The following is a 57,671-nucleotide window of genomic DNA, read 5'->3' as shown; positions in this document are numbered from 1 at the left end:
TCACAAAACCTTCAGAAATGTAAATATAAAGGACATGTCGTTAAATGGTATAATGGTATGGTTAAATTTAGTGTGGCCTTAGGAGGATCTCTATGGATAAAAAGAAGCGACGCCTCATTAGCAGAACCATCATTCTCCTGCTTTTAGGTGCAGCTTTAGTGTTTGCCCTTTATACGAACTTCACTAAAGATAAGAATGAAAGCCTGAGAAAAGGATCCGATGCACCCAATTTCGTCTTGACTGATATGGAAGGTAAAGAGCATAAACTATCAGATTACAAGGGAAAAGGCGTCTTCCTGAACTTTTGGGGTACATATTGCAAGCCGTGTGAATATGAAATGCCTTATATGGAAAATCAATATAAAAACTTTAAAGACCAGGGCGTTGAGATATTGGCCGTTAACGTCGGGGAATCTGACTATGCTGTCAATAATTTCATTACAAAGCATGATCTTACCTTTCCTGTCATGATCGATAAAGGTAGGGAAGTGGAAAATGCTTACCGCGTGGATATATTGCCTGTCTCCTTTTTGGTTGATAAAGAGGGGAAAGTGATAGATATCATCACCGGAGCTTTGACAGAAGAGAGCATCCAAAAGCATATGGAGAGAATTAAACCATAATATTGGGGAGTTTTTGACATGAAAGAAGTAAAATGCGATTGTGGTCATGTAAATCCGTTTGGCACAAAGATATGCGGGAAATGCGGAATGGTGCTTGGTAACGAAAAAGAGAACAAGCTTATTGATATGAGATATGAAGGAAGTGCCAGGCGTTCACAAACATATAAAACAACGATCATCGATAAAATATGGAATTTCTTTTCTTCCGTTAAGGTCGGGGTGACGCTCATTGTCATTGCTTTGATCGCTTCAGCTATCGGGACGATTTTACCCCAGGAAATGTACATCCCTTCAACCGCGACGCCTGCAGAGCATTATGAACTGGAATATGGCTGGTTCGGAAGGGTGTATTATGAACTCGGGTTTCATAACTTGTATAGTTCATGGTGGTATTTGATTATCATAGGCATGCTGGGCATATCACTATTGATTGCCAGTATCGACCGGTTCTTTCCGTTATATCGATCGTTAAAAAAGCAAGGGGTCACACGTCATGACGGTTTCATGAAACGTCAGCGGATTTATGGGGTGACAAAGCTTGAAGAACAAGATATAAACCTTGAAGAAGTAAAGGATAGACTAAAAAGGCAGCGTTATCATATACGAGAGGAAAACGGTCATATACTTGCCGAAAAAGGTCGTTTTTCACGCTGGGGACCCTATGTCAATCATATTGGACTTATCATTTTCTTAATTGGAGCATTATTGCGTTCCGTCCCTGGGATGTATATCGACAAAGTACTTTGGCTGCGTGAAGGCGAGAGGAAAGAAATCCCCGGTACAAATGGTGAATACTATCTTCAGAATAATGAATTTACCTTAGAGGTGTATGACAAAGAGAGTGAAGAAGATAAGCAGTACAGTGCTGCAATTGATAAAACCGGTACGATCGCAAAAACATATCAATCCGATGTTACGCTCTATGAGCGCAAGGGAGAAACCTTACCAGGGGAAAAAGTGGACCTTGATAAGCTTAAAGATTATAAAATCAAAGTCAATGAACCTCTGAAACATGATCATTATGCCCTCTACCAAGTAGACTATAAATTGGATGAGCTCAGTACGATGGCTTTTAATTTGATAAATAAAAAAACCGAAGAGAAATATGGAAGCTTAAAGGTTGATTTGAACAACCCTCAAAAGAAATACGAGTTGAAAGAAGGATATTCCGTTGACTTGATCAGTTACTTCCCTGATTTCGAGTTCGATGAAAAAGGCGAACCTAGAACGATATCGAAGATTCCGAATAATCCAGCATTTATCTTTAAGATGCATACTCCGGATAAGCCAGAGGGTGAAGTCAGTTTCGTAGCGATTAAGGAGACTGTGGAGCCTTTAGGGGAAAACACTTATAAAATGGCTTTTAATGGTGTGGAAACCCAAGATGTCACGGCTTTGACCGTCAGGAAGGATTTAACGCTTTGGATTCTATTCACGGGTGGAATCATCTTCATGATCGGCGTTGTCCAAGGGTCTTATTGGAATCACCGGCGTATATGGATTAAAAGGAAAGATGGTGAGATACTTTTGGCCGGCCATACAAACAAAAACTGGCACGGCATTAAAAGAGATATAAAACAAGCAATAGAATCAACATCACTTTCCGAACCAATGGATCAACTTGAAGAGGAGAAATCTTCTAGTAAGGGGGAAGTTTTAAATGGCTGAATTAAGCAGTAACCTTTTATATGCAGCTTTCATTTTATATCTGATCGCTACCTTTTTATTCGGGGGATCGATCAAGGATAAACGCGGTGCGGAGGAAAAAGAACAAAACAAATGGGCAAAACTGGGCATTTTCGTCACCATTCTCGGGTTTGCAGCGCAAATTGGGTATTTCATCACCAGATGGATTGCTGCCGGACATGCCCCGGTAAGTAACTTGTTTGAATTTACGACCTTTTTCGGAATGATGCTGGTCGGTGCTTTCATATTAATTTATTTTCTTTATAAAACACCTGCCCTTGGGCTATTCGCTTTACCGATTGCATTATTGATAATCGCTTATGCAAGTATGTTCCCTACAGAGATTTCGCCACTCATTCCTGCTTTGCAGAGCGATTGGCTCCATATTCATGTAACGACCGCAGCGGCAGGACAGTCGATCCTTGCCATAAGTTTCGTTACTGCCATCATTTATTTAATCAAATTCGTTGATCAGACACAATCAAGCAAAAGAACGTTCTGGCTTGAAGTCATCATGTTCACATTAGTCTGCACCATCGGTTTCGTCATCATCACTTCTTCTTTTGCTGCCATGGATTATAAGGCGAATTTTGATTGGGTCGATAAAAAAGGTGCCGAAGTCAAACAGGAATTCAACCTGCCGGCATTGGTAGGTCCCAATGAAGGGAAACTTATTGAGACGGATCGATTTGAACCGCTGGTGGACATGCCTGCACTGATCAATGCCAAGAAACTGAATACCGTTCTTTGGTCATTCGGTATGGGACTCGTCCTGTATGGTTTAATAAGGTTGATTGCTCGCAAAAGAGTGGCAGCACTGATTAAACCGATCGTTAAAAATGTGAATTTGAATTTATTGGACGAGATTAGTTATCGTTCGGTCCTTATTGGTTTTCCAATCTTTACACTCGGTGCCCTCATTTTTGCAATGATCTGGGCTCAAGTGGCCTGGACACGATTCTGGGGCTGGGATCCGAAAGAGGTCTGGGCACTGGTTACTTGGTTGTTTTATGCGGCTTTCTTGCATTTGCGGATGTCTAAAGGGTGGCAAGGGGAAAAATCGGCTTGGCTTGCCGTCATCGGTTTTGCCATCATCATGTTTAACCTGATATTCGTCAATCTTGTTATTGCTGGTTTGCATTCATATGCTTGATTCTGTATTGTAATAATTAGATGAAGGGGGTCTTTTGATAGAAACGTCGAGGAGTTGGCTTATCGATTTTTCTAGAGAATGATCCCTTTTTCCTTTCATCCCTTTTAATAAGAATATTTTGGTGAAAAAGCAATTATCCATTCTTAATGAGCGGTCGGAGTCTTTTTTGTGACAAAATGGTGAAAGGTTCATGGAAGCCACTCGAAAATGGCTCTTTATCGTACTTTGTAAGGAAAAAGTATTAGTCATGGAAGTATTCATTTTGTAGAATATATGATAGGAGGCTGATTACATAATGTATAACGCTATTAAAATTCTCGTGGTGGATGATGAGGAAAGAATCCGCCGGCTGCTAAAGATGTATTTGGAAAGAGAAGAATACATAATCGATGAAGCTGAAAATGGAGATATGGCTTTAACAAAAGCCCTTGAAAATGATTATGATTTGATTTTATTGGATATTATGATGCCTGGGAAAGATGGAATCGAAGTTTGCCGTGAATTAAGGGAAAAGAAAACGACTCCAATTATCATGCTGACGGCTAAAGGGGAAGAAGTGAACCGCGTTCAAGGATTCGAAGTGGGGACCGATGATTATATCGTAAAGCCGTTCAGTCCCCGTGAAGTCGTGTTAAGGGTTAAAGCTTTATTGCGTCGCTCTTCAAGCACAGGTTACATGCAGACGGAAACGACGGCAAAAGATGTTATCGTCTTCTCACATCTAACAATAGACAATGATGCCCACCGTGTACTTGCTGATAACAAAGAGGTTTCATTAACACCGAAAGAATATGAATTGTTATATTTCTTGGCGAAATCCCCAGATAAGGTTTTTGACCGGGAGCAATTGTTAAAAGAAGTATGGCACTATGAATTCTTTGGAGATCTTCGAACTGTAGACACGCATGTTAAACGCTTGCGTGAAAAATTAAACCGTATATCCGAAAACGCAGCCAAGATGATTGTGACCGTTTGGGGTGTAGGTTACAAGTTCGAAGTCATTAATGACTGATGCTATGGGGCAGTGTTGTAGGGAAGCTATGGGCAACGATCCTATTGCTCGTGTCGTTTGTATTAATTGTTTTAACCGTTCTGCTGGTCGAATTCTTTGAGAATTTCCAAATTGAAAATATTGAAAATGATTTAACCAAAACGGCTGAACAAATCATTAAGGTGACCAATGAACATCAGGGATCCAGCAATGAGGTATTACAAATAGCTTCGGAATTAATAGGCAATGAAACGAAAATGATCATTCTTAATGATGACAAAATGGTATTCTCATCCATCGGTGGAGATAATGAGTTTGAAATCACGCCGGAACTCATTAAAAATGACCCCGAATTGCTCAAGGTTTTTACGGAAAGAAAGACTGTAAAAAAGGAAATGGCGCTATCCGAAGATGCGGGAAACGAGGGCTTATCCGCAATCGTGGTAGGCATTCCGCTTGAATTGAATGGGGAACAGGATGAAGTGTTCCTATTTCAATCGTTGGAGTCCATGGAAGAAACCACAAAATCCACTACACAGTTCATTTTATTGGCAGCAGGCATCGCCATTATTTTGACAACGATTTTTGCTTTCTTTTTATCTACAAGAATCAATGCTCCATTGGTGAAGATGAGGGAAGCCGCCCTAGCGATTGCCCGGGGGAAATTTGATACAAAGGTTCCAATACTGACTCAAGATGAAATCGGTGAGCTGGCCATAGCGTTTAATCAGATGAGGAAGCAACTGAAATTCAATATGAATGCACTTAGTCAGGAAAAGGAACATCTCTCAAGCATTCTTAGCAGTATGGCAGATGGGGTCATCACCTTCAATAAAGACGGCACAATTCTTGAAACGAATCCTCCAGCGGAAAGGTTTCTGCAATCCTGGTATTTTGAAAAGGGCTATAACCGGGAAGATAATGTGAATGTTCCTTTGGTTTTGATGAATCTTTTTGATGAATCAGAGTCCTTCGATAAGGAACAAGTCGGTGAAATTACCTTGCAGGGCCGTAATTGGGGATTGATTGTCAGTCCGCTATATACAAATGGCGACAATATTCGGGGAGCGGTGGCCATCATAAGGGATATGAGTGATGAAAGACGGATGGACAAACTCAGGACTGATTTCATAGCGAATGTTTCCCATGAGTTAAGGACCCCGATTTCAATGTTGCAAGGATATAGTGAAGCGATTGTAGATGACATTGCGGGCAGTGAAGAAGAAAAGGTGGAAATGGCCCGCATCATCTATGATGAATCTTTGAGAATGGGACGTTTAGTCAATGATCTTCTCGATCTAGCTAAATTGGAATCGGGTAAAATGAATCTTAGCTATGAATGTGTACCTATTTCTCCATATTTAAAGAGGATTACAAGTAAGTTTTCTGGGCTGGCTAAAGAAAAAGGGATTACCATATCAGCCAGCCTGCAAGAAGATCAGATTCAATGGCACTTCGATCCGGACCGTATTGAACAGGTTTTGACCAATTTAATTGATAATGCGATTCGTCATACTCCCCCAGGCGGTAACATTGATGTCATTCAGAGGACAAGTGATCGAAGGGGACTGATCATTGATGTGAGGGACTCTGGATCTGGAATTCCCGAAGAAGATCTGCCATTTGTATTCGAGAGGTTTTATAAAGCGGATAAAGCAAGGACCCGCGGCCGTTCGGGTACCGGATTGGGTTTGGCAATCGTAAAAAATATAATCAATGCCCATGATGGCTACATTTCGGTAAACAGTTTACCTAATAAAGGGACGACGTTCAGTATCATTTTGCCTCGAATTATGGAAAACGCTGAATGAATGACAGGTGGATCGCCAGATAATCTTGTTTCATAAAGAACTGCGAAGACAAAGGCAAGTGGATTTCTTTCCAACTTGTCTTTGTTTTTTTAGGAAACAAAATAAGAAGTCCCTGATATGTGGAAATTAACGGAATTTTATAATAAGATTAAAGCCGAAGTATGTAACTTTTGTTTAAGATTGACGACTATATTTATGAACGGATGTGGGGAAATGATGGATTCCGTTTTCCACGATCTTTATGAAAAATATCATCAGGAAATATATCAATTCATTTTTTATATGACTAAAAATCGAGAAACCGCCGAAGACCTTGTTCAGGAGGTCTATATCCGGGTGATGAAGGCCTATGAACGCTTCGAAGGAAAAAGCAGTGAAAAAACGTGGATGTATTCGATTGCAAGAAATGTGACGATTGATCACTTTCGGAAACAAAAAGGGTGGAAAGACAAAATCTTTCCTAATTTTGATTGGGATAGGCAATTGCTAAAAGATGAAGAGCCCATTCCCGAGGAAGTGGCTATCAAGAACGATGAAATCCAAGATATTTACCAATGCTTAAACCGGTGTACCACGAATCAAAGATCCGTGATCATTTTACGATATATTCAGGGATTGTCCATTACGGAAACTGCTGAAGTATTGAATTGGAGTGAAAGTAAGGTAAAAACGACCCAGCACCGAGCTTTGAAGGCCATTAAAAAGTTGATGGAAGATTTATCAGGAAAGGAGGGCCACCGCATTGAGGAGATCCCGTTGGAAAGAAAGCGAAATTGAAGACATGCTGCGCGAGCTTCCGAAATTAAAAGATGACCGAACCAAGGCAGAGGTGTATGCGAGAATACATGATAAAAAGAAAAAGAAACACTGGATACCTCTATTCGCGGGTGTTGCCTCCTTATTCTTGATGGTTGTTTTGGCATCATCGTTCATTATTGAAATAAAAGGAACGACAAGTCGAGAAGACAGCGGCAGCAGTGGGAAATTGTCTCTATCTGAAAGTAAGGAAATGGCAGATCTTGAACGGAAGGATACAAGTAACCAAGAAAAGCCCTCAGAAGATAAACAGGAAGCTCAAGAGTTTTCGAGTAACCAAGCGAAAATCGAATCCAAAGACAAGTTTTCAGAAATGGAACCGCGAAAAGGGCAAAAGGAAAAAACATTTGAACAAGCGATCTATCAGGATGACCTTAAAAATGCCTCGATCATTACGATGGGTGTCCCAGATGATCAAATGAATTTCATCGTTCCCATTTCAATTAAACTTAAACATCATGATGAAAGTGATACACTGAATCAGTTAGTTAAACAAATGTCCGATATCGATGAAGCGCAATATGGGCTATCTGACTATTTTCCGCTTGATATAAAGATTAGCCAAGGAAACGATATAAACACTGCCCATATTGATTTTCCAGAAAAAAGCCAACTGTTGGCTGAAGATACACTTTTTCTCCATTCGATGGAAGAAACGCTTTCCTATAACAATATAGAGAAAATGACATTTTCCACAGAAGGTAAGCAAGGTGCCAGGTTTGCACATGCGGGATATTTAAAGGAGATGGATATACCTCATCAAAAAAAACGCACATACCTTCTTTATCAAAGGGAAGAGTCTTCTCCAAGTTTCCTTGTTCCAAGCAATATGGGTTATCGGGACTTTGAGGAGGCGCTGCAAGCCGGAAAAGGGGAGGCGGACATCGAGGGAATTTCACCTGCAATCCCCCATGACCTGAAATGGGAAAGGATAAACTCTAATGGAGATCTTGTGATCATTCATCTATCAGATCAAGCTGTTATTGAAAATAGTGAGGAAACCCTTCAAGCTTTAGAAGCCATACTCTTCATAGCTAAGGATTTTGGTTTTGAAAAAGTGAAGTTTGAAAATGCTCCTATTGAAGAGGTGGGCCAGTTGAATTTAACTGAAGACATATTGGTGCCAGAAGCACCGAACCAAGTGAATTGAATGCATTAACAGAAAAAAGTGCCCGCGCTGCGGGGCACTTTTTTCTTCTTATAATGAAATACGGGCCATGAACGTAATTTCTTCTGTTTCCATTAAAAACTGTTTCATGTTGTCTTCTAATGGTAAATCGAAGCTCAAAACCATGATGGCTTCACCGCCAGCTTCTTTTCGGCCAACCTGCATGGTGGCGATATTCACTCCGTGATCACCCAGGATTTTACCTACGTTACCGATTACACCGGGTTTATCGGTATGCTGGATATAAAGTAAATTCGATTCTGGATGAAAGTCGATTTTGAAACCATTCAAACTTACAATTCGAGAACCATAGTTTTCGATATAGGTCCCACTTATTGTTAATTCTCGGTTGTCACCTTTTACTTTAAGGCTGATCAAATTCGAGTAACCTAAAGAGTCCGTAGAGATTTTTTCGCCAATGGTTATGCCACGCTCTTTTGCGATCAACAAGGCATTCACTTCATTGACTGATGCATCGACTCTTGATCTTAAAAAGCCGGAGATTAGACTTTTTGTAAGAATCGCGGTATCGAAATCCAAAGATTCTCCTGCATATGTAACGGAGATTTCCTGAATTCCTTCATTCATGCACTGGGAAGCAATCGATCCCATTTGCTGAACAAGTTGATGGAATGGCTGTACCTTTTCAAACACTTCTTTAGATATGGCCGGAAGGTTGATTGAACTTGATACTGGATTTCCTTCGAAATAGGTCAATACTTCTTGGGCAACCTGTACGGCGACATTTAATTGGGCTTCTTTCGTGGAAGCGCCTAGATGCGGTGTAGCAATGACGCTGTCCAGTTCCAGCAGTTTATGGCCAAGTGGGGGTTCTTCGACGAAAACGTCCAGTGCCGCCCCTGCAACATGCCCTTCAACTAACATTTCATATAAATCATCTTCGTCTAGAATTCCACCACGGGCGCAGTTCAGTACATAAACCCCTTTTTTACAGGTAAGCAGTTTTTCTTTATTAATTAATCCTCTAGTTTCATTCGTTAGTGGTGTATGGACAGTAATGATGTCTGCTTTAGGAAGCAATTCATCCAATGGCAGGGCCGTTACGGACATTTTCTTTGCACGATCTACAGTCAGGAACGGGTCATAGACAATGACATCCATTCCAAACACTTTAGCACGTTTGGCAATTTCCCCTCCAATGCGTCCAAAGCCAACTATGCCTAATGTTTTACCACGAAGTTCAGTTCCCGTATATGAAGAACGTTTCCACTCCCCATTTTTCAATGAAGCATAAGCTTGCGGAATGTGGCGCAATAATGAAGCCATCATCGCGAATGTATGTTCAGCTGTTGAAATGGTGTTGCCGTCAGGTGCATTAACCACGACAATCCCGCGTTTTGTCGCTGCGGGGATGTCTATGTTATCAACACCGACACCAGCGCGTGCTATAATTTTTAACTGCGGCATACGGTTCATTAAATCTTCCGAAACCTTTGTTGCACTTCTCACAAGAATTGCATCGATCTGATCAAGTTCGTTTGCAGCTTCCTCTACGGTCTTCTGAATGAGATGAATATTGCATGCCTCTGAAAGCGGTCCGAGTCCTTCTGGTTTAATGGCGTCTGCTACTAAAATCCGATACACGTCTAAACACCTTCCTAAGGAAAAAATTATCTTAAATTTCAGTTAATTTTACAATTGAAATGCTGATAATGTCAATTTGGCTTATCTGAATGAAAGCGCTTAAACAAATGATTTTCATCTGATCATCCGTTTAATGCGGCGATATAAATAGCTTCGTCTCCTTTTGCGAAAAATTTTCGAATTGTCATATTGTAAATCCGCCATTTGTTTTAAGCCGTTCACTGCGACGATCGATATTCATCCTACATGCATCAAATGAGAAAAAATGCTATCAAAAAAAAGGTATTTCAGATATAATGGGAAGTATAAAAAATTTTATAGGTCTATCTTCGGGGCGGGGCGCAATTCCCCACCGGCGGTGATGAAGGGATTTCTACTTCTAAGCCCGCGAGCCTTACAAGGCAGGATTTGGTGTGATTCCAAAGCCGACAGTATAGTCTGGATGGGAGAAGATGGAGGTTCCTTAGTGCGTTTCAACAGTTATTTGCTGAACGTTTGTTTGATGTAACCTTTAATTTATCCCTTTAATTCCATTGGAATTAAAGGTTTTTTATTGAACATCAACATATTTTGGAATCCTAACCTCTTTTTCAGGTAGATCGGAAAAGAAGGAGAGAGAACTATGAAAAAGAACAAAGTGAAAAAAATGGTCTCACTTGCCATGATGGGAAGCATATCGTATTTATTGATGCTTTTAAATTTCCCGTTTCCAGGATTCCCGCCTTTTCTCAATGTTGATTTTAGCGACATACCAGCACTGATGGCGGCATTGATTTTCGGTCCGATGGCTGGAATTCTAGTCGAGTTCATTAAAAACCTATTGGATTTAGTCATGACAGGGACCTTGACTGCTGTGCCTGTGGGGCATATCGCTAACTTTATAGCCGGAATACTGTTTGTCTTGCCGACTTATTATGTATTTCAGAAAATCAATTCAAAAAAAGGAATGACGTTCGCCTTACTTGCGGGAACAGTTTCCATGGCAGTATTCATGAGCGTATTAAACTATTTTGTCTTTTTACCGGCTTATACCTTCTTTATGGGATGGGATGCCATGTCGGCGCCCGAGTCAAGAAAGTTCGTTACCACGGCAATCTTGCCTTTCAACGTGATTAAAGGCGTACTCATCACATCTGTATTCATGTTGCTGTTCATTAAATTACAGCCATGGATCAATAAGCAAACATTATATAAAAATGCTTAATGGCATTGACGATAGATATGAAAAAACAACCGGATATCCATATCCGGTTGTTTTTTTATGCCTGTTTTTTGGTATGTGCATTGGCCAAAAGAAAAAGCCATTCTCGATTGAAAATGGCTTGTATCTTTATTCGAATTTTAGTGCATCTCCGTCAAATGCCTCGTCAGCAACTTTGATGGAATCCGTTGGGCATCCTTCAAATGCATCCATCATGTCGTCTATAAGTACATCTGGAATTTCAACGATACCCTCGTTATCGTCAAGGGTAACAAATGCAATCCCTTCGTCATCATAATCATATATATCTGGTGCCGCTGCTCCGCAAGCTCCACAAGCTATGCATGTTTCTTTATCCACAATAGTAAATTTAGCCATGAATATAACCCCTCCTAAGTTGATTAACAACTGATAATCTTTTTATTTCAGATTATTATCTCTTTCTTATTGTAAGACCGAATGCCAAACTTTTCAATAGAAATTGTATTGATAATAACTATCATGTAGCTTAATGTCAACGAAAAACATCGAAATAATTAACTTGGTCCTTTCCATGTTTCGTCATTTAGTCACATAATTTCCGTTGTATTCATCAATAATAACGGCGGTTTTTGCAGATTTTTGTTACAATGGGTTTATTGGTTAAATGAAACAAGGATGTGAGTCCCATGAATAATTATCTACAGGCCATCATTCTATATGCGATAAAAAAATTTCAAGGTGAGCGCTCCATTTATGCTATATACCATATGCTGCAGGGTAAGAAATCGTCACAAACGATCCAAGATGCCCACTTATTCGGGTTAACGGATATTTTTGGGACAATACCTCGATTTACCCGTCAGCAATTAAATCAAAACATTGAACATTCGGTTAAGCATGACTTGATCAATTTAACGGATAAACCAGATGCATATGAAATTAGTTTGCAAGGTGAACGAATGTTGGACGATTACTTTAAAAATAATCCTTTTCCGGAGTATTTAAATGGTTGGAAGTATCACAATATCACCCCTGTTTTTTGGGGAAGGTTAAACTTACTCATTCAAACCATATCCCATATTGTCCACAATGAAAGACGTTTTTATCCGATACAACGAAATCCCAAAATCCAATTCTTCGTAAAGGAATTTTTACATGCCAATCGTCAGGATCGAGCGTTGATTGCCCAACATCTATATGATGAACTGGTATCCCTTTTAGAAAATCAAAGTGATATGAAACGAGACATTTTCATTTTGAAATTGACCGGGATAAACAGGATTGGACTAACGTTTGAACAGATTGCAAAAAGGAAAAATGCGGAAGAAGAGTATGTTCGCTATACATTCCTTGACTCATTGCATCAAATGCTTGCAGAAATGGAAACGGGTAGTGATTACCCTCTCTTATCCTCATTAACCAATGATTGGAAAAGAAGTGGTAATCCTCATTTGACACAATCTACAAAGACTACTTTACGATACATCCAGGAAGGGAAAAACCTCGGTGAAATAGCTGAAATCCGCAGATTGAAAGTCAACACCATCGAAGATCACCTCGTAGAAATTGTTTTATCGGAAAAAGATTTTCCGATTTCCGATTATGTGAAAATCGAGGATGAGAGGGAAATTGCTGAAGCGATTAAGCAACTTGGTACCAAAAAGCTTAAAGCTATCAAGCAGATGGTCGATAATAAACAAATAAGCTTTTTCCAAATAAGACTTGTACTTGCGAAAATAGGTGAGAGATGATGAACATGGAACGAGTCCTCAAAGAAAAATTCGGTTTTGATGAATTTCGTCCCGGACAGAAGGAAGTGGTTGAATCATTGATGTCCGGCCGTCATACATTAGCGATGCTCCCAACCGGGTCAGGTAAATCATTATGTTATCAGCTGCCGGCTTATCTGGTAAATAAGACTGTCATAATTGTCTCCCCGTTATTATCTTTAATGCAGGATCAAGCGGATCAGCTGAAGATGAGCGGCGAAAAAAGTGTATTGACCCTCAACTCTTTTTTGACGCTTAATCAAAAAAGGAAAGCTTTCGATAGGTTACATAGTTATCGTTTTATCTTTTTATCTCCTGAAATGCTGAGCATCGATGGTGTGATAAAATCCTTGAAATCCATAGAAATAGGCTTGTTCGTCATAGACGAAGCTCACTGCATTTCACAATGGGGGTACGATTTCCGTCCGGATTATTTGAATTTAGGAGAAGTGAGGCGTGAACTGAATAATCCGTTGACGCTTGCCCTGACGGCAACTGCAACCGATGAGGTCCGGAGGGACATCGTTGTTAAACTTAACATTGGGCAGGCCGAGGAAATGGTCTCATCCGTTGATCGTGAAAATATTGCCATTATTATCGAGCGAATGTTCAGCTATGATGAGAAGCTAGCCCGTGTGCTGGAGCTTGTCAGGAAATTTAACGGAAGCGGAATTATTTATTTTTCCTCTAAAAAAGTGGCGGAATCAGTCGCTGGTTTTTTACAGGATAACGGGATCGATAGTGTCAATTATTATCACGGTGGAATGGAGCAGGAACAAAGGATGCTCATTCAGCAGCAATTCATTTCCGGCCAGTTGAAAATCATATGCGCAACAAGCGCTTTTGGAATGGGTGTGAATAAATCGGATGTCAGATATGTTATCCATTTTCATATCCCGTCCACGATGGAAGCATATCTTCAGGAGATTGGCAGGGCGGGGCGAGACCGGAAACAAAGTGTGGCTGTCTTATTATATAGCGAAGGGGATGAAGGGCTTCCCCTTCATTTGATGGAGCAACAGTTGCCTACGGATTCGCAAATCGATGGTGTATGTTCTTTCCTTAATGAATCACAAAAGAATCTGGCGAATTTGACCCCCTCAGAAAAAGAGCAGCTGTCGCTATCCTTTTCGTTGAACGAAATCCAGCTCCGTTTTTTTACCCAGTTTATTATGGGCAATAACCAGGATCAAGTGGCAGAGATGAAAGAGTATTGTCAAAAGAGGAAAACCAGTAATCAAGAAAAGCTGCATAAATTCCTTCACTGGATATATGCACAGGAATGTCGCCGTTCAGGGATACTGGACTATTTTGGAGAAAAGCATCGGGAAGCGAACCCCATCTGCTGTGATATCTGTGGGATGGATGCCGAAAAAATGGCTGATGTATGGCCGGAAGTAAAGGTGGATCCGGCCAATTCCTTTTCCACTTGGAAAAAGGAATTGGCTTATATCTTACTAAAGAAGGAAAATGGCAATGAAAAATAAGCAAGCTGAATTAATTAAACAACTTACAGATAAACAGTTGCTATATAATTTGTTTCTTACACAAATTATTCTCTTAACGTTAGCCATCTTTTTAGGTATTATTTTATTTAAAGACCGTTCTGCTTTTTTCGACTTATTTATCTTTGGGGACCTGAACATTTTGCTGATTGGTGTTCCTGCTGGAGTCATTGTCGTGTTAATTGACATATTGCTTATGAAAGTGACACCATCTTCCTATCAGGATGATGGCGGTATTAACGAACGCATTTTCAGTAATTTGTCATACCCGATGATATTTGTTATAGCTTTAGTGGTAGCGATAAGTGAAGAAGTATTATTCCGTGGAGTGCTGCAAACACATTTTGGTTTGCTTCTTACGAGCCTCATTTTTGCAGCCGTTCATTATCGTTACCTTTTTAATTGGTTTTTATTTTTAAATGTATTGGTTTTGAGCTTCTTTATCGGGTTTCTATTTGAAATGACTAATAATATCATCGTGACGATTACGGCCCACTTTTTGATTGACTTTATCCTTGGTATTTTAATCAGGAACAAAAAGCAAAGAGGGTTTAGCAAGAAAGGGGGTGACTTGAATGAGCCGGGTGCAAAAGAATGAAAAAGAAAATGATCAGGCTGGTGAACTTCGTTCGCGAATTGAACGCCAGAAGGCAAAGTCATCATTGCCCAAACGGAGTAAAGTCCACCAGAATAAAAAGAAAAAAAGTAAAGTGAAGATTAAACTTCCAATGATACAATTATTAGCGTTATTTTTCATTTTGCTTCCAATTGGATTTTACAGCCTTTATACATATTTTCAGGATAGGCCTTTACCTGTTACTAAAAGTGACCAAGTCGTCTTAAAAGAGGAAGATATAGAATCGATTCCAACCACAGCAACGGCAGAGGACTTAAAGGAAAAAGAGTCGGCTAAGGCTGAAGCGGAGAAAGAAAAAGAAGAAGCTGAGGCTAAAGCCAAAGCGCAGCAGGAAGCTGAGGCTAAAGCCAAGGCACAGCAAGAAGCTGAGGAAAAGGTCAAAGCGCAGCGAGAAGCTGAGGCTAAAGCCAAAGCGCAGCAAGAAGCAGCGGAAAAGGCCAAAGCGCAGCGAGAAGCTGAGGAAAAGGCAAAGAAAGCAGCAGCAGAAAAGAAAAATGCACAAGCCGCTAAACCGGATAAAGAGGGATACAAAGTTGTCTTACATACTGTTCAAGGTGAAGAAACATTATTTCGCATTTCCATGAATTACTACAAATCACAGGAAGGGATTGCTCTGATCAGGGAGTGGAATGGGCTGAATGGCAATGAAATTTCCAAAGGTCAGGTATTGAAAATTCCAATCAAGAAATAATGATGGCACCTTTAGAAAAAATCAAGTTTTTAAATCCTACTATTTCAAAACAAAAAAGACTTTAGGCAACAGGAGTTCTACCTTAATGTTAAAACAAAGTTGATTGGAGCGGGTGTTCGAGAATCCTGCGGGAAAAGCGCGTCCAAGGGAGACCCCGCAGGCGCAGTGGCGCCGAGGGCGGACCACCCGCGGAAAGCGAGTGCCTGAAGTGAAAATCAACATTCAAATTTTAAAAACCTAAAAAGCTGGAGACAAAACTCAATTATTATCGAGTTTGTCTCCAGTCTGACCCTGTCTTTATAGGCAGGGTATTTTTAATATTGTTCAACTTGGTTAAGTATGAAGGCAATCGTGTCAGGTACATTATCATTTTTTCCTCTACTCTTTCATATCATGATTTGAAAGAGCAGAGGAGGAAATGCGATGGAATCGACAATCATTTTACTGGATGAGAAAACGGATCAAGCAACAAAACAAATGCTGCAAAATGTCGTGGATCGGAAGAAAAAATTCGAGGCACTTAAAAAGAAGCATCTTCAAAGCTTATGGGCAACCATGATCGTTGCTGTCCTTTTTATGATTTATCTTTATTTTTATATTGTTGTACCTTATTCCTATTCCTTTTTCAGCATGTTTAGTGTTTTCGTCGACCATTTTAGCCATTTCCTTTTTTTGGCGGCAGCGATTGGTCTATATGGATATATGGTTTTAATTAAAAAAAAGCTAGATAAAGCTGAAAAGGAGTTTCAACTTTTACGCTGTGAAATCATTAATAAAAGTAAGCAATTGTGGGAAAAAGAGGAAGAATGGAAAAATCGCCATAAGGTTTTTGAAATGATGAAGAAGAATTATGATATTAACTTATATCATGAAAATAAATGATGGTCGCGTTAAATCATATTTAATTGCGGGTAATACCGTTTTATGGTTATATGAAAGTACGTTTGGATAAGGATGGAAAGAAGGTTTAACGAAGATGTTATGGTTATCTGGATTATTTTTAATCATCATCCTGCTGTCATTTGCCATGATCTTTTACATGTGGCGTACGGCTATGCAAGATAGGGTGGTTTCTCAAAACCTATATTTTAAAGACTTTCCTGAAGGCTTTGGCGATGTGCGGATTTTTTTTATATCCGATCTTCATCGGCGGATCATTGCGGATAAATTGATTGAGGAAACACGTGACAAGGCAGATTTGGTGATAATCGGCGGTGACATTAGGGAAAGCGGGGTTCCCTTAGAACGTGTGGAAAAAAATATTTTGAAACTAAAAGAACTTGGTCCCCTTTATTTTGTTTGGGGTAATAATGATTATGAAGGGGACTACCATGAACTGGATGCGACTCTTTTGAAACATGGGGTGAAGATCCTTGATAATACAGCTGTTTCTTTTGAGTCTCAGAATGGCAGCAAAATCGCTCTTCTGGGCATTGATGATATATCGGAAGAACGTGATAGGCTTGACCTTGCCCTGTCGGATTGCGGGAATGAAGATTTCCGGATTTTGGTGAGCCATAATCCATTGGTCAAGAAACAGTTGACTCCAGAACACCATATTAGTCTTGTCCTGTCAGGTCACACCCATGGCGGGCAGATTCGCATATTCGGATTCGGGCCCTATCAGATCGGAAGTGTTAAAAAAGAGGGGGAATGTATATATATGACGAGTAATGGCTATGGGACAAGCGCAGTGCCTTTAAGGCTTGAAGCTAAGCCTGAAACGCACCTCTTCACCCTGAAAAGGGGGACAGACACTGAAATAGGCGAAGCTGTGGAAAAAACCTATTAGGCTGCTTTTAAGCGAGCATACCGGGATTTTACAGACCTTGAAAAATCCACTATAATTTCATCAAATGATCGTACAGTTATTGGAGGCCTTGTAAAACCATGCAAGAAGGTAAATATAATATAAAGGCAGTTTCAAAACTGCTGGACATTCAGTCGGGAACCCTTAGGGCTTGGGAAAGGCGCTATAAATTTATCGAACCTATCAGGAATGAATCGGGGCACCGGCTGTATACTGAAAAACACCTGCAAATCCTTAAGTGGCTCATTACTAAAACAAAGCAAGGTTTTACAATAAGCCAAGCCGTTTCTCTTCTCGAAAGTACTGGCACCCTAGCGCCTGGAGTTCCTGAAACGAACCGTAAGGATGAACAAGCGATTAAGTTATCGGATGAATTAATCGAAGCTCTATTGAATTTCAATGAAAATAAAGCCCATATGATGATAAGCCAAGCATTCAGTATGTATACAATCGAACAAACCATAGTGGATGTACTCGGTTCAATATTGGTTCAGATTGGGGATAAGTGGGAAAGGGGAGAAATTACTTCCGCTCATGAACACTTTGCGTCGAACATAATAAAATCCAGGATCAGTTCGGTTATGCATACAATTCCGACTAATGGTTTTCTTCCGAAAGCCCTTACCGTTTGTGCTCCCGGTGAAAAACATGAATTTGGACTATTGATCTTCACCATTTTTTTGAAGCGGAAAGGGTATGAAACCATTTATTTAGGAGAATCCATTGCTGATAAGGACCTTTTCACCGTTTTAAACATCATTAAGCCCTCTTACCTATTCATGTCATGTTCACTGAAAGAGAATCTTGCTGGAACATTCAAGCTGGTCGAATCTTTATTAAAGGATTTTCCGGATTTGAAGGTGGGTCTTGGCGGTGCAGCTTTGAGCCTTATTTCTGAAGAAGACCGAACTGCCTTCAGCGGAGTCTTAATGGGGGACACGCAATCGAAATGGGAGGAGTGGCTGAGAGGTTAGCGACGGGCGTCTTAGGAGAAATAATGGATATGCACCCTGCGACCAAGGCTTCATATGATGTATGAAGATGGTAACCAGGGGGCATTTTTTTATGAAGCTGGAACGATTAACTAATAATAAAATCAAGATTTTTTTGACCCTTGATGATTTAATTGATAGAGGCATAACGAAAGAAGATATTTTAGGTAATTCCTTAAAGGTTCACAAGCTATTTCAGGATATGGTCGAAGAAGCGTGCGAAGAACTCAGCTTTAAAATGAGTGGCTCCATTGCAATCGAAATTTTCTCCTTGCCCGCGCAAGGGTTGATAATCATCGTGACAAAGGACGAAGAGGAACTATTGGCAGACGAAGAGGAATTCTTGGATTTACAGGTGAAAATTGATGACTTCCCCCATATTCTTTATGTTTTCGATGACTTTGAAGATATCGTCCAATTATCTCATAGATTATCTTTTCAAGGTTTGCTTAAAAGTACCCTTTATCATTTTGAGGGTAGATACTATTTACTTATCGAAAATGTTAAAGACACGACATATGACACGGTCATATCTCTAGCGGCTGAGTATGGCCATGCATCTACATTGACACTCAGCCGCATCAATGAATATGGAACATGTATAATCGAAAATGAAGCGATACATGTTTTGCTCACACATTTTAGCTGACGTAAGACAAATGAGACAAGGCAGCCGCATTACGGTGAAAAAATGTGGTTTGCCTTTTTTTGTGTCAACTTTCGGCCGAACAAGATATACGGTAAAAGAGTAAGAAAGCAGTTGATATGATAACGTTTTCATTTTTAGAATATTTCCAACTTTTAATTTCCCATTTTTACTCTTGCATAAATGTAACGAAGGTGTATACTAGCACATGAAGAGGACTATTTGTACATTATAATTTTATATACGGATGAGATTTTCTAGGAGGTACTTTTAATGGAATCGGCAAAAGGCAATAGCCATGTAAATGAAGAAGAAAAACACGACGTACTGAGGTCAACCCAAACTGTAATACATAAAGCTTTGGATAAGCTGGGTTACCCGGAGGAAGTTTTTGAGCTGTTGAAGGAACCTTTGCGTTTATTGACGGTAAAGATACCGGTACGCATGGATGATGGATCGGTTAAAATTTTCACGGGTTACCGTGCACAGCATAACGATGCTGTTGGGCCTACAAAAGGCGGTATCCGTTTTCACCCTAATGTAACGGAACGTGAAGTGAAGGCATTATCCATTTGGATGAGTTTGAAATGCGGCATCGTAGATTTGCCATACGGCGGGGGTAAAGGCGGTATCGTTTGTGATCCTCGTAATATGTCATTCCGTGAGCTTGAAAGACTGAGCCGGGGCTACGTTCGCGCAATTAGCCAAATCGTGGGGCCGACTAAAGATATCCCGGCACCTGATGTGTTTACAAATTCTCAAATCATGGCTTGGATGATGGATGAATACAGCCGTATGGATGAATTCAACTCGCCAGGATTCATTACGGGTAAACCGCTAGTGCTTGGTGGTTCTCATGGCCGTGAATCAGCCACTGCTAAGGGTGTAACGATCTGTATCAATGAAGCTGCCAAGAAACGCGGCATCGATATTAAAGGGGCACGGGTCGTCATTCAAGGTTTCGGTAACGCAGGTAGTTTCTTAGCTAAGTTCATGCATGACGCAGGAGCTAAAGTCATTGGTATTTCAGATGCATACGGTGCACTCCATGACCCTGAGGGATTGGATATCGATTATCTTCTCGATCGGAGAGATAGTTTCGGAACCGTAACGAAATTGTTTAAAAGCACAATTTCAAATAAAGAACTGCTTGAATTGGAATGTGATATTTTAGTTCCGGCTGCAATCGAAAACCAAATCACTGAAGAAAATGCTGCGGATATCAAAGCATCGATCGTTGTCGAGGCAGCTAACGGACCTACAACAATTGAAGCGACACAAATCCTGACGGATCGCGGAATCCTTCTTGTTCCTGATGTGCTTGCTTCTGCTGGCGGTGTAACGGTTTCTTACTTCGAATGGGTACAAAATAATCAAGGGTATTACTGGTCTGAAGAAGAAGTGGACGAAAAGCTGGAAAAAATCCTTGTAAAATCTTTTAATAACATTTATGAACTTGCTCAATCAAGACGCGTTGATATGCGCCTAGCGGCTTATATGATCGGCGTAAGAAAAATGGCTGAAGCTTCCCGCTTCCGTGGTTGGATCTAAAAGGATTCAAATCAGTATTAATATATAGTTAACATCATGTTCATTGCTTTATCATTGAAATGAATTGTAAAAACTCCTATCATGTATTGATAGGAGTTTTTATTTTTAGACGAACGTATCACACATAGTGGATGGAAAGGCAGTGGAGAATAAAGATGAATGTTGAAGAAGTCATTATCATAGGTGGGGGCCCGTGTGGATTGGCTGCTGCGATCGCTCTTAAAGAAGTGGGAATACAGTCCCTGATCATTGAAAAAGGAAATGTGGTTGATTCCATTTACCGTTATCCGACACATCAAACATTTTTCAGTTCGAGTGAAAAACTGGAAATTGGAGATGTCGCTTTTATAATCGAAAACCGTAAACCGGTCCGCAATCAGGCGCTAGCCTATTATAGGGAGGTAGTCAGAAGGAAAGAATTGCGGGTCAATACATTCGAAAAAGTGGAAAAAGTGGAAAAAAGAGAAGATGGCCAGTTTTTGGTCAAGACATCGAAAGGGGACTATACAGCTCTGCATGTGATCATATCGACCGGATACTATGATCATCCTAACTATATGTGCATACCGGGCGAACAGCTCCCTAAAGTGTTTCATTACTTCAAGGAGGGCCATCCCTACTATAATTGTGATGTTACAGTCATCGGTGGCAAAAACTCAAGTGTGGATGCAGCTTTGGAATTGGTCAAATCAGGAGCAAGGGTTTCAGTCCTTTATAGAGGATCGGATTACTCTCAAAGTATCAAACCTTGGATTCTTCCGGAATTCGAATCATTAGTCCGCAATGGAACGATCAAGATGGAATTTAATGCGAATGTCGACAGGATAACGGAAGACAGCGTGATTTATCATGTAGGTGATGAGGAAAAAGTCATTAAAAATGATTTTGTATTTGCAATGACTGGTTACCATCCTGACCATTCCTTTTTAGCTGCAATGGGCATTACTATTGATAAGGAGACCGGAAGGCCTGCATATAACGAGGAAACGATGGAAACGAACGTTAAAGGTCTTTATATTGCAGGAGTTCTGGCAGCCGGAAATAATGCGAACGAAATCTTCATCGAGAACGGCAGGTTTCATGGTGGATTGATTGCCTATCATTTGGCCGTTAAAGAAAAGTGAATGATATAAATGAGGAGCTGTGACCGTATGGAAAAAATATCATTAATAACGACTGGTGGGACTATTGCCAGTAAAGAAACTGCGAATGGGATGTTGGCCTCTGGTGCATTGACTGGCCATGAGTTGGCATCTCTTTGCGAATTGCCCAGCGATATCGAGGTTAAAGTGGTTGATCTTTTCCAGATTTCAAGCATGTCCATGTCCTTTGAGAAAATGCAGCAGCTTCAATCAGCCATACAAAAGGAATTGGAGGATCCTGAAGTTACGGGAATCGTCGTGACACACGGTACGGATACACTTGAAGAAACGGCATATTTCCTTGATATCACGAGTAAAGATCAACGTCCAATCGTATTAACCGGTTCCCAACGTTCTCCCCAAGAAGTGGGCACCGATGTATATTCCAATCTAAGGAATTCGATATTATGCGCTGCGAGTGATCTTATTAGGGATGTTGGGGTAGTGGTCGTTTTTAATGAGCGGATCTATTCAGCAAAGTATGTCAAAAAAGTACATGCTTCCAATTTACAGGGATTCGAATCTTTTGGCTATGGATATTTGGGGATAATTGATAATGATGTCGTGAGCATCTATCAGAAACCTTTACATAGGGAGTGTTATGATATTCAGAATCGCATCCCAAGGGTGGATATCATCAAGTGCCATACAGGAGCTGACGGCCTCTTTATTGATGCTGCGGTTGCAAACGGTGCGAAAGGCATCGTGCTCGAGGGTGTAGGAAGGGGACAAGTCACCCCTGTAATGGTAACCTCCATACAAGCTGCAATCGATAAAGGAATAACGATCATCATGACTACAAGTGCAGAAGAAGGAAAAGTGTACCCTGCTTATGATTATGAAGGCAGCGCATTTGATCTAAAACAACGCGGTGTGATTTTAGGCGCTGATTATGACAGCAAGAAGGCACGAATCAAGTTAGCTGTCATGCTGGCAAGCGAAAACCCTATAGATGAGACCTTCTTTAAGTACTGAAGGATTAAATAAAATATGGAAGAGTTGATTCTTGGATTCAGTTTTTCTTCATTCCATGGTACGATTAAGGAAACGAAGATGAAAAGAGGGTCAGCTAATGCTGGTCATGTTGTCAGCGGCCATTGCGCCAGGATTGGCGCTACTGAGCTATTTCTATTTGAAAGATCAATATGAGACCGAACCGATATCGGTTGTGGTCAAAACATTTATATTCGGTGTTTTTCTTGTATTTCCAATTATGTTCATACAGTATGTGCTCGAAACCGAACATATCTTGAATACGGATTTAGCAAATGCTTTTTTATGGGCTGCACTGCTTGAGGAATTCTTCAAGTGGTTCATACTCATTTACGTTATTTATCAGCATGTGGCATTCGATGAGCCTTATGATGGGATTGTTTACGGAGCTGCAGTCTCCCTTGGATTCGCCACAATGGAGAATATTTTGTACCTGCTGGCCAACGGGGTGGAACACGCTTTTCTCAGGGCCGTTCTCCCTGTATCCAGTCACGCTTTGTTCGGTGTGATCATGGGATATTATTTGGGCAAGGCGAAATTTTCGGCTTCGAATAATAGGGTCTATTTATTATTGGCATTGATCATACCAATTTCGTTACATGGGGTTTACGATTATATTTTGGTTTCCCAAAAATTTTGGGTGTACTTAATTATGCCATTCATGATTTATCTATGGTGGTTAGGCATGAAAAAAGTAAAGAAAGCACGTTTGTTGTCTGACTTTCACGCAGAAAAACTTTCACAGAATCATTACCTTAGCAAATGACGAATACTATCAAAAAACGGAGTGCTGGCATATTTTGCCCGCTCCGTTTTTTTTATGTTTGGAATAAAAAAGCCAGTAAAGAAGAAAATAGAATTACATTAATTCAAGAAAAAGAGGAGTGTTTTTGATGAAAGGGATTTCGTCAAAATGGAAATGGCTTTTGCTGTTTTCGTGTATAACTATATGTTTCGGAATTTACCCGGAAACAAGAACAAATGCCTTTTCGAGCCAAGTCATTCAAAAAGGTGCGGTTGGAAATGATGTAATTGAACTGCAGGCACGCCTGCAAAACATCGGTTACTATAAGGGAAAGATTGATGGATCCTATGGATGGGGCACTTATTGGGCACTTCGAAACTTTCAACAAGATTTCGGGCTTCCAATCGATGGTTTAGCAGGGACTACAACAAAACAGAAGTTGGCGAATGCGTCTAATTTCAATAAAGCATGGGTCCATGAGCAAATCAATAAAGGAAACGAGTTCACCTATTATGGGGGAGTCCCCATTGAAAAACAGGTAAAAGCGAAAGGAACTGGAACTGGAGGGACCGCTACCGGAAAGGCCCCTTCCAAACCAACGACATCTGCCAATCTTCCAGGGGGGTATTCTCAAAACGATATACAGCTGATGGCCAATGCCGTTTATGGAGAGGCGCGAGGGGAGCCATATACTGGTCAGGTTGCCGTTGCAGCAGTAATCCTGAATAGGGTGGAAAGTGCTGCATTTCCTAATACCATTTCGGGAGTGATTTTTGAACCTGGGGCGTTTACGGCTGTTGCGGATGGACAGATTTGGCTTACGCCGAACGAAAGGGCGAAAGAAGCCGTGGTGGATGCTATCAATGGGTGGGACCCAACTGGTAATGCAGAATATTACTTTAATCCCGATACGGCTACAAGCAAATGGATCTGGTCAAGGGAACAAATTAAAAGAATCGGAAAACATATCTTTTGTAAGTAAAGAGGTGAAGGGAAATGATCAGGAATATAGTGATTGCCCTGCTTGTTGTAGTTGTTGCGGGAACTGCATTCTGGGGTTATCAAGAACATAAGGAAAAAAATGCTGTATTAATCAACGCGGAAAATACGTATCAGCGAGCCTTTCATGATTTAAGCTATCAAGTGGATTTATTGCACGATAAGGTCGGCAGTACTTTGGCCATGAATTCACGTTATTCATTAAGTCCGGCGTTAACAGATGTTTGGCGTATCACTTCCGAAGCCCAAAGTGATGTCGGGCAGTTGCCATTGACCTTGCTTCCTTTTAACAAGACAGAGGAATTTTTATCAAAAATTGCGGACTTCAGTTATAAAACAGCGGTACGGGACCTTGAAAAAGAACCATTGAATGATAAGGAATATGCGACACTGCAATCCTTGTACACACAGGCAGGAGACATCCAGGGAGAGTTAAGGAAAGTGCAGTATCTAGTCCTTAAAAACAATTTAAGATGGATGGATGTCGAAATGGCTCTTGCATCAGGGAAAGAAAATTCGGATAACACGATCATTGACGGATTAAAGACGGTAGAGAAAAAAGTATCTGGGTACGGGGAAACGAATGAGATGAACCCGACTTTTACTTCTGCACAACAGAGGGATGAAAACTTCAAAAATTTGCAAGGTGAAACCATTTCGAAAGAAGAAGCAATCGCGACAGCAAAAAACTATGCACACTCAAAAAGCAAAAATTTGAAGGTGAATGTGGAAGAAAACGGTAAAGGTTCCGATTATGGATTTTATAGTGTGAGCATCCTCGATAAAGATTCCGATACTGAATTGAATATGGATTTGACAAAAAAAGGCGGTTACCCTATTTGGTATATCAATAATAGAGATGTGAACAAAACAAATATTGATTTGAATCAAGCCTATACAAAAGCCGAAGCTTTTTTAAAGGAACATGATTTCAGTTCACTTGAATTATTTGAGAGTGCTCAATACGATAATATCGCATTATTGAATTTCGTGACATCAGAAAATGGGGTCAAGATTTATCCGGATTCAGTCAAGGTCAAAATCGCATTGGATGATGGATCCGTTATAGGGTTTTCAGCTGATGAGTATTTAAAATCACATAAAACCAGGGAATTAGGGAATCCGAATATATCCGAGAAAGAGGCTAAGGACAAAATCAACAGCAACGTAAAAATAATGGAAGAAGGAAAGGCGTTAATCACCAATGATATTGGTGAAGAAGTTCTTTGTTATGAATTTCTCGGTACGATTAAAGACGATACCTACCGTATTTTCATTAATGCAGATACCGGTCAAGAAGAAAAGGTTGAAAAATTAAAGAATTCCGAACCGGTATACGAGAATTTAATTTAAAAGAATCGTCAATCATAAGTTATGGGGAAATGTGCTTAGTCACTTTCCCTTTTTCTTATTTCATGACATAATAACTTCATGATTATTGGATTATATGGGGGATTTCATAGGTAATATTATGTGGTTTCCTCCCTACCGAAAAGGACGTGGACGACGATGTTTAGAATTGGTGATATATTAATGCTCGAACCGAAATACACATCACAGAAGGAAAAGTTCAATTGTATGGTTGTAGAAATGGGGACGGGTTGTTTCTATACGGACTTTCCCATCGATTAAGAGACTGGGAAAATTGCATTCCTTATGGATGGGGACACAGTTCAATGTCACAGTTTCCAATGAAGAGCAGGCTGTTTATGTATTCGAGTCTGAAGTGCTTGGAAAAGTGAAAGGTAGAATACCCATGATGCAACTATTGCTGCCCGAACCAGAAACGTTTGTTAAAATCCAGCGGAGGCAATTCGTGCGCCTGGATGTAACCTTGGATACGGCCATTCATCCAGAACATTCCGAGTTTACCCCTTTTCGTGCATTAACGGAGGATATCAGCGCTGGCGGAGCTTCCATAAGGCTTTTAAAAGGCACTGCTATTCAATCGGTTTCGCAATTATACCTGTGGATGGCGCTTACGATGAAATCAGGTGAGATTCATTATTTAAGGTTAAAAAGCAAAGTCATTCGCGTAACGGAAAAAGAACATGGAAATATGCTGCTGCACGTCCAATTTCTTGAACCTTCAAAAAATGATATACAGACATTAATGAGGTTTATATTTGAAAAGCAGGTGGATTTAAAGAAAAAAGGCTTGCATGTTTAACATGATTGAATGAAAAACAGCGATTCCATCCATACTGCTAATATAAACGGATGGAGGGTGCGGCTTATATGAAAACATTTGAAAGACTATTAATTAAAGTGATCATCATCCAATTGGCCTGCTTATTTTTTTTCCAATTCCTTTTGAGCAGGGAGGACCAAATCTTTGATTTGACCAAGCTCTCGAGGTATGAAGGTGTCACCAGCAATAATTATACGAAAATCATTGAAACATTCAATGGGACCCATAAGTAAAAGCGGTGATCCGCTTTTTTTTGTAAGAAGCTTTTCAATAAAAGGATAACTTATGATGGCTGTAGGGATCAAAAAAGAACAAAGGTGATTTTGAACGTAGACATCCCTTTTATTAATGATTTTCCCGCTAGTTGTGATAAAATGAAAAGGTACTAAATAATCAGCATGATTGTAGGATTCTTGGGAGGATTTATGAAAAAAAAATTATCAGTCGCAATCGATGGACCAGCAGCTGCTGGAAAAAGCACGGTTGCTAAAATTGTTGCAGAAAAGTTCAATTACATATATGTGGATACAGGGGCAATGTATAGGGCCATTACCTATAAGGCCCTTAATCAAAAGATTCTTCTTGATGATGAACAAGCATTATCAGAAGTTCTCATCAATACGGAAATCGAATTAAGACCAAGTGAAAATGGGCAGTTGGTGTTCTTGGATAACGAGGACGTGACAGCCCAAATCAGGAACAATGAAGTGACTGGTTCCGTTTCGGAAGTGGCCAAGCACCGGAGCATCCGGGAGGAATTGGTTCGCAGGCAGCAAATCCTTGGTGAAAATGGCGGTGTCGTCATGGATGGCAGGGATATCGGTACGCATGTGTTACCAAACGCCGAAGTAAAGGTATTTCTAATCGCTTCTGTGGATGAAAGGGCACAGCGGAGGCATCAGGAAAATATATTGAAAGGTTTTCCATCAGATATCGAAAAATTAAGGGAAGAAATCGCAACAAGGGACAAGCTGGACTCCGAACGCGAGGTTTCGCCACTGAAAAAGGCAGCGGATGCTATCGAAATCGATACGACCTCATTATCGATTCAGGAAGTCGCAGAAAGCATCATGTCTTTAATAGAAGAGAGGAAAAGATGACATTGGATTTTTACACATTTGCCAAGAACATCGTAAAAGGCGTTTTAACGCCTTCGTTTAGGGTTAAAGCACTTGGAAAGGAACATATCCCTAAAGAGGGCGGGGTATTGATCTGTGCCAATCACATTGATAATTTGGATCCGCCCGTAGTTGGCATGACGTCTCCAAGGGATATTCATTTCATGGCGAAAGAAGAGTTGTTTCATGCACCTGTTTTAAAGGGTATATTACCAAGAGTAAATGCTTTTCCCGTGAAACGCGGCAATAGCGATCGGGAATCCCTTAGAAAAGGCTTAAAGCTTTTGAAGGAGGGCAAGGCGATTGGTCTGTTTCCCGAGGGAACCAGAAGCAAGACCGGTGAATTGGGAGAAGGTTTGGCGGGTGCCGGATTTTTCGCGTTGCGGTCTGATGCCGTTATCATACCGTGTGCAATCATCGGCCCATATAAATTTTTACGTCCATTGAAGGTCGTTTACGGTCCTCCAATAAATTTTACCGAATATCGTGAACAGAAAATATCAGCCGATGAAGCTACCAAGATCATCATGGAGCATATTGGGAAATTGATTTCCGAGCATAAATAGTCCTTCATACTTGACAATTTTCTGATTTTGTTAGAATTTATAAAATAAGGGTATTGTTCCTTATTGCCGATGAAAAGGAATATAACTTTATTACTCTAAAAAAAACTGTTTTTATCTTTATTAGGAAAGTGTTTTTATTGAACCACTTTAAATAAAATATGTGGCCGATGAAGAGGAAATTTGCTGATCAGTCATGGGTTAAGGAGGAGTTAGTAATGACAGAAGATATGAACCAAGTAGAAGTGAACGATTACAAAGTTGGGGATCAAGTTAAAGCAACCGTTTCAAAGGTAGAAGAAAAACAGGTCATTGTCGATGTGGAAAACAGCAAGACTGATGGAATCATACCTATCAGTGAGCTTTCAAGCCTGCATGTCGAAAAGGCGTCAGATGCCGTTTCGGAAGGTGATGCATTGGAGCTGGAAGTCATTAAAGTCGAAGAAGAAGCTCTCATTCTATCAAAACGTAAAATTGACGCTCTTAAGGCATGGGATGACCTGGAATTGAAATTTGAAAATGGAGACGTATTTGAGGCTGAAGTTAAAGATGTCGTCAAAGGCGGGCTTGTCGTAGATCTAGGCGTACGTGGTTTTGTTCCAGCTTCTCTAGTAGAAGACTATTTCGTTGAAGACTTTTCTGATTACAAAAACAAAACTTTAACATTCAAGATCGTTGAGCTTGAGAAAGACAAAAATCGCTTAATCCTCTCACATCGGGCTGTGGTCCAGGACCAAAAGGAAAAGCAAAAAGCAAACGTTTTGGATAAGATTGAAAGCGGGCAAGTGCTTGAGGGTGTGGTCCAAAGGATTACCGATTTTGGTGCGTTCGTGGATATTGGTGGCGTAGACGGCCTTGTCCACATTTCACAGCTTTCCCATCAGCATGTCGACAAGGCATCCGATGTCGTTTCCGAAGGGGATAAGGTGCAGGTGAAAGTGCTATCCATCGATCGTGATAATGAAAGGATTTCACTTTCCATCAAGGATACCCTTCCTGGACCTTGGGCAGGAATTGCAGAAAAAGCTGCCAAAGGCTCTACACTGGAAGGTATCGTCAAACGCCTTGTTTCTTTCGGTGCATTCGTGGAAATTTTTCCAGGCGTAGAAGGGCTTGTCCATATATCACAAATTTCACACAAGCATATTGCCACACCGCAAGAAGTACTTAAAGAAGGCCAGTCTGTCGAAGTGAAAGTGCTCGAAGTCAATGAAACGGATCAGCGTTTATCATTGAGCATCAAGGAACTTGAAGAACCTCAATCCAATTACAACACATCAGATTATGAGATGCCTGAAGAATCGAAGGGTTTTCAGCTAGGTGAAATGATCGGTGATCAATTGAAAAAACTAAAATAAGATAATAATGGTGATGGCCTTGGAGAGAAAACAACGAAAATTAGATCATATAGAATTTGCGCTTAAGACAGGACAGCAGCATCAAACCGGACTAGAAGATATTTCGTTTATTCACCAAAGCTTACCAGGTATTTCCTTGAATAATGTGAACCTCACGGCAGAAGTTGGCGAACTTGAATTAAGTTCGCCAATTTTTATAAATGCCATGACCGGAGGCGGAGGCCCTGAAACGGAAAAATTGAATGGTGACCTAGCCATTGCTGCAAGGGAAACGGGAATCGCCATGGCGGTAGGATCGCAAATGGCAGCCATCAAGGATCCTGGCCAGCAAGCTTCTTTCAAAGTTGTAAGGAAGGAAAATCCTGATGGTGTGTTGATTGGTAATCTCGGTGGTGAAGCAACAGTCGAACAGGCTAAGCGGGCAAGCGAAATGATCGGGGCCGATGCCCTTCAAATACATATTAACGTCATCCAAGAATTGACGATGCCTGAAGGGGACAGGGATTTTGCGGGTACCCTTTCGAGAATAGAAAAAATCAATAAAACGATTGGAATTCCTGTCATCGTAAAAGAAGTTGGATTTGGGATGAGTATGGAAACGGTGCAGCAATTACATTCCGTAGGTGTTTCAATCATAGATGTAGGCGGGTTTGGCGGAACGAATTTTGCTAAAATCGAGAATGAAAGACGTGCAAAAATACTCGGATATTTTAATGAATGGGGCATCCCGACAGCCGCATCGATTGTCGAAGCGGTAAATGTTTCACCACAGCTTTCAGTTATAGGTTCGGGTGGCATTCAAAGCCCTTTGGAAATTACAAAAAGCCTGGCGCTAGGAGCAAGAGGTGTCGGATTGGCCGGACATTTCCTCAAGCTATATAAAGAGTTGGGCTTGGAACAATTGATTAAAGAAATACATTACATACATGAAGATTTAAAGGTCATCATGACTGCACTCGGATGCGGTAATATCTCAGAGCTAAGAAAATCGAAACTGGTCATCAAAGGAAATACCTATCATTGGTTATCTCAAAGAGGCATTGATTGTTCGGCATATGCTAAATGAGTGACCACAAAAAGGAAGCATCTCATTGAATCGAATGGAGATGCTTCCTTTTTGTTCATGGATAGACTTAACTATTCCTTTTTCGTGCCTCTTCAGGGCTTTCCATACTTGTTGCCCCTTTATGACCCAGTGATTGGTCCCTGTCGGACTCCACCCGTTTACTTTCTCTCAATTTCTTCTCTTGTCGATCTTTTCCCATGTTCACACCTCCTTTTTACATGATAGGGGGAAGCTTTCCTCATTAAATGCCGTGCTTAACGTTTATACTTTGAATAAACAAGCCATAATGTTCCTTAAAGGGGGGACGCTGCATGGATGGAATTATATTTTATTGGATTTCATGGATAGTTTGGGTCATTGTCATGTATTTTATTCCGAAAACGGTTCCCTTTCGTTTTGATTTTCTTTTTCATCTATTAGCCGTAATGGTATTAGCGGGCTATAAACTGGAGGCTCCGTTGGTTTCCGTCCATTTGAGCGGACCGTATCTTTTCTTTATTCTGTGTGTGTATATTAGGAAGAAATCAATCATCAAGATGATGGAACTGATCAGCGGAAGTCTTATTATCACTCTCGCTTATGCGAGTTTTCAACTTTTTTCTTTACTTGATCCGATATGGCTCATAATGAAACCATCTTATCTTTTGTGTATTTTCCTTAATTATCTTATATTATTACTTTTTAAAAATTGGAAACATCGATTGTTCGTCCTTTTAATTGGGATGCTGCTGGGAGATATCATCTATTCCGGATTACTTGCTTACCACTCTTTACCTTATGTGGCCCTTGCTTACGCATGGCATGATAATGCCGTGCTGGTATTGGGAGCAAACATACTGTTGAGAATGTTGGAACTGGTTGGCCAATACATTTATACAATTTCCCATTCGAGATTTTTATCAAAACAAGGAAAAGAGAATTTTAATCAATGAGTATGGAGAAAATTAAAATGGGGTATTAGCTGTTTTATCAAAAGGCAGAAATATAAATGGAACCAATTGGAATTGGAAGGCTTTTATTCATACAATCATTGTTGATTGGCGAGAAATTTGTTACTATAGGATAGTTAGAGGTCTGTAGATAAATCGTAAAATGCTCTAAACAATTAAAAAGGAAGCCGTATGCCGGAGCTTTCTTCATTTTTTTGGGCTGTTTAGAATCATGTTTTAGCATGCAGAGGGTTCAGCTTCATGTCACCTAAGGAACCGGGGCGTCAAGTGGACAAACCGCCCGTGAATACCTGATGATTTTAACTGAACATCAGTTGGGATTATTCTTACTGATGAAAGATTCCTTTAAATGATGATGAATACAACCTTTTCCTTTAAAAGGAAATTATGAAAATCAATAATGCAAAGCAACCGTAATAAATGCATTCATGAATTTCGTGACTTTGACAGAGATATAGTAGCAGAAAGGGTGAATAGCAATGCCAAAACCGGTAATTGCGATAGTCGGTCGTCCGAACGTGGGAAAATCGACAATCTTTAATAGAATAGTTGGAGAACGGGTTTCGATTGTCGAAGACGTTCCTGGAGTGACCCGGGACAGGATTTATAGTTCGGGTGAATGGTTGACACATGATTTCAACATTATTGATACAGGTGGAATTGATATCGGTGACGAGCCGTTCCTAGAACAAATTCGCCAGCAGGCTGAAATTGCCATTGACGAAGCTGATGTGATTATTTTTATGACGAATGGTCGCGAAGGTGTAACGGCTGCTGATGAAGAGGTCGCAAAGATACTCTATAAATCAAGAAAGCCGGTTGTCCTTGCAGTAAATAAAGTCGATAACCCAGAAATGAAAGATCAAATTTATGATTTCTATGCGTTAGGTTTTGGCGATCCATTCCCGATCTCCGGGTCTCATGGACTTGGTCTTGGTGACCTTCTGGATGAAGCGGCTAAACATTTCCCTAAATTTGACGGCCCGGATTATGCTGATGATGTCATTAAATTCAGTTTGATTGGAAGACCGAACGTAGGTAAATCTTCTCTGGTCAATGCATTGTTAGGTGAAGAACGCGTCATTGTCAGTGATATTGAAGGTACGACTCGTGACGCTATTGACTCTCCGTATAAGTACAATGGCAAAGAGTATGTCATTATTGATACAGCGGGGATGCGGAAAAAAGGCAAGGTGTATGAAAGTACGGAAAAATATAGCGTACTTCGTGCATTAAGGGCAATTGAACGTTCAGACGTTGTTCTTGTAGTCCTGAACGCCGAAGAAGGAATTCGTGAGCAGGATAAGAAAATTGCAGGATATGCCCATGAAGCGGGTAGGGCGGTCATCATCGTCGTCAATAAGTGGGATGCCATCGAGAAAGATGAAAAAACGATGAAGGATTTTGAAGAAAAGATCCGGGCTCATTTCCTGTTCTTGGATTATGCGCCAATCATTTATCTTTCTGCCTTAACGAAAAAACGGACACATACCTTAATACCGGTCATTGATCAGGCTAGTGAGAATCATGCTATCCGGGTTCAGACAAATGTATTGAATGAAGTGGTAATGGATGCCGTGGCAATGAATCCGACACCGACTCATAATGGAAACCGTTTGAAAATTTACTATACGACACAGGTAGCCATCAAGCCGCCAACTTTCGTCGTATTCGTTAACGATCCGGAGTTATTGCATTTCTCATATGAGAGATTTTTAGAAAATCGAATTAGGGATGCCTTTGGTTTTGAAGGAACACCAATACGAATTTTTGGACGCCAGAGAAAATAGTAAAGGTGGTTATACCGTGGTAAAAGAAAAAGAAAGTATCGCAGTGATTGGAGCTGGGAGCTGGGGGACTGCTTTAGCGCTTGTAATCGCTGATAACCAGCATGAAGTGAGGTTATGGGGACATAATCAGAATCAAATTAATGAAATCAATCAAAATCATACGAATGAAAAATACTTGCCTGGGATTGAATTGCCTTTGGGGATTAAAGGTTTTTCTTCCATTAAGGAAGCATTGGCCGGGATTGAAATAATAATCTTGGCTGTTCCTACAAAAGCCTATCGGGAAGTGCTTGGTCAGATTGAAGAGGCTCATGATAAACCATTGACAATCGTTCATGTGAGTAAGGGAATTGAACCTGATTCCCTGCTTCGTATATCGGAAATGATTGAAGAAGTCTCTTCGTCAGAATGGCTTAAGGATATAGTGGTTCTTTCAGGACCGAGCCATGCAGAAGAAGTCAGTTTACGTCACCCGACAACAGTTGCCGTTTCTTCAAAGAATATGAAAGCTGCCGAAAGGGTTCAGGACATCTTTATCAATAATAATTTCCGTGTATATACGAATCCGGACTTGATTGGTGTTGAAATCGGAGGGGCTTTAAAGAACATCATTGCTTTGGCTGCCGGCATCACGGATGGTTTAGGCTATGGGGATAATGCCAAGGCTGCATTAATGACTCGAGGGTTGGCTGAAATATCCCGTCTAGGGGTGGCTATGGGGGCTAACCCACTAACGTTTTCAGGTTTAGCTGGGATTGGCGACTTGATCGTCACTTGTACAAGCGTTCATTCCCGTAATTGGAGAGCTGGGAATATGCTTGGTAAAGGGCAAAAGCTTGAAGAAGTTTTGGAAAACATGGGGATGGTCGTTGAAGGTGTCAGAACTACTAAAGCCGCCTATCAACTAGCCCAAAAGTACGAAGTGAATATGCCGATCACCGAAGCCCTGTACGATGTTTTATTCAATGGGGAAGAAGTGAAAAAGGCAGTTGACCTTTTGATGAATCGTTCAAAAACGAATGAGATGGAAGAACTTTTTAACATATTGGATAGCAGGCAGCAGGATTAATCTCCAATCTGTTGATTTTCATAAAAGAATTTCATTAAATTAGGCATTTGATGATGCGCCTTGCCGTGTATCAGCATACAATGCAACGAAAGTAAACTAGTAATTTGACCTCGGCACGGGGGATTTAGTCAAATGAGCAGAAGATATCTAAATATCTTCTGCTTTTTTTATGGGCAAAAAATCTTCTGTTTATGAATAATTGAATAGATTATTCAAATTTGCATAAATCATTCTACATATTTCCTTGTTTTTTGTGAAAAATCGACCCTTTTTTTTGGTATGAAAATTGCGAAGTGTAATATGACCAAAAAATTTTAAGGGGAGGCGAGAAAAGTTTGTTACCATTTTCTCGCTTAAAAAGGAAGGGGAATGATACATGCAAACAGGTAATCTGAAAAGGTCTTTAAACTTGTGGCATATCGTATTGCTCGGTGTTGGATATATGACGCCGATGGTTGTTTTTGATACATTCGGGATAGTTTCCGAAAAAACCGGGGGGCATGTACCGACCGCTTATATCATTGCTCTTTTGGCAATGTTGTTTACAGCAGCCAGTTATGGAAAAATGGTTAAAATATATCCGCAGGCAGGTTCATCCTATACTTACACACAAAAAACGATCAGTCCGCATTTAGGCTTCCTTGTCGGGTGGTCTTCGTTACTTGACTATTTATTTTTACCGATGGTGAACGGCATTTTGACAAAAATATACTTAACTGCTCTTTTTCCGGAAGTATACCCGTGGATTTGGGTGGTGGCATTTGTCCTTTTAATGACAGTCATTAACTTATTCAATGTTAATTTTGCGGCCAACTTTAATAGCTTCCTTGTTTTTTTTCAAATGTTGGTCATCGTCATTTTTGGCGTACTTGTCGTTAAAGGAGTCATGGGTGGAGAAGGGACTGGAGAGGTCTTGTCGGTTCAGCCATTCATCGGGCCCCATATGGAAGTCTCGACGCTCATAACTGGTGCTACAATCCTTTGTTTTTCTTTTTTGGGGTTTGACGCAGTCACTACTTTATCGGAAGAAACACCGAATCCATCCAAAACGGTCCCCCGGGCCATCTTTTTGACTGCCCTGATCGGAGGGGTTTTATTCGTGACAGCATCATTTTTTACACAGTTATTTTTCCCGGATGTTTCCCGTTTTAGCGATCCTGAAGCAGCTTCTCCGGAAATTGCCCTTTTCGTGGGCGGGAAGTTATTTCAGGCATTCTTTCTTGCAGGAACCTTATGCGGTACCCTTGCCTCCGGTCTTGCATCTCACGCTAGTGTTTCTAGGTTGCTATATGTCATGGGGCGTGACCAAATGATCCCGAAAAAACTATTTGGGTTTGTCCACCCCAAGTACAACACGCCATTTTTTAATGTCATTTTTGTCGGGTCGATATCACTGGTTGCCTTATTCCTTGATTTGGTTACGGCCACTTCCCTCATAAACTTTGGGGCATTAATCGCTTTTACCTTCGTGAATATTTCCGTAATCGTCCATTCGATAAGAAACAAAAGCTTCAGAACGATTAGAGGTTTTCTTTCAACTATTCTTTCCCCGGTTTTAGGCGCGGCTTCAGTCTTCATCCTTTGGCTTAATCTCGAGATGAGTTCCTTGATTTTAGGAATAGTCTGGGCGGTAATTGGGATTGGTTATCTTCTGTATCGGACCAAATGGTTTACGGAATCCCCTCCGCTATTTCATTTTGAAAAAGCACAGTGAATTTAATCTACTGTTTCATTACACGAAGGAGGGTGTTATATGGCTGATGATAAATGAAGAGGTCAGTAATGCTATTGCTTGTCGTTCTATCCCGTTCATGCCGTTAGCAACATGTATTCAGAGCTTAGAGCAAGAATATGTCGCTTAGTTTGGTTCCCGGGAGCTTTCATGGTGTACAGTTATGTAATGTTGGAAAAGTCATTCCTTCGGCAGGAATCGGTAAAGGTTCATATGCAAAGTCCATTCATGCATATGCCTGTTTTTGTAGGCTAGTCGATACTGATGGATTAATTATTCATTTCAATTATATTGCTTTTAATAAATTTCCTTCTTTACTGACCTTTCCATAAGCGTTGAATTTACTGATTATTGTGACGGTTCCGTGTCATGGTTAGGAAAATCGGTGCGAATGCAAATGCGGTACTAACGTTCGTCGCCTTGCTTTTGATGGTATTTATCCATCTGGGAAATTACGTAGGGGAATGAATAGGGAAAAGTGACGGGGGCAGAAGCATTGGAAGCTACATTTTACCCTTGGTACCTTATAGTGTTGCAAACAGGTATGGAGCCGTAATGACGGTATGGCGAGAGCTGTCCCATCTGTATAAAAAGCCTTAGCAGGGGACGTCCATCCACGAATCATAACAAACAGGAATAAGCAAAATTCAAACATGATTGGAATGTAAGATAAGGTGGACGGTCCTTTATAAAATAAGTCTAAGCTGCATATCAGGTTTTTAGGTCAAAAGGGTCCGTTAAAGGACCCTTTTGTCGTGGAACAAGTAAAGGTAAATGCTGGATATGAGTAATGGTGCCTCTTATTTTTTATCTTGCAATTCGGAATTGTGATAAAATATAGGTTAGGTTACAAAAGGAGAGTGAAACTGTGTTATCTATTCCGGATGATAAAATTAGACCATTCATAACTATAACAATTGATCAGCCTACGTTTTCAGACCAAAATATTCATGAGATACAGGAACCTTTCTTCTTTCTTATGAAGGAAAATCAAGTGTTTGCGTATATCCGTATGGATGACCTCCCGTTAAATGAAAAAATAACGACAGTCGATCAGCTTTTACAGTATGCTTTTTCGATTGATAATGTTTGTAAATTGCACCCTAACATTTCCTTGCCGCATCTGTTTCAAATTATCGGTGAACCTATCGTGCTGATAAAAACGGATGATGGCATGCTAACCGGTTATGTAAAAAGGGAAGATGTATTAGCTGAATTATTCAAGCAGGACAGCAAACAAAATTTAGACCTGCTAAATGTTATCTTAACCTCCATTCCTATGGGGATATTTGTGGCTGATAAAGAAAAGAATATCGTGAACTTCAATGAATCAGGCTTGAAGATGATAAAAAAACCTTCTGAACAAGTCCTTAATGAACCTGCTGCGAACATCTTCAATAAGCAGCATATACATAGCGTGTTTGCCAGCGGGAGCAGTATTCTGAATCAGTTGGAGATTACTGATGTCATGAGTGTGCTTGTCGACTATAGCCCGATTCTGAACCATGAAAAAGAAGTCGAAGGCCTGATCATCATCGTTCAGGATTTACCGATGGTTGAGGAAATGGCCATGGAAATAGAATTGATAAAAAGCTCGAATAAAGACTTGAATGCCATTTTAGCGAATATCTATGATGAAATACTTGTAGTCAATCAAAAAGGAGAGCTGCTGCGCTATAGTGACAGCATCATCTCGGGATTCTGGGGGAAGGACTTAAAAGATTATATCGGGAAGAATCTCTTGCAATTAGAGGATGAAGGGATTTTTAATCCTTCGGTAACCCGGTTAGTCCTTGAACAAAAAAAGAAAGTATCGATTGTCCAAGATACGAAAATGAATAAGAAAGTCCTTTCCGTCGGCACCCCTGTGTTCAATGAAAAAGGGGAAATAGATCGAATAGTCATTGCATCAAGGGATATAACGGAAACGACACAATTGAAATCGGAATTAAATGAAATGAGGAAAGAACTGGACTCATTCAAAAAACAGGATCAATTTTATAAAGAGTTGGTTTTTGCAAGTCCTAAAATGGAGCAGATAATCAGCCAAGTCAAGAAAATCGCCCATTTTTCATCTACTGTATTAATCAATGGGGAGTCGGGAGTAGGTAAAGAAGTGATAGCTGAAGCCATTCATAAAATGGGCAGGCGATCTAAACAACCTTTCCTGAAGATAAATTGCGGGGCGATTCCGGAAAACCTTCTCGAAAGTGAATTGTTTGGTTATACGAAGGGTTCCTTTACAGGAGCGGATAAAAACGGGAAGGTAGGATACTTTCAGCAGGCCAATAAGGGTGTTTTATTCCTGGATGAAGTGGGTGACATGCCCATACATCTGCAAGTCAAGCTGCTGCGGGTACTCCAGGAACAGGAAGTGATTCCGATTGGCAGCACTACACCCATTTCCATTGATGTTCAAATTGTTGCGGCCACGAATAAGAGTCTGGAAAAAATGGTCGAGATGGGCACGTTCCGAGAAGATTTATTCTATCGATTGAACGTCATACCCATACATGTGCCCCCATTAAGGGAAAGGCCGGAGGATATACCGCCGCTAGCCTTTCATTTCCTGCAAAAACTGAATGAAAGGTATCAGCGGAATTATCACTTTTCCCCCGATGCATTAAATATACTGGAAGTCTATACTTGGCCGGGAAACATTCGTGAGTTGCAGAACATGATTGAAAGATTGGTTGTTTCTGCAGATGAAGAGATGATCGATGCTGACTTCATTCAAAGGTTCATACCTGTGGGCAGTGACTTTAAACAAACGAAACCCATCATTACGAGAATCCTTCCGCTGCAGGAAGCACAGGATCATGTGGAAGAACAATTGATCATGCTTGCCATGAAACAGTATAAAACCACGACCAAAGCGGCTAAAGCGCTTGGGATAAGTCAATCGTCAGTGAGCAGGAAGTATCAAAAAGTGTTAGCTGAACAAAGTAAGAAAATCGAAAATGATGCATTTTGATTAAAAGCCGTTGCCGAGTGATGAAAATCACTTGTCAACGGCTTTTATTTTTATGAAGGCATTTTCGAAGCTTTTCAATGATTTCCCAAACTCGATTATGCAAAGTGAAATAACGATATGCATATTTGCATAGTTTTAGAGTGATTTTTTTTAAAAAATGCGTTTTTATTGGTTAATTAACTTGGCATGGTTCTTGCTTGATAAGTAAGTATAAGAAAAAAGGGAGGTAAGCATCAAAGTTTCATAAAAAAAGCAAACTTAATTAACCCATCAACTAAAGCTATAAAAAAAGGAGATTATAAAATGTCAATTAACGTAGAAAGTAAAAACACTCAAGCTAACCAATCAGCAACTCAAGATTATATTAAAAAGGTGCTTCAATTAATCGAGCAAAAAGAAATTTCAAAAGAAGATGCACAGTGGGTAACAAGAGAAACGGTCGAGAATTTCCGTAACCATGTAAACCCTGGATTTTTGGAATATCGGAAGACGGTCACTAAAGACACACAATTCGCTTCGGTGGAGTGGTCTGATCAAGATTCCTGTTTTACGGATGTAAATGGAAAAAAATATATTGATTGTTTAGGTGGCTTTGGTATTTATAATGTTGGCCATCGTAACCCTAAAGTAGTAAAGGCCGTAACCGATCAATTGCAAAGACAAGCCCTTCATAGCCAGGACTTGCTTGATCCATTACGTGCAATGCTTGCCAAGATCCTTGCTGAAATCACACCAGGAGATCTAAAATACTCATTCTTTACGAACAGCGGTACCGAGAGCGTGGAGGCTGCACTTAAGCTGGCTAAAATGTACAGTGACAAATACACGATCATTTCCACGACAAAATCATTTCATGGGAAAAGCCTTGGTTCCCTATCGGCAACGGCAAAGGGCATGTTCAGAAAACCGTTCATCCCGTTGGTACCAGGTGTGCGCCATGTACCATTCGGTGATGTGGATATGATGAGAAAAACGTTTGAAAGTTGTGCATTGGTCGGTGAAGATGTTGCTGCTGTGCTGTTGGAGCCTATTCAAGGTGAAGGAGGGGTCATTCTGCCTCCGCAAGATTATTTAAAGCAGGTTCGTGCATTATGTGACGAATATGATGCGTTATTGATCTTGGATGAAGTGCAAACAGGAATGGGACGGACAGGTAAAATGTTCGCTTCTGAGCTATATGATGTTGTTCCGGACATTATTTGTTTAGCGAAAGCATTTGGTGGCGGAGTAATGCCAGCAGGCGCTGTTGTAGCCAATGAAAAAGTATTTAAAAGCTGGTTCGACAATCCATTCATGCATACTACGACATTTGGCGGAAATCCACTAGCTTGTGCTGCGGCAATTGCTACGATCGACGTACTTTTGGAAGAAAACTTACCGCAGCGTGCTGCAGAAGTTGGAGAATACTTCTTAAATGGGTTAAGGGAAGTGGCTGCTGAGCACAAAGATAAGGTGCTGGAAATCCGCGGCCAAGGTTTAATGATCGGTATTGAATTCCATAAAGATGAAGTAGGTTATGAATTCTCAAAAGCCCTTTTTGATAAAGGCATCTTGGTGGCAGGTACGCTTATTAATTCCAAAACAATCAGGATCGAGCCGTCATTGACTATTAAGCTGGATGAAGTCGATACAGTCATTAAAGCGTTTAAAGAAGTCTTGCCGACGCTTCAATCTTAATTAAAAGAGCAGAAAAACAGCCTTTGGGCTGATTCAGACTGTAGATAAAAAGGTTTCGGAATGGTATCATTCCGAAACCTTTTTGAATTTGTAGCAGTTTTAGAGATTGATGAACTCTCCAAGGTCATTGTTTCGACCATTCCCACCCTTCGTCAAGTCCAGGTGGCCATCTTCTTTACATCAATGGCAGCCTCCATTTTACTAGTCAAATAGTTCACTGCACCAGGTGGTCTAAAGTAAACATTTCAAGCTGATCAAAGGTATCCTCATCACCTCGAGCTTTCATCCTTAAATAAGGAGCTTATCTTCCTGTTAACACAAAGTTGATTGGAACGGAACTTACGGGACTCCTGCGGGAAAGCGGGGCCAAGGGAGACCCCCGCAGGCGCTAATGGCGCCGAGGGCGGACCTTCCGTGGAAAGCGAGTGCCCTACATTCCAATCAACGGTCAAATTTTAAACACCTTAAAAAACGGTCGGCAAACTCAATTATTATCGAGTTTGTTTATAAATTGAAACAGTCTTTGCGCTGTTTTTTGTTGCTTGGAGGAGGGAATAATTACATATTTCTCTTTATATAACTGGATCTCAGAAATTTTTTTTCACGAGAACGAGTAAGGAATTACACAGAGTGGACAAGGATTTAATTCCTTTAACGTAATTTGGTATGTTATAATAATTTCTGGAAAAAGGAGTGATGAAGATATGACACCTGCCCTGCAAAAAATGTGGATATCCTTTATAGCTATGGGCTTTATGGTTATCTCTATATTTCTAATCTACTTAAGCCGCTATAAATTAAAAGGTTTTTGGAGAGTCTTGACAGCAATTATCGCATACATACTTATGATTCTGGCCGGCTTGATCATCCTTATCGTTGTACTTAGCGGGCCAACCACTTGATAGGTGAGGAGAAATGATGAGAAATTTTTTCAAAATATTATGTTTATTATGCATCTCTGTATCATTAGCTGGCTGCTTATATCCGGAGAAGCAAAAAATGCAAAACCAACTGCCTTATAAAGAGCAATTACAATCCGTCCAAAGTGCAGTGGATCAATTTCAGAAAGATGAAGGCGGCATACTGCCGATAGTTACTAAAGATGCAGGGACACCGATTTATCAAAAATATGTCATAAAATTTTCTAAGATTTCGCCGAGGTATATGGCTGAACCGCCGGACAATGCCTTTGAATCAGGGGGTGTCTTTCAATACATCCTCGTAAATGTTGAAAAAGACCCGACTGTAAAGCTGTTGGATGTCAGAATGGCGCAGAAGATTCAGGATGTTTCCTTGAGATTGACTGCCTATCAGCAAAGCAACGGATACCCGCCGTTTAAGGAAAGGTTATCCGATAATGTCTTCACGCTTGATTATGAAAAGATGGGCCTGAAGGAAGCTCCGACGGTCACGAGTCCATTTTCACAAAAAGATTTATACCTTGTAGTCGATGGTCAAGGCAGCATTTTTGTTGATTATACCCCGGATTTACTTGAGGCATTGAAGAAGCATGAGGGGAAAATCAAGCAAGGTGAAGATATCCGGGAACTGCTGGTGCAGAGTACGGATTTCGTCCCTGCCTATTCGTTACCATATACAATTGATGAAAAAACAAATACTCCAATATTTCTTACAAAATAGGCATAACCCTTCTTCTGCAAAATATATTGTAGGGGAAGGGTTATTTCTTTTATCTTTATTTCATCTTACTTTTAAAATAACAACCCTTATATAAAAATTTCTGGTGGAGGAAGGGATTGAACCAGGGAAATAAATGGAATAAATTTTTAGGACAACATCATAGATATATATTGTCCTAAATAAATGCAAATGGATAAACGAAATCCCAAAACTCTAATTCGGGAGGGGATACCTTGGAAAAGGTAGATATTTTTAAAGATATAGCTGAACGGACCGGTGGCGATATATACTTGGGGGTGGTCGGTGCCGTCAGGACTGGAAAATCCACATTTATTAAAAAATTCATGGAGCTAGTCGTCATTCCGAATATACCGTCTGAGGCGGACCGTGCCAGGGCGCAGGATGAATTGCCTCAAAGTGCTGCCGGAAAGACGATCATGACGACGGAACCCAAATTCGTACCGAACCAGGCAGCATCGATTCAAGTAGCTGAAGGTCTCGACGTGAACATCCGTTTAGTCGATTGTGTCGGTTATACAATACCCGGGGCAAAAGGGTATGAAGATGAAAATGGTCCCCGCATGATTCACACGCCTTGGTATGAAGAGCCGATTCCGTTCAATGAAGCTGCCGAGATCGGCACTCGCAAAGTAATTCAGGATCATTCCACATTAGGCGTGGTCGTTACGACGGATGGTTCGATAGGAGAAATCCCGCGAAGTGATTATTTAGAGGCCGAGGAAAGGGTCGTCGAAGAATTGAAGGAGGTTGGCAAGCCATTTATCATGATTGTCAATTCCGTTCAGCCTCACCACCCGAATACGGTAGCACTGAGGGAATCCTTGCAGGAAAAGTATGATATCCCCGTATTGGCCATGAGTGTCGAAGGAATGCGGGAATCGGATGTTTACAGCGTACTGCGCGAGGCCTTGTACGAATTTCCTGTTCTCGAGGTAAATGTTAATCTCCCGAGCTGGGTAATGGTTCTGCGCGAGGATCATTGGTTAAGGGAAAGTTACCAGGAAGCGGTTAAAGAGACCGTCAAGGACATTAAGCGCCTGAGGGATGTTGACCGTGTAGTCGGTCATTTCAATGAATTTGAGTTCATTGACCGTGCAGCGCTTGCAGGCATTGAGATGGGGCAGGGGGTTGCAGAAATAGACCTATACGCTCCGGATGAACTCTATGATGATATTCTGAAGGAAATTGTCGGTGTGGAGATTCGGGGCAAGGATCATCTGTTATCATTGATGCAGGACTTTGCGTATGCGAAAGCAGAATATGATCAGGTGGCCGATGCATTGAGAATGGTTAAACAAACTGGATATGGTGTCGCAGCCCCATCCCTTAACGATATGAGTCTTGATGAACCGGAAATCATCCGCCAGGGAGCCAGGTTCGGTGTCAGGCTAAAAGCCGTAGCTCCTTCCATCCATATGATCAAGGTCGATGTCGAATCCGAGTTCTCGCCAATCATCGGTACGGAAAAGCAAAGTGAGGAATTAGTACGGTATCTGATGCAGGATTTCGAAGACAATCCACTTTCCATTTGGAACTCCGATATTTTTGGAAGAAGCCTAAGTTCCTACGTAAGGGAAGGCATACAGGTGAAATTAGCAATGATGCCAGACAATGCACGCTATAAATTGAAAGAAACACTTGAGAGGATTATTAATGAGGGCAGTGGCGGCTTGATTGCCATCATCTTATAGAAAACGTTTAAGGCTGGACCAACTCCATTTATGGATTGGTCTTTTTACATGAAGGAAATGGCAGGATCGCAAGAAAAATATCATTTATGAACGCTAATATTTGAATTAACCTGCTGTTTTTTAGTATAATCTTGAAAAAACCCTGTGGTTAAGCGATTTTCAGCAATATAATAAGTTTAATTTCTATAAAAAAGGGAAATGATGAATAGCGAAAGACAAAATTTATAATATATACAATTATTAATGAAAAGATTCCCATTATTTTTTGAATTCCCTTGCTAAGCTTATAGGATTTGTGATAATCTACATACAGAAAACGCGTTATAACAGCGATTTCAACCTATTTATACATTTCTGGATGAATAATTTGGAAATTAAACCGGCTTGGTAATCCCTGATTGTCAGGGAATGAAAATTTTTTGACCGAAGCTAATATCAAATCACTATTATAGTGTTGTAATAATGATTTTTTATAAAGATTCCTTTTGGGAGGAGGTGAATGGCATGAACAAAACAGAATTAATTAATGAAGTTGTTACAGCAACTGAAATTTCTAAGAAAGACGCTACAAAAGCTGTTGATGCTGTTTTTGATACAATCTTAGAAGCTCTAAAAAACGGTGATAAAGTCCAATTGATTGGTTTTGGTAACTTTGAAGTTCGTGAACGTGCGGCTCGTAAAGGCCGTAACCCACAAACTGGTGACGAAATCGAAATTGCAGCTAGCAAAGTGCCAGCTTTCAAACCCGGTAAAGCGCTGAAAGATGCAGTGAAGTAATTCTACCATTACATACGGGTGCTTAACCGAAAAGGGCCGCGTGAAAACGCGGTCCTTTTTTTGCTTCTTAATTTCCATCTGTGATAATATAAAAGACAGTGAATATTTTAGAAACGCTTCAGATGGTAATTCTGTAACAAGAAAATATCCATCCGAAACCGCTTCCGGCGAAACTGCCTTTAATGGAATTCAATCTATGGGTAATCGGTAGCTTTAATAATTGCAATTATGGATTTCCGGGTGCAACGCGCTTTGGTTTTTTTATCTAATACATAATATTATTGATTTTTTAGGAGGTACAAAAAATGGCTAATGTTGATCATGCCAAATTAGAAGAAGCGGTTAAAATGCTTCTCGAGGCTGTAGGGGAAGACCCAACGAGGGAAGGACTGCTGGATACTCCTGCTCGTGTAGCCAGAATGTATGAAGAAATTTTTTCTGGACTTAATCAGGATCCAAAGGAATATTTCGATACTGTTTTTGGGGAGGACCATGAAGAACTCGTACTTGTAAAGGATATTCCGTTTTACTCGGTATGTGAACATCATTTAGTCCCTTTTTACGGGAAAGCCCATGTAGCATATATTCCGAAAAACGGAAAAGTGACTGGTTTAAGCAAATTGGCACGGGCGGTTGAGGCAGTATCGAAGCGTCCGCAGCTTCAAGAGCGCATCACTTCTACAGTTGCAGACTCGATAATGGAAAAGCTCGAGCCTCATGGTGTAATGGTTGTAGTAGAGGCTGAACATATGTGCATGACCATGCGAGGCGTAAAAAAACCCGGCTCTAAAACAGTGACTTCAGCTGTAAGGGGAACGTTTGCGAAGGATCACCGTACGAGAGCTGAAGTACTGGCATTCATTAAAGACTAAGGATATGGGGGCAGGAAAAAATGAATGATAAAAAGATTCTGAATGATTTTGTCGTAATCAAAGCCATTGAGGATAGTGTGAATGTCATCGGGTTGACAAGGGGAACGGACACCAAGTTTCACCACTCCGAAAAACTGGACTCAGGAGAGGTGATGATCGCACAATTCACGGAGCATACCTCGGCAATTAAAATCAGGGGCCATGCAAAGGTCTATACTCCATTCGGAGAGATAGAAAGTGATTCCAAAAAGAATTCACCTGACAAATGATCGTTTCTCAATGCTTGGTTCATTATAAATCAATCACCTGATATCGCGTTTAACAAGCTGTAAATTTCCCGCATCCATTTTTTTGAAGAGCAAAAGTCGATGATTTCCTTGTTTTTGGAAGTTTCATTTTATAAACGTTGACCATTTCATCTGATTGTTTTTATGGTATAATAATGTGTATTTTACACAGACAGAAACCAATATGTATGAAAAAAATTATCTTTCGGGGATGCAAGGGTGATCTCAATTGTTAAACATTACGGACGACATAAGGCAATTAAAACGATTAATAGAAACGAAAGCTCAACATCCATATTTGTTGAAGTATATACAAAAGCCAAGCTTGGACGAAGATAAACTGATGTTGCTTTGGGGATTGTTTAACGATTTGGACGTTACAAGCGAAAAACGGAATCAATACATCATTTCAACCATGTTAGTGCAAATAGCTCTGGATACCCATGAAATCGTCTCGAATTCGGGTGAAGGAATCGAGTCGCCCGAGGTATTGAAAAATCGTCAATTACAAGTGCTTGCCGGTGATTACTATAGCGGCTTATATTATCAAGGGCTTGCCAGTGTAGGTAATGTTGATATGATCCGTATCCTTTCAAGCGCGATAAAAAAAATAAATGATAATAAAATCATTCTATACCAACAAGGATCGATTCATGATGTACCAACGCTTTTAATGACGGTAAAAGCGATAGAGGCTTCGCTGATTCAGAAACTGGCGGATTACTATAATGAGCCTGCCTGGATAGAAATATCGGAAGACCTGCTGCTTTTAAAACGGTTGCATGCCGAGAAGAGCAGTTATATGAAGTCGGGGGAATCAATAGTTTTTGATGTCCTAAGGGAAATGCCTTTTGATGACTCGACCGGTGGGGATGTTCCCATTTCGGATAAGGAAGAACAGGTACGCACCCGATTCGACAAGTGCCTGAGGGATGCCAGGCAATCCGTAGAGCGCTCGATGCGGAAGCTGGCAAAGTTGGATGATGAACTACTGGAAAGAGTGAAGGCCATCTTGGAACAAACAGAGAGTATGGCAAATTCATATGTGAAAGAAGGGTGAATCATGGAGCAGTCTAAAGAGCAAAAAGTTCATCATGTCTTTGAAAAGATTTACGGAAATTATGACAAGATGAATTCCCTCATCAGCTTTAAACAGCATCTTAAATGGCGGAAGGCTACAATGGCCATCATGAATGTCCCAAAAGGCGCCCATGCACTGGATGTATGCTGTGGAACAGCGGACTGGACCATTGCCCTTGCTAATGAAGTAGGACCAGAAGGAAAGGTTGTTGGTCTGGATTTTAGTAAAAACATGCTGAAAATCGGCGAACAAAAGGTGAAGGAACTCAATCTGGATCAAGTTTCCCTAATGCATGGGAATGCAATGGAACTTCCTTTTGAGGATAATAGCTTTGACTATGTCACGATCGGTTTCGGGCTGCGGAATGTCCCTGATTACATGAAGGTGCTTAAAGAGTTAAACCGTGTAGCGAAGCCAGGTGGTATGGTCGTTTGCCTGGATACGTCACAGCCAACGATGCTAGGCTTTAAACAGGGCTATTATTTTTATTTCCGTTTCATCATGCCCATGTTCGGCAAATTATTCGCAAAAAGCTATAGTGAATACTCATGGCTGCAGGAATCGGCTCGAGATTTCCCAGGCATGAAAAAGCTTGAAAACATGTTTAAGCAGGCAGGAATGGAAAATGTCAGTTATAAAGCCCATTTCGGTGGGGTAGCAGCAACACATTTCGGGTACAAGCCTTCAAAATAAGCAGAATAGCAATGGACAAAGCTGGGTGGAATGTATGAAATTTAAAATGATGTATTCATTTTTGAATGCAGATTTGCAATTAATAGAAAAAGAACTGGAAGCCGCAATTGAAGCGGATTCCACGGTTTTAAGGGAAGCTTCCCTGCATTTACTGCAATCCGGTGGAAAACGGATCCGTCCGGTATTCGTCCTATTGGGTGCGAAGTTTGGCAACTATGATATTCATGTCGTAAAGCATGTCGCAGCGACTTTGGAACTGATCCATACGGCTTCCCTTGTACATGATGATGTTGTGGATGATGCGGATTTACGCAGGGGGTCGGCTACCATCAAGTCGAAATGGGATAATCGTGTCGCCATGTACACAGGCGACTTCATTTTTGCTCGTGCACTGGAAATGATGGCGGTCATCGAGTCTCCGCTTGCGCATCAAATTCTCGCTGATACCATGGTTGAACTATGTCTTGGGGAAATTGAACAAATTAAAGATAAGTATAATTTCGAACAGAATTGGCGGATATATTTTAGACGGATCAAACGGAAAACGGCATTGCTCATTGCATCCAGCTGCCAGTTGGGAGCCATTTCAGCAGGTGTTGACGAGGGGATTCACGAAAAGCTATTTAAATTCGGATATTATGTCGGTATGTCCTATCAAATCACCGATGATATATTGGATTTTACGGCGTCGGAAGAAGAACTTGGTAAACCGGCCGGGAGTGATTTGATTCAAGGTAATATCACTTTACCCGTTTTGATCGCTATGGAGGATCCAAAGTTAAAAAAGCTTATCGAAACTGTTCGGGAAGATACGCCAAAAGATGAAATGTCCCATATAATCAATGCGATAAAAACTTCCGGTGCCATTGAACAGGCAGCGAGGATCAGTGATATGTATTTAGAAAAAGCTTTTACTGAGTTGAAAGGTCTTCCTGCCATTAAAGCTAGAAAAACTTTATCGGATATCGCGAAAAATATCGGAAAAAGAAAGTTTTGATAATGGGAGTTGCGAAACTCATCAAACAATGGTAATATTCTAAAAGTATTGCCTTATATAGGCAAATAACAATGATACATATTAGGAGTGACATTCATGGAAAGAACATTTTTAATGGTAAAGCCTGACGGCGTTCAACGCAATTTAATCGGTGAAATCGTTTCCCGTTTCGAAAAGAAAGGCTTCCTTCTTGCAGGAGCAAAATTAATGGTCATTTCTCAAGAATTGGCTGAGCAACATTATGGCGAGCACAAAGAACGTCCTTTCTTTGGCGAATTAGTGGACTTCATTACTTCAGGTCCTGTCTTCGCAATGGTTTGGGAAGGCGAAAATGTAATCGCTACAGCACGTCAAATGATGGGTGCTACTAACCCTAAAGATGCAGCAGCAGCAACAATTCGTGGCGATTTTGCCGTAACTGTCGGCAAAAACATCATTCACGGATCTGATTCAGCTGAAAGCGCTGTACGTGAAATCGGTTTATTCTTCAAAGAAGAAGAACTTGTTGAGTATTCTAAACTTGTAAACGAGTGGGTTTATTAATTAGTACTCATCACTATATAGGAAGCGGGTTCCATCGTCATTATGCGATGGAACCCGTTTTTTTTGCATTGCTTTTTAAGCTTCCCGGCATGGTAAGGAATTATTGCAGTTTAAAGAAAATATGGCACTCTCCGATATATAAAGGGAAGGACCACTTAAAATAATTATGTGCAGGGGAGTCGTAGGAATGCCTCAAGAATATGAAGAGTTTATTCGCAATATCAAGACGTTGACAGGCATTGATTTGGCATTATATAAGGAAGGGCAAATGAAAAGGCGACTGACATCTCTATATGAAAAAAGAGGATATCATTCATTTCGTGAATACTATAAAGACATTCAAACCAACTCCGAAGTTTTAAATGAGTTTCTGGATAGAATGACAATCAATGTCTCCGAATTTTATCGAAATGCGAAAAGATGGGAAGTGTTGGAGCGGAAAATCCTTCCTGGGTTATTAGCAAGCAAAAAAAAGTTGAAGATTTGGAGCGCGGCCTGTTCAACTGGTGAGGAACCATACACGCTTGCCATGATTTTATCCAATCTGGTTCCACTTAGCCAGATAGAGATATTGGCGACGGATCTGGATGAAAATGTGTTGGCGCGAGCGAAATTGGGGATGTATCCCGAGCGTTCCTTAAATGAAGTGCCTGAAGAAATCAAAAGGAAATACTTTGAAAAAAAAGCGGATTTTTATCGTGTCGATGAAGAAATCAAGAGAAGGGTAACATTTAAAAAGCAAAACCTTCTCGCTGATCGATTTGAACAAGGGTTCGATTTAATCATTTGCCGCAATGTGCTAATTTATTTCACGGAAGAAGCGAAAAATTTGTTATATGAAAATTTCAGTGCATCATTAAGGAGCGGCGGGGTTTTTTTTGTAGGAAGTACAGAGCAAATATTCACCCCTGGAAAATATCAATTTGAAACGATCGACACATTTTTTTATAAGAAAAAGTAAATACTTTTAAAAAAGGGACTGATTCTGCTCATGGGCGTTCAGTCCTTTTCGTTTGTCGAGTTATAGTAAATCCAACAGAATTCTGATTTGAAAGATTAAACTATATCGAAAATGTTTAAGTACTTGTAAAATAGAGTGAAAAGTGATTAAATTCAAACAATATGGTTTTTACGTTTTACATATACCCACATTTCATAAAATTGTGGTATATTGATACATATACACTTTAAAGTGCTAAAAGGGGGCTGGAAGATGAGATATTTAACAGCGGGAGAATCACATGGTCCGCAACTGACTACTATCATTGAAGGATTACCGGCGGGAATGCCGATTTCGAATGAGGATATCAATCAAGAATTGGGACGCCGGCAAAAAGGGCATGGACGTGGAAGAAGGATGCAGATCGAGAAAGATCAGGCTTTTATTTCTTCAGGAATCAGACATGGCTACACTCTCGGTTCACCGGTTGCTTTGGTGGTCGAGAACGATGATTGGAAACATTGGACAAAGATTATGGGAAGTGAAGGGCTTTCAGAAGAGGAAGCTGAAGAAATTAAACGTAAAATCACCCGGCCTCGTCCTGGTCATGCCGACTTGAACGGCGGGATTAAATATGGGCACCGCGATTTGAGAAATGTTCTGGAACGATCTTCAGCCCGTGAAACGACAGTAAGGGTGGCAGCAGGTTCTGTCGCAAAAAAACTTTTGTCTTTATTGGGGATTGAAGTGGCATCGCATGTTTTGGAAATTGGCGGAGTGAAGGCAGAACCGCCAAAATATGAAACGATCCAGCAATTGCAACAAGTAACAGAAGAATCTTCCGTTAGATGTTTCGACAAAAACGTTGAGCAGCAGATGAAGGATGCAATTGATGAAGCGAAACAAAAAGGTGATTCCATCGGCGGAATCGTCGAAGTCATTGTAGAAGGAATGCCGGTGGGAGTGGGAAGTTATGTGCATTATGACCGTAAGCTTGATGCAAAACTAGCCGCAGCGATAATGAGCATCAATGCATTCAAAGGTGTGGAAATAGGTCTAGGATTTGAAGCGGCCCATCTATTCGGCAGTGATGTCCATGATGAAATCGCATGGGATGAAGAACAGGGTTATTACCGGAAAACCAATCGCCTTGGCGGTTTTGAAGGCGGTATGACAACTGGAATGCCGATAGTTGTACGCGGTGTGATGAAGCCGATCCCCACTTTATATAAACCTTTGAAAAGTGTTGATATCGATACGAAGGAAGTGTTTGAAGCAAGTGTCGAGCGTTCCGATAGTTGTGCGGTCCCTGCAGCAGCAGTGGTAGCTGAGGCGGTAGTGGCATGGGAACTGGCGGCTGCCATCGTTGATCAATTCCCTTCAGATCGTTATGAGCAATTAGCAGAGTACATAAGATCATATCGGGAAGAAGTAAAGGGGTTTTAAATCATGGAATCCATTCAAATTAAAACGGCTTCCAAGCAATACCCGGTTTTAATTGGCAAGAAGGCAATCAATGAATTGCCCGAATTAATAACACGTGAACTGAATCATCTAAACAAGATTCTGATCATAACTGATGAGAAAGTGGCGGCACTTCATTTGCAGACCGTGAAGGACGCCCTGCTCAAGACGGGAAAACCGGTCTTGCATCATGTAGTGCCAGAAGGGGAGCATGCTAAAACATTCGATGTGTTTTATGAATGCCAAAGCTTCTGCTTATCCCAACAGATTAATCGCAAGTCATTGATCATCGCCCTTGGCGGCGGTGCAGTCGGTGACTTGGCCGGATTCGTTGCAGCTACTTTTATGAGAGGGATTCCATTTATACAGGTTCCGACGACTTTGCTTGCCCACGATAGTGCAGTGGGCGGCAAGGTTGCCATCAATCACCCGCTAGGGAAAAATATGATTGGGGCCTTTCATCAGCCTGAAGCGGTCATTTATGATCTGGAATTTTTAAAGACTCTGCCACTTAAAGAATTAAGGTCAGGTTTTGCAGAAGTCATTAAACATTCCTTGATAGCAGATAATGAGCTTTATCTATGGTTAAAGTCGAATATTGTTGATTTGAATGATATAACGGATGAGCAATTCCTTACCATGATTACAAAAGGGATTGGCATTAAAGCTAAAATTGTCGAAGAGGATGAGAAGGAAAACGGCATTCGTGCCTTTTTGAATTTTGGTCATACGCTTGGACATGCAGTGGAAGGTTCAATGGGATACGGAAACTTTACGCATGGGGAATCGATTTTAATCGGGATGGTATATGCACTTAAATTAAGCAGAAAGAAAGTGGATCTCGATTTTAAACTGGATGAGTTTATTGACTGGGTTTCTTCTTTAGGTTATCAAATAACCATTCCAACCCGACTTGAACATGCAATGCTGCTTGAATTAATGAAAACAGACAAAAAATCGGTCAATGATGCAGCTACCTTTGTCCTGCTAAACGAAGTGGGGTCACCGCTATTAATGGATATAGCCGACTCTGAGCTGATAGAGGAAATGACGGAGATGATTTAGAGTTCAGGAGAAGGGGGACTATGTGTGATAAGAGGAATAAGGGGTGCCACTACAGTAGAAAGAGACACAGAAATGGAAGTGATTTCTGCTGTCGAAAAGTTGATGGCCGAGATCATTCAGGTCAATGAAATTGATCCCGATATGGTAGCTTCTGTATTTTTTTCTGCTACGGAAGAGATTCGTTCTGTCTTCCCTGCCAAAGCCTTGAGGAAATTCGAAGGCTGGACTTATGTACCGGTTACATGCATGAAAGAAATACCGGTGAGCAATTCCTTGCCATTTTGCATCCGGGTCATGATCCACGTAAATACGACAAAATCTCAAAAAGAGATACAGCATGTTTACCAGGCAGGGGCTACCGTATTACGGCCAGATTTGACAAAGCGGATATAAGATGATTATAAATCTATGAATATGATATACTATTCTCACACTTTCTTACTTTAAAGTGATAAAAATATAGAGGTGATTGACATGAAATGGAATGAAGCGGTCCTTTCCTTGAAGTCTTATCAACCGGGAAAATCCACTGATGAAGTGAAAAAATTATACGGGTTGGAAAAAATCACGAAATTAGCTTCAAATGAAAATCCTTTTGGCTGTTCGGAAAAGGTCAAGGAATCCGTTAGGAATTCAACCCATTCGTTTGCCATCTATCCAGATGGATATGCAACGATGCTAAGGGAAGCTGTTGCGAAACATACAGGTGTGAAAGAAACTCAGCTTATTTTTGGAAATGGATCTGATGAGAACATTCAAATCATCTCCAGGAGTCTATTGGGAGCTGGAAAGAATACGGTCATGGCAACAGGCACTTTTTCGCAGTATCGCCATAATGCCACGCTAGAAGGAGCGGAAATCAGGGAAGTTCCTCATATTGACGGTGCTCATGATCTAGAAGGAATGCTTAAAGTAATAGATGATGAAACAGCGGTTGTCTGGCTTTGTACACCGAATAATCCAACAGGTAAATACATTTCGGAACAGGACTTATTATCGTTCATCGAAAAAGTGCCGGAAGATGTTCTTATCGTTTTGGATGAAGCTTATTGTGAATATGCAAACGCTGAGGATTACCCGAGAACGAATCAATGGATTAATAAATATAAAAATTTGATCATACTCCGGACTTTCTCGAAAATTTATGGACTTGCCAGTTTTAGGGTAGGGTACGGTTTGGCGGATGAGGATATCATCCAGAAATTAGATCCATCACGGGAACCATTCAATGTGAACACATTTGCACAGAATATCGCTATCGTCGCTTTGGAAGATCAGGCCTTCATTGAAAAATGCAAGGAAGAAAATCAAAAAGGGTTAAAGCAGTACTATGAATTTTGCAATAAGGAAAATTTGGCTTATTATCCGTCACAAGGTAATTTCATCTTTATCCATTTTAAACAGGATGCCGATGTGGTATTTCAATATTTGCTTGAGCGCGGCTTCATCGCAAGGTCGGGGAAATCTTTCGGTTTTCCAAACAGCCTGAGGGTGACGATTGGTTCTACGGAAGAAAATGAAGGAATGATCCATGCTATTAAAGCTTTTTTGAATGAAGTTGAGGCACCTTCTGATTCGCTGCTTTAACGTTTCATCAAACCTAGAGGAGCATAAAAGATGCGGGGGAGAGAAGAGTGAAGGGTAAGGTTTTTGTAATAGGTTTAGGTCTAATAGGCGGATCACTGGCCATGGCTGTACGCCATGCACATCCTGAAGCCGTGATTGTTGGTATGGACCTAAGTGAAAAGAATATTCAACTATCGATGCTATTGGGGATCATTGATGATTCTGTATCATCTTTGGAAGCGGGAGCATGTGAAGCTGATTTGATTCTACTTGCTGTGCCTGTCAATGAAACCGTGAAGATTTTAGCTCAATTGGCTGATATGGATTTAAAAAGTGAGGTCCTCATATCTGATGCAGGAAGTACGAAGGATACAGTCGTTAAGGCAGCGAAACCATTGATAGATAAAGGGGTGGCCTTCATCGGGGGGCACCCTATGGCTGGTTCCCATAAGAGCGGCGCTGCGGCAGCCAAATTACATTTATTCGAACATGCATTTTATTTGCTAACTCCCGGGGATTCCATCAAAGAAGAAAAGGTTGAGCAGCTGAAAGGGTGGCTGCAGGGGACAAGAGCTAACTTTCTTATTGTTAGTCCTGCCACACATGATAAGCTGACTGGGGTCATTAGTCATTTTCCGCATATTGTCGCATCGGGGCTCGTTAAGCAGGCAGAAAATTACAGTAAGGAAAACAAGTTGATTTCAAGGCTCGCAGCAGGTGGATTCCGGGATATTACCAGAATCGCCTCAAGCAGTCCGGAAATGTGGCGTGACATTTTGTTACATAACCGGGAAGTGCTGCTTGAATTAATGAATGATTGGCTGAATGAAATGGAGCATATAAAAGGTCTGGTTGCGAATGAAGATAGTGAAGAAATCCTTCGATTCTTTACCGATGCCAAGATTTTCAGGGATGATTTGCCGACACATGCGAAAGGCGCCATACCAGCGTTTTATGATTTATATATCGATATACCGGATTATGCCGGAATAATTTCTGAGATTACCGGATATTTGGCACAAGAAGGTATCAGCATTACAAACATAAGGATCATTGAAACCAGGGAAGAGATATACGGTGTGCTGGTCATCAGTTTCCAAACGGATGTTGATCGCATAAAAGCTGCGGAGTGTATTTCAAGACATACAGATTATGAAACGATCCTGGCATAATAATATAGGGAAGGATGGTTTTATGAATACTAAAAAATTACAAACGAACATTCAAACATTGCGTGGTTCGATTGCCATACCTGGAGATAAGTCGATCTCCCATCGTTCGATAATGTTTGGAGCCCTTGCCGAAGGGGAAACGACAGTAACTAATTTTCTTCCAGGAGCTGATTGTTTAAGTACGATTTCCTGTTTTAAGCAGCTTGGAGTCCATATTGAACAAGATGGCCAGCACGTCAAAATTGAAGGCAAAGGTTTTAATGGATTAAAGGAACCTGAATCAGTACTGGATGTCGGAAATTCTGGTACCACGATCAGGTTAATGATGGGCATATTGGCAGGACAGGATTTTTCAGCCGTTTTGGCAGGTGACGAATCGATAGCCAAACGTCCAATGACCCGGGTAGTAAACCCTCTTCGTCAGATGGGAGCAGCCATTGATGGCCGAAAAGGAGCAGAATATACTCCCCTCGCCATAAGAGGAGGCAAATTACAAGGGTTTCGCTACGAATTGCCTGTAGCGAGTGCACAGGTGAAATCTGCGATAATCTTGGCTGGTTTACAGGCAGAAGGTGAAACGATCATTATCGAACCGGAAGAGACCCGTGATCATACAGAACGAATGATCCAGGAGTTTGGCGGAAAAATCGAAAAAGACGGCCAAACGATTAAAGTAAGCGGAAATCAAGTCTTCAAAGGGACGAACATCCATGTGCCGGGTGATATTTCTTCGGCAGCTTTCTTCATGGTGGCTGCAGCGATTACGGAAAATAGTGAAGTGGTATTAAAGAATGTGGGCCTTAATTCGACAAGGACTGGAATCATCGAAGTCATGAAATCGATGGGTGCTGATATCACGATAGAGAAGAAGACGAGCGAGGGCGAACCTGCAGGTGACATCACGGTCAGAAGCTCCCGATTAAAAGGAACGACCATCAGCGGTGATTTAATTCCCCGTCTCATCGATGAAATACCGGTAATTGCACTTCTGGCGACACAGGCAGAAGGGGTAACGACAATCAAGGATGCAGCAGAATTAAAAGTGAAAGAGACGAATCGAATTGATACTGTTGCAAATGAGCTTTCCATCCTGGGGGCAGATATAACCCCGACAGCAGACGGATTGATCATCAAAGGCCGTAAAGCCCTGAATGGAGGTACGGTTACAAGCCATGGGGATCATCGTATCGGGATGATGCTTGCTGTAGCGGCTTTGATAACGGATGGGGAAGTGGAACTTGCCGACCCTGATGCCATCGATGTATCGTATCCACAATTTTTTGGGCATTTGACGCAATTGATAAAGTAAATATAAAAAAAGTTTACATACCTTATTTGGTCTGTAAACTTTTTTTAAATGCTCAAAAGTGTTGAAAGCGCTAACATCAGGGCTATTTTGTATCTGTATTGATCATGAAAATAATGAAAAAGGGGTTCATGATCAAAAAGGAGATTTACCACAGCGTGGAGAATTAACTAGTAACCTTTTTTTAATGAGAATGGGAGGGGACTTCATCGATGGAATACAAGGCTGCAGTATGGTAAACTAATGAATACTGTTTACTATGCATCTCACGATTACATGGTATTTTGTTCTTAATGGCAGAATATGTTACATTATGGCGTGAATGTGTATGACTAGGGACCAAGTCTATCATGCAAAAGGAAGGATTCAACAATGAACACAGTGGAACAAGTTATACAGCATTTAAAAAAAGGGGAATTAACAGAAGCTCTTAAACATATAAATCGAATTAAATCATCAGAGTCAGCAGAGGACATTTTATTGCTGGCCGAAGAAATGCTCCAGCTTGGCTTTGCGGAAGAGGCAAAGGATCTTTTTGAACATCTGCTGCA

57 protein-coding genes and 1 riboswitch (1 of these 58 cut by a window edge) are annotated in these 57,671 nt (G+C 40.8%); of the genes, 54 read left to right on the top strand and 3 right to left on the bottom strand.

What is annotated here, in order from left to right; genetic code table 11:
- Positions 1 to 92 precede the first annotated feature (92 nt).
- From resA to MHB45_RS13930, 7 genes are all read left to right on the top strand, one after another.
- On the top strand, positions 93 to 623 hold the full coding sequence (gene resA, locus MHB45_RS13960) for a thiol-disulfide oxidoreductase ResA (protein WP_034308103.1): 531 nt from the start codon (positions 93 to 95) through the stop codon (positions 621 to 623).
- 18 nt (positions 624 to 641) lie between these two features.
- Positions 642 to 2,291 carry a cytochrome c biogenesis protein ResB gene (gene resB, locus MHB45_RS13955; RefSeq protein WP_072273193.1) on the top strand — a complete coding sequence of 550 codons (1,650 nt, stop codon included), beginning with the start codon at positions 642 to 644 and terminating at the stop codon, positions 2,289 to 2,291.
- Positions 2,284 to 3,462: a c-type cytochrome biogenesis protein CcsB gene (gene ccsB, locus MHB45_RS13950; protein WP_072273192.1), complete on the top strand. Its 1,179-nt coding sequence runs from the start codon at positions 2,284 to 2,286 to the stop codon at positions 3,460 to 3,462. The genes resB and ccsB overlap by 8 nt, the downstream gene beginning before the upstream one ends.
- Before the next feature lie 295 nt (positions 3,463 to 3,757).
- Positions 3,758 to 4,474, top strand: a complete 717-nt coding sequence (locus tag MHB45_RS13945; RefSeq protein WP_034308096.1) for a response regulator — start codon at positions 3,758 to 3,760, stop codon at positions 4,472 to 4,474.
- Positions 4,471 to 6,264 carry an ATP-binding protein gene (locus MHB45_RS13940; protein WP_072273191.1) on the top strand — a complete coding sequence of 598 codons (1,794 nt, stop codon included), beginning with the start codon at positions 4,471 to 4,473 and terminating at the stop codon, positions 6,262 to 6,264. The genes MHB45_RS13945 and MHB45_RS13940 overlap by 4 nt, the downstream gene beginning before the upstream one ends.
- A gap of 216 nt (positions 6,265 to 6,480) precedes the next feature.
- On the top strand, positions 6,481 to 7,041 hold the full coding sequence (sigX, locus tag MHB45_RS13935; protein WP_048680217.1) for an RNA polymerase sigma factor SigX: 561 nt from the start codon (positions 6,481 to 6,483) through the stop codon (positions 7,039 to 7,041).
- Positions 7,007 to 8,230 (top strand): GerMN domain-containing protein, encoded by a 1,224-nt coding sequence (locus MHB45_RS13930; protein WP_072273190.1) that lies wholly within the window; start codon positions 7,007 to 7,009, stop codon positions 8,228 to 8,230. Before sigX ends, MHB45_RS13930 begins: the two co-directional genes overlap by 35 nt.
- 48 nt (positions 8,231 to 8,278) lie before the next feature.
- On the opposite strand, the gene serA is transcribed toward MHB45_RS13930, so the two are convergent.
- Complete coding sequence (serA, locus tag MHB45_RS13925) at positions 8,279 to 9,853, bottom strand: phosphoglycerate dehydrogenase (protein ID WP_072273189.1); 1,575 nt, start codon at positions 9,851 to 9,853, stop codon at positions 8,279 to 8,281.
- Between the two features lie 321 nt (positions 9,854 to 10,174).
- Positions 10,175 to 10,311: riboswitch (FMN riboswitch) on the top strand.
- A gap of 164 nt (positions 10,312 to 10,475) precedes the next feature.
- Here serA and MHB45_RS13920 point away from each other — a divergent pair.
- Positions 10,476 to 11,057, top strand: coding sequence for an ECF transporter S component (locus MHB45_RS13920; RefSeq protein WP_340907936.1), 582 nt, complete (start codon positions 10,476 to 10,478; stop codon positions 11,055 to 11,057).
- 126 nt (positions 11,058 to 11,183) lie between these two features.
- Here the strand turns inward: MHB45_RS13920 and MHB45_RS13915 are convergent, their stop codons facing one another.
- A complete protein-coding gene (locus tag MHB45_RS13915) occupies positions 11,184 to 11,432 on the bottom strand; it encodes a ferredoxin (RefSeq protein WP_034308087.1) in 249 nt (82 codons plus the stop codon).
- A 290-nt stretch (positions 11,433 to 11,722) separates the two neighbouring features.
- Between MHB45_RS13915 and MHB45_RS13910 the strand changes: the two genes are divergently transcribed.
- From MHB45_RS13910 to fni, 21 genes are all read left to right on the top strand, one after another.
- Positions 11,723 to 12,787: a helix-turn-helix domain-containing protein gene (locus MHB45_RS13910; RefSeq protein ID WP_048681776.1), complete on the top strand. Its 1,065-nt coding sequence runs from the start codon at positions 11,723 to 11,725 to the stop codon at positions 12,785 to 12,787.
- The gene (locus MHB45_RS13905; RefSeq protein ID WP_048681773.1) at positions 12,787 to 14,292 is read left to right on the top strand and encodes a RecQ family ATP-dependent DNA helicase; all 1,506 of its coding nucleotides are present in this window, start codon (positions 12,787 to 12,789) and stop codon (positions 14,290 to 14,292) included. The genes MHB45_RS13910 and MHB45_RS13905 overlap by 1 nt, the downstream gene beginning before the upstream one ends.
- Positions 14,282 to 14,908, top strand: a complete 627-nt coding sequence (locus tag MHB45_RS13900) for a CPBP family intramembrane glutamic endopeptidase (protein ID WP_072273188.1) — start codon at positions 14,282 to 14,284, stop codon at positions 14,906 to 14,908. The genes MHB45_RS13905 and MHB45_RS13900 overlap by 11 nt, the downstream gene beginning before the upstream one ends.
- The gene (locus MHB45_RS13895; RefSeq protein ID WP_072273187.1) at positions 14,886 to 15,638 is read left to right on the top strand and encodes a LysM peptidoglycan-binding domain-containing protein; all 753 of its coding nucleotides are present in this window, start codon (positions 14,886 to 14,888) and stop codon (positions 15,636 to 15,638) included. Before MHB45_RS13900 ends, MHB45_RS13895 begins: the two co-directional genes overlap by 23 nt.
- 423 nt (positions 15,639 to 16,061) lie before the next feature.
- A complete protein-coding gene (locus MHB45_RS13890) occupies positions 16,062 to 16,520 on the top strand; it encodes a YpbF family protein (RefSeq protein WP_034308074.1) in 459 nt (152 codons plus the stop codon).
- Between the two features lie 94 nt (positions 16,521 to 16,614).
- On the top strand, positions 16,615 to 17,430 hold the full coding sequence (locus MHB45_RS13885; RefSeq protein WP_048681761.1) for a metallophosphoesterase: 816 nt from the start codon (positions 16,615 to 16,617) through the stop codon (positions 17,428 to 17,430).
- 98 nt (positions 17,431 to 17,528) lie between these two features.
- A complete protein-coding gene (locus tag MHB45_RS13880) occupies positions 17,529 to 18,422 on the top strand; it encodes a MerR family transcriptional regulator (protein ID WP_340907933.1) in 894 nt (297 codons plus the stop codon).
- A gap of 91 nt (positions 18,423 to 18,513) precedes the next feature.
- On the top strand, positions 18,514 to 19,089 hold the full coding sequence (locus MHB45_RS13875; protein ID WP_048681755.1) for a genetic competence negative regulator: 576 nt from the start codon (positions 18,514 to 18,516) through the stop codon (positions 19,087 to 19,089).
- A 270-nt stretch (positions 19,090 to 19,359) separates the two neighbouring features.
- Complete coding sequence (locus MHB45_RS13870) at positions 19,360 to 20,637, top strand: Glu/Leu/Phe/Val family dehydrogenase (RefSeq protein WP_048681753.1); 1,278 nt, start codon at positions 19,360 to 19,362, stop codon at positions 20,635 to 20,637.
- Between the two features lie 155 nt (positions 20,638 to 20,792).
- Positions 20,793 to 21,761, top strand: coding sequence for a YpdA family putative bacillithiol disulfide reductase (locus MHB45_RS13865; protein ID WP_072273186.1), 969 nt, complete (start codon positions 20,793 to 20,795; stop codon positions 21,759 to 21,761).
- Between the two features lie 27 nt (positions 21,762 to 21,788).
- Positions 21,789 to 22,754, top strand: coding sequence for an asparaginase (locus MHB45_RS13860; RefSeq protein ID WP_048681748.1), 966 nt, complete (start codon positions 21,789 to 21,791; stop codon positions 22,752 to 22,754).
- Positions 22,755 to 22,851: 97 nt separating this feature from the next.
- Positions 22,852 to 23,538, top strand: coding sequence for a glutamic-type intramembrane protease PrsW (prsW, locus tag MHB45_RS13855; RefSeq protein WP_048681744.1), 687 nt, complete (start codon positions 22,852 to 22,854; stop codon positions 23,536 to 23,538).
- Between the two features lie 136 nt (positions 23,539 to 23,674).
- Entirely contained in the window at positions 23,675 to 24,499 is an 825-nt protein-coding gene (sleB, locus tag MHB45_RS13850) for a spore cortex-lytic enzyme (protein ID WP_397330401.1), read from the top strand.
- Positions 24,500 to 24,513: 14 nt separating this feature from the next.
- The gene (gene ypeB / locus MHB45_RS13845) at positions 24,514 to 25,869 is read left to right on the top strand and encodes a germination protein YpeB (protein WP_048681731.1); all 1,356 of its coding nucleotides are present in this window, start codon (positions 24,514 to 24,516) and stop codon (positions 25,867 to 25,869) included.
- A 156-nt stretch (positions 25,870 to 26,025) separates the two neighbouring features.
- Positions 26,026 to 26,148 (top strand): hypothetical protein, encoded by a 123-nt coding sequence (locus tag MHB45_RS13840; RefSeq protein WP_260088748.1) that lies wholly within the window; start codon positions 26,026 to 26,028, stop codon positions 26,146 to 26,148.
- Between the two features lie 13 nt (positions 26,149 to 26,161).
- Positions 26,162 to 26,686 (top strand): flagellar brake protein, encoded by a 525-nt coding sequence (locus MHB45_RS13835; RefSeq protein WP_048681729.1) that lies wholly within the window; start codon positions 26,162 to 26,164, stop codon positions 26,684 to 26,686.
- 68 nt (positions 26,687 to 26,754) lie between these two features.
- The gene (locus MHB45_RS13830) at positions 26,755 to 26,940 is read left to right on the top strand and encodes a YpfB family protein (RefSeq protein ID WP_048681726.1); all 186 of its coding nucleotides are present in this window, start codon (positions 26,755 to 26,757) and stop codon (positions 26,938 to 26,940) included.
- 192 nt (positions 26,941 to 27,132) lie between these two features.
- Positions 27,133 to 27,807: a (d)CMP kinase gene (gene cmk, locus MHB45_RS13825; RefSeq protein ID WP_048681724.1), complete on the top strand. Its 675-nt coding sequence runs from the start codon at positions 27,133 to 27,135 to the stop codon at positions 27,805 to 27,807.
- Positions 27,804 to 28,391, top strand: coding sequence for a lysophospholipid acyltransferase family protein (locus tag MHB45_RS13820; RefSeq protein ID WP_176702867.1), 588 nt, complete (start codon positions 27,804 to 27,806; stop codon positions 28,389 to 28,391). Before cmk ends, MHB45_RS13820 begins: the two co-directional genes overlap by 4 nt.
- Positions 28,392 to 28,606: 215 nt before the next feature.
- Entirely contained in the window at positions 28,607 to 29,746 is a 1,140-nt protein-coding gene (gene rpsA / locus MHB45_RS13815; RefSeq protein ID WP_048681722.1) for a 30S ribosomal protein S1, read from the top strand.
- Positions 29,747 to 29,765: 19 nt separating this feature from the next.
- Entirely contained in the window at positions 29,766 to 30,812 is a 1,047-nt protein-coding gene (fni, locus tag MHB45_RS13810) for a type 2 isopentenyl-diphosphate Delta-isomerase (RefSeq protein ID WP_048681786.1), read from the top strand.
- A 67-nt stretch (positions 30,813 to 30,879) separates the two neighbouring features.
- Here fni and MHB45_RS13805 read toward each other — a convergent pair whose 3' ends face one another.
- Positions 30,880 to 31,011: a YpzI family protein gene (locus MHB45_RS13805; RefSeq protein ID WP_065421122.1), complete on the bottom strand. Its 132-nt coding sequence runs from the start codon at positions 31,009 to 31,011 to the stop codon at positions 30,880 to 30,882.
- 112 nt (positions 31,012 to 31,123) lie between these two features.
- On the opposite strand from MHB45_RS13805, the gene MHB45_RS13800 reads away from it, so the two are divergent.
- From MHB45_RS13800 to MHB45_RS13680, 25 genes are all read left to right on the top strand, one after another.
- Entirely contained in the window at positions 31,124 to 31,744 is a 621-nt protein-coding gene (locus tag MHB45_RS13800) for a YphA family membrane protein (RefSeq protein WP_048681719.1), read from the top strand.
- Positions 31,745 to 32,241: 497 nt separating this feature from the next.
- Positions 32,242 to 33,552, top strand: coding sequence for a ribosome biogenesis GTPase Der (gene der, locus MHB45_RS13795; RefSeq protein ID WP_034308039.1), 1,311 nt, complete (start codon positions 32,242 to 32,244; stop codon positions 33,550 to 33,552).
- 16 nt (positions 33,553 to 33,568) lie between these two features.
- Positions 33,569 to 34,621: an NAD(P)H-dependent glycerol-3-phosphate dehydrogenase gene (locus MHB45_RS13790; RefSeq protein WP_048681716.1), complete on the top strand. Its 1,053-nt coding sequence runs from the start codon at positions 33,569 to 33,571 to the stop codon at positions 34,619 to 34,621.
- Between the two features lie 376 nt (positions 34,622 to 34,997).
- Positions 34,998 to 36,335 carry an APC family permease gene (locus MHB45_RS13785; RefSeq protein WP_048681713.1) on the top strand — a complete coding sequence of 446 codons (1,338 nt, stop codon included), beginning with the start codon at positions 34,998 to 35,000 and terminating at the stop codon, positions 36,333 to 36,335.
- An 886-nt stretch (positions 36,336 to 37,221) separates the two neighbouring features.
- On the top strand, positions 37,222 to 39,327 hold the full coding sequence (locus tag MHB45_RS13780) for a sigma 54-interacting transcriptional regulator (RefSeq protein ID WP_063594025.1): 2,106 nt from the start codon (positions 37,222 to 37,224) through the stop codon (positions 39,325 to 39,327).
- A 303-nt stretch (positions 39,328 to 39,630) separates the two neighbouring features.
- The gene (locus tag MHB45_RS13775; protein ID WP_048681701.1) at positions 39,631 to 41,004 is read left to right on the top strand and encodes a putrescine aminotransferase; all 1,374 of its coding nucleotides are present in this window, start codon (positions 39,631 to 39,633) and stop codon (positions 41,002 to 41,004) included.
- Between the two features lie 60 nt (positions 41,005 to 41,064).
- The gene (locus MHB45_RS13770; protein WP_153246109.1) at positions 41,065 to 41,217 is read left to right on the top strand and encodes a hypothetical protein; all 153 of its coding nucleotides are present in this window, start codon (positions 41,065 to 41,067) and stop codon (positions 41,215 to 41,217) included.
- Between the two features lie 491 nt (positions 41,218 to 41,708).
- Complete coding sequence (locus MHB45_RS13765; RefSeq protein WP_048681698.1) at positions 41,709 to 41,906, top strand: DUF2768 domain-containing protein; 198 nt, start codon at positions 41,709 to 41,711, stop codon at positions 41,904 to 41,906.
- Positions 41,907 to 41,919: 13 nt separating this feature from the next.
- Positions 41,920 to 42,645, top strand: coding sequence for a hypothetical protein (locus MHB45_RS13760; protein WP_105718769.1), 726 nt, complete (start codon positions 41,920 to 41,922; stop codon positions 42,643 to 42,645).
- A 233-nt stretch (positions 42,646 to 42,878) separates the two neighbouring features.
- A complete protein-coding gene (gene spoIVA / locus MHB45_RS13755) occupies positions 42,879 to 44,357 on the top strand; it encodes a stage IV sporulation protein A (RefSeq protein ID WP_034308024.1) in 1,479 nt (492 codons plus the stop codon).
- A gap of 504 nt (positions 44,358 to 44,861) precedes the next feature.
- Positions 44,862 to 45,134, top strand: a complete 273-nt coding sequence (locus tag MHB45_RS13750) for an HU family DNA-binding protein (RefSeq protein ID WP_034308023.1) — start codon at positions 44,862 to 44,864, stop codon at positions 45,132 to 45,134.
- 305 nt (positions 45,135 to 45,439) lie between these two features.
- On the top strand, positions 45,440 to 46,006 hold the full coding sequence (folE, locus tag MHB45_RS13745; protein WP_034308020.1) for a GTP cyclohydrolase I FolE: 567 nt from the start codon (positions 45,440 to 45,442) through the stop codon (positions 46,004 to 46,006).
- A gap of 20 nt (positions 46,007 to 46,026) precedes the next feature.
- Positions 46,027 to 46,275, top strand: coding sequence for a trp RNA-binding attenuation protein MtrB (gene mtrB / locus MHB45_RS13740; protein WP_034308017.1), 249 nt, complete (start codon positions 46,027 to 46,029; stop codon positions 46,273 to 46,275).
- 247 nt (positions 46,276 to 46,522) lie between these two features.
- Positions 46,523 to 47,353, top strand: a complete 831-nt coding sequence (locus MHB45_RS13735; RefSeq protein ID WP_048681690.1) for a heptaprenyl diphosphate synthase component 1 — start codon at positions 46,523 to 46,525, stop codon at positions 47,351 to 47,353.
- A 3-nt stretch (positions 47,354 to 47,356) separates the two neighbouring features.
- Positions 47,357 to 48,067: a demethylmenaquinone methyltransferase gene (locus MHB45_RS13730; protein ID WP_034308012.1), complete on the top strand. Its 711-nt coding sequence runs from the start codon at positions 47,357 to 47,359 to the stop codon at positions 48,065 to 48,067.
- A gap of 34 nt (positions 48,068 to 48,101) precedes the next feature.
- On the top strand, positions 48,102 to 49,064 hold the full coding sequence (hepT, locus tag MHB45_RS13725; protein WP_048681687.1) for a heptaprenyl diphosphate synthase component II: 963 nt from the start codon (positions 48,102 to 48,104) through the stop codon (positions 49,062 to 49,064).
- A 96-nt stretch (positions 49,065 to 49,160) separates the two neighbouring features.
- Positions 49,161 to 49,607, top strand: a complete 447-nt coding sequence (gene ndk, locus MHB45_RS13720; protein ID WP_034308008.1) for a nucleoside-diphosphate kinase — start codon at positions 49,161 to 49,163, stop codon at positions 49,605 to 49,607.
- 187 nt (positions 49,608 to 49,794) lie between these two features.
- Positions 49,795 to 50,568: a CheR family methyltransferase gene (locus MHB45_RS13715; RefSeq protein WP_048681682.1), complete on the top strand. Its 774-nt coding sequence runs from the start codon at positions 49,795 to 49,797 to the stop codon at positions 50,566 to 50,568.
- A gap of 252 nt (positions 50,569 to 50,820) precedes the next feature.
- Positions 50,821 to 51,993 carry a chorismate synthase gene (gene aroC, locus MHB45_RS13710; protein ID WP_034308003.1) on the top strand — a complete coding sequence of 391 codons (1,173 nt, stop codon included), beginning with the start codon at positions 50,821 to 50,823 and terminating at the stop codon, positions 51,991 to 51,993.
- A 3-nt stretch (positions 51,994 to 51,996) separates the two neighbouring features.
- Positions 51,997 to 53,076 carry a 3-dehydroquinate synthase gene (gene aroB / locus MHB45_RS13705; RefSeq protein ID WP_048681678.1) on the top strand — a complete coding sequence of 360 codons (1,080 nt, stop codon included), beginning with the start codon at positions 51,997 to 51,999 and terminating at the stop codon, positions 53,074 to 53,076.
- Positions 53,077 to 53,100: 24 nt separating this feature from the next.
- Complete coding sequence (aroH, locus tag MHB45_RS13700) at positions 53,101 to 53,469, top strand: chorismate mutase (RefSeq protein ID WP_048681675.1); 369 nt, start codon at positions 53,101 to 53,103, stop codon at positions 53,467 to 53,469.
- 81 nt (positions 53,470 to 53,550) lie between these two features.
- Positions 53,551 to 54,663: a histidinol-phosphate transaminase gene (gene hisC / locus MHB45_RS13695; protein ID WP_048681673.1), complete on the top strand. Its 1,113-nt coding sequence runs from the start codon at positions 53,551 to 53,553 to the stop codon at positions 54,661 to 54,663.
- Between the two features lie 47 nt (positions 54,664 to 54,710).
- On the top strand, positions 54,711 to 55,814 hold the full coding sequence (locus MHB45_RS13690; protein ID WP_048681669.1) for a prephenate dehydrogenase: 1,104 nt from the start codon (positions 54,711 to 54,713) through the stop codon (positions 55,812 to 55,814).
- A 22-nt stretch (positions 55,815 to 55,836) separates the two neighbouring features.
- Complete coding sequence (gene aroA, locus MHB45_RS13685) at positions 55,837 to 57,123, top strand: 3-phosphoshikimate 1-carboxyvinyltransferase (protein WP_048681667.1); 1,287 nt, start codon at positions 55,837 to 55,839, stop codon at positions 57,121 to 57,123.
- Between the two features lie 369 nt (positions 57,124 to 57,492).
- A protein-coding gene (locus MHB45_RS13680) for a tetratricopeptide repeat protein (RefSeq protein ID WP_072273185.1) crosses the window boundary here: on the top strand, positions 57,493 to 57,671 show its start. The gene runs 1,093 nt beyond the window's last position; only the first 179 of its 1,272 coding nucleotides appear in the window; the start codon lies at positions 57,493 to 57,495; its stop codon lies off the right edge, out of view.

The organism is Peribacillus sp. FSL K6-5616 (assembly GCF_038008245.1).
GTDB lineage: Bacteria > Bacillota > Bacilli > Bacillales > DSM-1321 > Peribacillus > Peribacillus frigoritolerans.
Note: the sequence above shows the minus strand (reverse complement) of the source record. Positions and strands in the feature narration are given on the sequence as shown.

Excerpts from the sequence above, each read along its gene's own strand:
- MHB45_RS13830 (WP_048681726.1), top strand. The coding sequence starts at position 26,755 with ATGAAAACATTTGAAAGACTATTAATTAAAGTGATCATCATCCAATTG.
- MHB45_RS13895 (WP_072273187.1), top strand. The coding sequence starts at position 14,886 with ATGAGCCGGGTGCAAAAGAATGAAAAAGAAAATGATCAGGCTGGTGAA.
- resB (WP_072273193.1), top strand. The coding sequence starts at position 642 with ATGAAAGAAGTAAAATGCGATTGTGGTCATGTAAATCCGTTTGGCACA.
- mtrB (WP_034308017.1), top strand. The coding sequence starts at position 46,027 with ATGAATGATAAAAAGATTCTGAATGATTTTGTCGTAATCAAAGCCATT.
- hepT (WP_048681687.1), top strand. The coding sequence starts at position 48,102 with ATGAAATTTAAAATGATGTATTCATTTTTGAATGCAGATTTGCAATTA.
- ccsB (WP_072273192.1), top strand. The coding sequence starts at position 2,284 with ATGGCTGAATTAAGCAGTAACCTTTTATATGCAGCTTTCATTTTATAT.
- aroA (WP_048681667.1), top strand. The coding sequence starts at position 55,837 with ATGAATACTAAAAAATTACAAACGAACATTCAAACATTGCGTGGTTCG.
- rpsA (WP_048681722.1), top strand. The coding sequence starts at position 28,607 with ATGACAGAAGATATGAACCAAGTAGAAGTGAACGATTACAAAGTTGGG.
- ndk (WP_034308008.1), top strand. The coding sequence starts at position 49,161 with ATGGAAAGAACATTTTTAATGGTAAAGCCTGACGGCGTTCAACGCAAT.
- MHB45_RS13730 (WP_034308012.1), top strand. The coding sequence starts at position 47,357 with ATGGAGCAGTCTAAAGAGCAAAAAGTTCATCATGTCTTTGAAAAGATT.
- MHB45_RS13865 (WP_072273186.1), top strand. The coding sequence starts at position 20,793 with ATGAATGTTGAAGAAGTCATTATCATAGGTGGGGGCCCGTGTGGATTG.
- MHB45_RS13760 (WP_105718769.1), top strand. The coding sequence starts at position 41,920 with ATGATGAGAAATTTTTTCAAAATATTATGTTTATTATGCATCTCTGTA.
- der (WP_034308039.1), top strand. The coding sequence starts at position 32,242 with ATGCCAAAACCGGTAATTGCGATAGTCGGTCGTCCGAACGTGGGAAAA.
- MHB45_RS13785 (WP_048681713.1), top strand. The coding sequence starts at position 34,998 with ATGCAAACAGGTAATCTGAAAAGGTCTTTAAACTTGTGGCATATCGTA.
- MHB45_RS13905 (WP_048681773.1), top strand. The coding sequence starts at position 12,787 with ATGAACATGGAACGAGTCCTCAAAGAAAAATTCGGTTTTGATGAATTT.
- MHB45_RS13875 (WP_048681755.1), top strand. The coding sequence starts at position 18,514 with ATGAAGCTGGAACGATTAACTAATAATAAAATCAAGATTTTTTTGACC.
- cmk (WP_048681724.1), top strand. The coding sequence starts at position 27,133 with ATGAAAAAAAAATTATCAGTCGCAATCGATGGACCAGCAGCTGCTGGA.
- MHB45_RS13770 (WP_153246109.1), top strand. The coding sequence starts at position 41,065 with ATGGTATCATTCCGAAACCTTTTTGAATTTGTAGCAGTTTTAGAGATT.
- MHB45_RS13890 (WP_034308074.1), top strand. The coding sequence starts at position 16,062 with ATGGAATCGACAATCATTTTACTGGATGAGAAAACGGATCAAGCAACA.
- MHB45_RS13805 (WP_065421122.1), bottom strand. The coding sequence starts at position 31,011 with ATGGGAAAAGATCGACAAGAGAAGAAATTGAGAGAAAGTAAACGGGTG.
- MHB45_RS13820 (WP_176702867.1), top strand. The coding sequence starts at position 27,804 with ATGACATTGGATTTTTACACATTTGCCAAGAACATCGTAAAAGGCGTT.
- MHB45_RS13800 (WP_048681719.1), top strand. The coding sequence starts at position 31,124 with ATGGATGGAATTATATTTTATTGGATTTCATGGATAGTTTGGGTCATT.
- hisC (WP_048681673.1), top strand. The coding sequence starts at position 53,551 with ATGAAATGGAATGAAGCGGTCCTTTCCTTGAAGTCTTATCAACCGGGA.
- MHB45_RS13775 (WP_048681701.1), top strand. The coding sequence starts at position 39,631 with ATGTCAATTAACGTAGAAAGTAAAAACACTCAAGCTAACCAATCAGCA.
- MHB45_RS13915 (WP_034308087.1), bottom strand. The coding sequence starts at position 11,432 with ATGGCTAAATTTACTATTGTGGATAAAGAAACATGCATAGCTTGTGGA.
- folE (WP_034308020.1), top strand. The coding sequence starts at position 45,440 with ATGGCTAATGTTGATCATGCCAAATTAGAAGAAGCGGTTAAAATGCTT.
- prsW (WP_048681744.1), top strand. The coding sequence starts at position 22,852 with ATGCTGGTCATGTTGTCAGCGGCCATTGCGCCAGGATTGGCGCTACTG.
- resA (WP_034308103.1), top strand. The coding sequence starts at position 93 with ATGGATAAAAAGAAGCGACGCCTCATTAGCAGAACCATCATTCTCCTG.
- MHB45_RS13945 (WP_034308096.1), top strand. The coding sequence starts at position 3,758 with ATGTATAACGCTATTAAAATTCTCGTGGTGGATGATGAGGAAAGAATC.
- MHB45_RS13765 (WP_048681698.1), top strand. The coding sequence starts at position 41,709 with ATGACACCTGCCCTGCAAAAAATGTGGATATCCTTTATAGCTATGGGC.
- MHB45_RS13750 (WP_034308023.1), top strand. The coding sequence starts at position 44,862 with ATGAACAAAACAGAATTAATTAATGAAGTTGTTACAGCAACTGAAATT.
- ypeB (WP_048681731.1), top strand. The coding sequence starts at position 24,514 with ATGATCAGGAATATAGTGATTGCCCTGCTTGTTGTAGTTGTTGCGGGA.
- MHB45_RS13715 (WP_048681682.1), top strand. The coding sequence starts at position 49,795 with ATGCCTCAAGAATATGAAGAGTTTATTCGCAATATCAAGACGTTGACA.
- MHB45_RS13900 (WP_072273188.1), top strand. The coding sequence starts at position 14,282 with ATGAAAAATAAGCAAGCTGAATTAATTAAACAACTTACAGATAAACAG.
- MHB45_RS13880 (WP_340907933.1), top strand. The coding sequence starts at position 17,529 with ATGCAAGAAGGTAAATATAATATAAAGGCAGTTTCAAAACTGCTGGAC.
- MHB45_RS13920 (WP_340907936.1), top strand. The coding sequence starts at position 10,476 with ATGAAAAAGAACAAAGTGAAAAAAATGGTCTCACTTGCCATGATGGGA.
- aroB (WP_048681678.1), top strand. The coding sequence starts at position 51,997 with ATGGAATCCATTCAAATTAAAACGGCTTCCAAGCAATACCCGGTTTTA.
- MHB45_RS13860 (WP_048681748.1), top strand. The coding sequence starts at position 21,789 with ATGGAAAAAATATCATTAATAACGACTGGTGGGACTATTGCCAGTAAA.
- MHB45_RS13840 (WP_260088748.1), top strand. The coding sequence starts at position 26,026 with ATGTTTAGAATTGGTGATATATTAATGCTCGAACCGAAATACACATCA.
- MHB45_RS13885 (WP_048681761.1), top strand. The coding sequence starts at position 16,615 with ATGTTATGGTTATCTGGATTATTTTTAATCATCATCCTGCTGTCATTT.
- sigX (WP_048680217.1), top strand. The coding sequence starts at position 6,481 with ATGGATTCCGTTTTCCACGATCTTTATGAAAAATATCATCAGGAAATA.
- MHB45_RS13910 (WP_048681776.1), top strand. The coding sequence starts at position 11,723 with ATGAATAATTATCTACAGGCCATCATTCTATATGCGATAAAAAAATTT.
- aroC (WP_034308003.1), top strand. The coding sequence starts at position 50,821 with ATGAGATATTTAACAGCGGGAGAATCACATGGTCCGCAACTGACTACT.
- MHB45_RS13870 (WP_048681753.1), top strand. The coding sequence starts at position 19,360 with ATGGAATCGGCAAAAGGCAATAGCCATGTAAATGAAGAAGAAAAACAC.